Source organism: Bradyrhizobium sp. UFLA05-109 (assembly GCF_054185165.1).
Genome location: NZ_JBBIAR010000036.1, coordinates 1 through 56,702 on the forward strand (window position 1 = coordinate 1; position 56,702 = coordinate 56,702).

At 63.4% G+C, this 56,702-nt stretch carries 53 protein-coding genes and 1 pseudogene; 31 read left to right on the forward strand and 23 right to left on the reverse strand.

Annotated elements, in window-relative coordinates; all coding sequences use genetic code 11:
* Positions 1–288: 288 nt before the first annotated feature.
* Positions 289–768, reverse strand: a complete 480-nt coding sequence (locus Q3C01_RS25055; protein WP_458147968.1) for a GNAT family N-acetyltransferase — start codon at positions 766–768, stop codon at positions 289–291.
* A 265-nt stretch (positions 769–1,033) separates the two neighbouring features.
* Here Q3C01_RS25055 and Q3C01_RS25060 point away from each other — a divergent pair, with 265 nt between their 5' ends.
* Together Q3C01_RS25060 and Q3C01_RS25065 are read left to right on the forward strand one after the other, a co-directional pair.
* Positions 1,034–1,327 (forward strand): hypothetical protein, encoded by a 294-nt coding sequence (locus Q3C01_RS25060; protein ID WP_458147969.1) that lies wholly within the window; start codon positions 1,034–1,036, stop codon positions 1,325–1,327.
* 24 nt (positions 1,328–1,351) lie between these two features.
* Positions 1,352–1,582 carry a hypothetical protein gene (locus Q3C01_RS25065; RefSeq protein WP_458147970.1) on the forward strand — a complete coding sequence of 77 codons (231 nt, stop codon included), beginning with the start codon at positions 1,352–1,354 and terminating at the stop codon, positions 1,580–1,582.
* 102 nt (positions 1,583–1,684) lie between these two features.
* Here the strand turns inward: Q3C01_RS25065 and Q3C01_RS25070 are convergent, their stop codons facing one another.
* On the reverse strand, positions 1,685–2,656 hold the full coding sequence (locus Q3C01_RS25070; RefSeq protein WP_458147971.1) for a D-cysteine desulfhydrase family protein: 972 nt from the start codon (positions 2,654–2,656) through the stop codon (positions 1,685–1,687).
* Between the two features lie 182 nt (positions 2,657–2,838).
* Between Q3C01_RS25070 and Q3C01_RS25075 the strand changes: the two genes are divergently transcribed.
* Positions 2,839–3,567, forward strand: coding sequence for a helix-turn-helix transcriptional regulator (locus tag Q3C01_RS25075; protein WP_458147972.1), 729 nt, complete (start codon positions 2,839–2,841; stop codon positions 3,565–3,567).
* A 132-nt stretch (positions 3,568–3,699) separates the two neighbouring features.
* On the opposite strand, the gene Q3C01_RS25080 is transcribed toward Q3C01_RS25075, so the two are convergent.
* Both Q3C01_RS25080 and oxlT read right to left on the reverse strand, forming a co-directional pair.
* Positions 3,700–4,257 carry a cytochrome P460 family protein gene (locus Q3C01_RS25080; protein WP_458147973.1) on the reverse strand — a complete coding sequence of 186 codons (558 nt, stop codon included), beginning with the start codon at positions 4,255–4,257 and terminating at the stop codon, positions 3,700–3,702.
* 319 nt (positions 4,258–4,576) lie between these two features.
* Positions 4,577–5,914 (reverse strand): oxalate/formate MFS antiporter, encoded by a 1,338-nt coding sequence (oxlT, locus tag Q3C01_RS25085; protein ID WP_458148049.1) that lies wholly within the window; start codon positions 5,912–5,914, stop codon positions 4,577–4,579.
* 282 nt (positions 5,915–6,196) lie between these two features.
* Between oxlT and Q3C01_RS25090 the strand changes: the two genes are divergently transcribed.
* A complete protein-coding gene (locus Q3C01_RS25090; protein ID WP_458147974.1) occupies positions 6,197–7,348 on the forward strand; it encodes an acyl-CoA dehydrogenase family protein in 1,152 nt (383 codons plus the stop codon).
* A gap of 18 nt (positions 7,349–7,366) precedes the next feature.
* Here the strand turns inward: Q3C01_RS25090 and Q3C01_RS25095 are convergent, their stop codons facing one another.
* The 3 genes from Q3C01_RS25095 to Q3C01_RS25105 all read right to left on the reverse strand — a co-directional run bounded on the left by Q3C01_RS25095 (position 7,367) and on the right by Q3C01_RS25105 (position 12,566).
* Positions 7,367–8,092 (reverse strand): RDD family protein, encoded by a 726-nt coding sequence (locus Q3C01_RS25095; protein WP_458147975.1) that lies wholly within the window; start codon positions 8,090–8,092, stop codon positions 7,367–7,369.
* 60 nt (positions 8,093–8,152) lie between these two features.
* On the reverse strand, positions 8,153–10,282 hold the full coding sequence (locus tag Q3C01_RS25100; RefSeq protein WP_458147976.1) for a sensor domain-containing protein: 2,130 nt from the start codon (positions 10,280–10,282) through the stop codon (positions 8,153–8,155).
* A gap of 640 nt (positions 10,283–10,922) precedes the next feature.
* Positions 10,923–12,566, reverse strand: a complete 1,644-nt coding sequence (locus tag Q3C01_RS25105; RefSeq protein WP_458147977.1) for a tetratricopeptide repeat protein — start codon at positions 12,564–12,566, stop codon at positions 10,923–10,925.
* Positions 12,567–12,669: 103 nt separating this feature from the next.
* On the opposite strand from Q3C01_RS25105, the gene mepA reads away from it, so the two are divergent.
* The 5 genes from mepA (at position 12,670) to modC (ending at position 16,695) form a co-directional block, all read left to right on the forward strand.
* Positions 12,670–13,614: a penicillin-insensitive murein endopeptidase gene (gene mepA, locus Q3C01_RS25110; RefSeq protein WP_458147978.1), complete on the forward strand. Its 945-nt coding sequence runs from the start codon at positions 12,670–12,672 to the stop codon at positions 13,612–13,614.
* Positions 13,615–13,822: 208 nt separating this feature from the next.
* On the forward strand, positions 13,823–14,329 hold the full coding sequence (locus Q3C01_RS25115; protein WP_458147979.1) for a hypothetical protein: 507 nt from the start codon (positions 13,823–13,825) through the stop codon (positions 14,327–14,329).
* 192 nt (positions 14,330–14,521) lie between these two features.
* Positions 14,522–15,307 carry a molybdate ABC transporter substrate-binding protein gene (modA, locus tag Q3C01_RS25120; protein ID WP_458147980.1) on the forward strand — a complete coding sequence of 262 codons (786 nt, stop codon included), beginning with the start codon at positions 14,522–14,524 and terminating at the stop codon, positions 15,305–15,307.
* A gap of 27 nt (positions 15,308–15,334) precedes the next feature.
* Positions 15,335–16,030, forward strand: a complete 696-nt coding sequence (modB, locus tag Q3C01_RS25125; RefSeq protein WP_458147981.1) for a molybdate ABC transporter permease subunit — start codon at positions 15,335–15,337, stop codon at positions 16,028–16,030.
* Positions 16,031–16,032: 2 nt separating this feature from the next.
* Entirely contained in the window at positions 16,033–16,695 is a 663-nt protein-coding gene (gene modC / locus Q3C01_RS25130; RefSeq protein WP_458147982.1) for a molybdenum ABC transporter ATP-binding protein, read from the forward strand.
* Between the two features lie 234 nt (positions 16,696–16,929).
* Here the strand turns inward: modC and Q3C01_RS25135 are convergent, their stop codons facing one another.
* Complete coding sequence (locus Q3C01_RS25135) at positions 16,930–17,190, reverse strand: PepSY domain-containing protein (protein WP_458147983.1); 261 nt, start codon at positions 17,188–17,190, stop codon at positions 16,930–16,932.
* A gap of 300 nt (positions 17,191–17,490) precedes the next feature.
* Positions 17,491–19,284, reverse strand: a complete 1,794-nt coding sequence (locus tag Q3C01_RS25140; RefSeq protein ID WP_458147984.1) for a potassium/proton antiporter — start codon at positions 19,282–19,284, stop codon at positions 17,491–17,493.
* Between the two features lie 455 nt (positions 19,285–19,739).
* Here Q3C01_RS25140 and Q3C01_RS25145 point away from each other — a divergent pair, with 455 nt between their 5' ends.
* Positions 19,740–21,050 carry a mechanosensitive ion channel family protein gene (locus tag Q3C01_RS25145; RefSeq protein WP_458147985.1) on the forward strand — a complete coding sequence of 437 codons (1,311 nt, stop codon included), beginning with the start codon at positions 19,740–19,742 and terminating at the stop codon, positions 21,048–21,050.
* A 104-nt stretch (positions 21,051–21,154) separates the two neighbouring features.
* Positions 21,155–21,973: a type I methionyl aminopeptidase gene (gene map / locus Q3C01_RS25150; protein WP_458147986.1), complete on the forward strand. Its 819-nt coding sequence runs from the start codon at positions 21,155–21,157 to the stop codon at positions 21,971–21,973.
* A 31-nt stretch (positions 21,974–22,004) separates the two neighbouring features.
* On the opposite strand, the gene Q3C01_RS25155 is transcribed toward map, so the two are convergent.
* Positions 22,005–22,595, reverse strand: coding sequence for a bifunctional transcriptional activator/DNA repair enzyme AdaA (locus Q3C01_RS25155; protein ID WP_458147987.1), 591 nt, complete (start codon positions 22,593–22,595; stop codon positions 22,005–22,007).
* A 132-nt stretch (positions 22,596–22,727) separates the two neighbouring features.
* Here Q3C01_RS25155 and Q3C01_RS25160 point away from each other — a divergent pair, with 132 nt between their 5' ends.
* A complete protein-coding gene (locus Q3C01_RS25160; protein ID WP_458147988.1) occupies positions 22,728–23,672 on the forward strand; it encodes a DMT family transporter in 945 nt (314 codons plus the stop codon).
* Between the two features lie 79 nt (positions 23,673–23,751).
* Positions 23,752–24,606 carry an intradiol ring-cleavage dioxygenase gene (locus Q3C01_RS25165; protein ID WP_458147989.1) on the forward strand — a complete coding sequence of 285 codons (855 nt, stop codon included), beginning with the start codon at positions 23,752–23,754 and terminating at the stop codon, positions 24,604–24,606.
* Between the two features lie 135 nt (positions 24,607–24,741).
* Here the strand turns inward: Q3C01_RS25165 and Q3C01_RS25170 are convergent, their stop codons facing one another.
* Positions 24,742–25,962, reverse strand: a complete 1,221-nt coding sequence (locus Q3C01_RS25170; protein ID WP_458147990.1) for a CoA transferase — start codon at positions 25,960–25,962, stop codon at positions 24,742–24,744.
* Positions 25,963–26,160: 198 nt separating this feature from the next.
* Between Q3C01_RS25170 and Q3C01_RS25175 the strand changes: the two genes are divergently transcribed.
* Together Q3C01_RS25175 and radC are read left to right on the forward strand one after the other, a co-directional pair.
* Positions 26,161–26,367, forward strand: a complete 207-nt coding sequence (locus Q3C01_RS25175) for a hypothetical protein (RefSeq protein WP_458147991.1) — start codon at positions 26,161–26,163, stop codon at positions 26,365–26,367.
* Positions 26,368–26,562: 195 nt separating this feature from the next.
* Positions 26,563–27,276, forward strand: coding sequence for a RadC family protein (gene radC, locus Q3C01_RS25180; protein ID WP_458148050.1), 714 nt, complete (start codon positions 26,563–26,565; stop codon positions 27,274–27,276).
* An 18-nt stretch (positions 27,277–27,294) separates the two neighbouring features.
* On the opposite strand, the gene Q3C01_RS25185 is transcribed toward radC, so the two are convergent.
* Positions 27,295–29,241: a serine hydrolase gene (locus tag Q3C01_RS25185; protein WP_458147992.1), complete on the reverse strand. Its 1,947-nt coding sequence runs from the start codon at positions 29,239–29,241 to the stop codon at positions 27,295–27,297.
* A gap of 90 nt (positions 29,242–29,331) precedes the next feature.
* Positions 29,332–30,603, reverse strand: coding sequence for a helix-turn-helix domain-containing protein (locus Q3C01_RS25190; protein ID WP_458147993.1), 1,272 nt, complete (start codon positions 30,601–30,603; stop codon positions 29,332–29,334).
* Between the two features lie 341 nt (positions 30,604–30,944).
* Here Q3C01_RS25190 and Q3C01_RS25195 point away from each other — a divergent pair.
* Positions 30,945–31,109: pseudogene (locus Q3C01_RS25195) on the forward strand (JAB domain-containing protein); the annotation flags it as partial.
* A 28-nt stretch (positions 31,110–31,137) separates the two neighbouring features.
* Positions 31,138–31,929: a bestrophin-like domain gene (locus Q3C01_RS25200; protein ID WP_458147994.1), complete on the forward strand. Its 792-nt coding sequence runs from the start codon at positions 31,138–31,140 to the stop codon at positions 31,927–31,929.
* A 111-nt stretch (positions 31,930–32,040) separates the two neighbouring features.
* Here Q3C01_RS25200 and Q3C01_RS25205 read toward each other — a convergent pair whose 3' ends face one another.
* Complete coding sequence (locus Q3C01_RS25205; protein ID WP_458147995.1) at positions 32,041–32,823, reverse strand: inositol monophosphatase family protein; 783 nt, start codon at positions 32,821–32,823, stop codon at positions 32,041–32,043.
* Positions 32,820–32,984 (reverse strand): hypothetical protein, encoded by a 165-nt coding sequence (locus tag Q3C01_RS25210; protein ID WP_458147996.1) that lies wholly within the window; start codon positions 32,982–32,984, stop codon positions 32,820–32,822. The genes Q3C01_RS25205 and Q3C01_RS25210 overlap by 4 nt, the downstream gene beginning before the upstream one ends.
* 92 nt (positions 32,985–33,076) lie before the next feature.
* Here Q3C01_RS25210 and Q3C01_RS25215 point away from each other — a divergent pair, with 92 nt between their 5' ends.
* The 4 genes from Q3C01_RS25215 to Q3C01_RS25230 are packed head-to-tail and all read left to right on the forward strand — an operon-like array spanning position 33,077 to position 37,029.
* Positions 33,077–34,192, forward strand: a complete 1,116-nt coding sequence (locus Q3C01_RS25215; protein ID WP_458147997.1) for an ABC transporter ATP-binding protein — start codon at positions 33,077–33,079, stop codon at positions 34,190–34,192.
* A gap of 15 nt (positions 34,193–34,207) precedes the next feature.
* Positions 34,208–35,338 (forward strand): ABC transporter substrate-binding protein, encoded by a 1,131-nt coding sequence (locus Q3C01_RS25220; protein ID WP_458147998.1) that lies wholly within the window; start codon positions 34,208–34,210, stop codon positions 35,336–35,338.
* Between the two features lie 48 nt (positions 35,339–35,386).
* Positions 35,387–36,217, forward strand: a complete 831-nt coding sequence (locus Q3C01_RS25225; RefSeq protein ID WP_458148051.1) for an ABC transporter permease — start codon at positions 35,387–35,389, stop codon at positions 36,215–36,217.
* On the forward strand, positions 36,214–37,029 hold the full coding sequence (locus Q3C01_RS25230; RefSeq protein ID WP_458147999.1) for an ABC transporter permease: 816 nt from the start codon (positions 36,214–36,216) through the stop codon (positions 37,027–37,029). The genes Q3C01_RS25225 and Q3C01_RS25230 overlap by 4 nt, the downstream gene beginning before the upstream one ends.
* A gap of 162 nt (positions 37,030–37,191) precedes the next feature.
* On the opposite strand, the gene Q3C01_RS25235 is transcribed toward Q3C01_RS25230, so the two are convergent.
* Positions 37,192–37,512, reverse strand: a complete 321-nt coding sequence (locus Q3C01_RS25235) for a glycine zipper domain-containing protein (RefSeq protein WP_458148000.1) — start codon at positions 37,510–37,512, stop codon at positions 37,192–37,194.
* Between the two features lie 216 nt (positions 37,513–37,728).
* Between Q3C01_RS25235 and Q3C01_RS25240 the strand changes: the two genes are divergently transcribed.
* On the forward strand, positions 37,729–38,154 hold the full coding sequence (locus Q3C01_RS25240; protein WP_458148001.1) for an SgcJ/EcaC family oxidoreductase: 426 nt from the start codon (positions 37,729–37,731) through the stop codon (positions 38,152–38,154).
* A gap of 11 nt (positions 38,155–38,165) precedes the next feature.
* On the opposite strand, the gene Q3C01_RS25245 is transcribed toward Q3C01_RS25240, so the two are convergent.
* The 6 genes from Q3C01_RS25245 to Q3C01_RS25270 all read right to left on the reverse strand — a co-directional run bounded on the left by Q3C01_RS25245 (position 38,166) and on the right by Q3C01_RS25270 (position 42,984).
* On the reverse strand, positions 38,166–38,540 hold the full coding sequence (locus Q3C01_RS25245) for a hypothetical protein (RefSeq protein WP_458148002.1): 375 nt from the start codon (positions 38,538–38,540) through the stop codon (positions 38,166–38,168).
* A 93-nt stretch (positions 38,541–38,633) separates the two neighbouring features.
* Positions 38,634–39,329, reverse strand: coding sequence for an AprI/Inh family metalloprotease inhibitor (locus Q3C01_RS25250; protein ID WP_458148003.1), 696 nt, complete (start codon positions 39,327–39,329; stop codon positions 38,634–38,636).
* Positions 39,326–40,318: a 2-hydroxyacid dehydrogenase gene (locus tag Q3C01_RS25255; protein ID WP_458148004.1), complete on the reverse strand. Its 993-nt coding sequence runs from the start codon at positions 40,316–40,318 to the stop codon at positions 39,326–39,328. Before Q3C01_RS25255 ends, Q3C01_RS25250 begins: the two co-directional genes overlap by 4 nt.
* Positions 40,318–41,139, reverse strand: coding sequence for an ABC transporter permease (locus Q3C01_RS25260; protein WP_458148005.1), 822 nt, complete (start codon positions 41,137–41,139; stop codon positions 40,318–40,320). Before Q3C01_RS25260 ends, Q3C01_RS25255 begins: the two co-directional genes overlap by 1 nt.
* The gene (locus Q3C01_RS25265; RefSeq protein ID WP_458148006.1) at positions 41,136–41,951 is read right to left on the reverse strand and encodes an ABC transporter ATP-binding protein; all 816 of its coding nucleotides are present in this window, start codon (positions 41,949–41,951) and stop codon (positions 41,136–41,138) included. The genes Q3C01_RS25260 and Q3C01_RS25265 overlap by 4 nt, the downstream gene beginning before the upstream one ends.
* 10 nt (positions 41,952–41,961) lie before the next feature.
* Positions 41,962–42,984, reverse strand: a complete 1,023-nt coding sequence (locus tag Q3C01_RS25270; protein ID WP_458148007.1) for an ABC transporter substrate-binding protein — start codon at positions 42,982–42,984, stop codon at positions 41,962–41,964.
* A gap of 126 nt (positions 42,985–43,110) precedes the next feature.
* On the opposite strand from Q3C01_RS25270, the gene Q3C01_RS25275 reads away from it, so the two are divergent.
* The 8 genes from Q3C01_RS25275 (at position 43,111) to Q3C01_RS25310 (ending at position 52,777) form a co-directional block, all read left to right on the forward strand.
* Positions 43,111–43,917: a creatininase family protein gene (locus Q3C01_RS25275; protein ID WP_458148008.1), complete on the forward strand. Its 807-nt coding sequence runs from the start codon at positions 43,111–43,113 to the stop codon at positions 43,915–43,917.
* Between the two features lie 139 nt (positions 43,918–44,056).
* Complete coding sequence (locus tag Q3C01_RS25280; protein ID WP_458148009.1) at positions 44,057–44,320, forward strand: hypothetical protein; 264 nt, start codon at positions 44,057–44,059, stop codon at positions 44,318–44,320.
* Between the two features lie 430 nt (positions 44,321–44,750).
* On the forward strand, positions 44,751–46,694 hold the full coding sequence (locus tag Q3C01_RS25285) for a carbohydrate porin (RefSeq protein WP_458148052.1): 1,944 nt from the start codon (positions 44,751–44,753) through the stop codon (positions 46,692–46,694).
* A 37-nt stretch (positions 46,695–46,731) separates the two neighbouring features.
* Complete coding sequence (locus Q3C01_RS25290) at positions 46,732–48,465, forward strand: ABC transporter permease (RefSeq protein WP_458148010.1); 1,734 nt, start codon at positions 46,732–46,734, stop codon at positions 48,463–48,465.
* 13 nt (positions 48,466–48,478) lie between these two features.
* A complete protein-coding gene (locus Q3C01_RS25295; RefSeq protein WP_458148011.1) occupies positions 48,479–49,783 on the forward strand; it encodes an ABC transporter ATP-binding protein in 1,305 nt (434 codons plus the stop codon).
* A gap of 317 nt (positions 49,784–50,100) precedes the next feature.
* Positions 50,101–51,648, forward strand: a complete 1,548-nt coding sequence (locus Q3C01_RS25300; protein WP_458148053.1) for a TadE/TadG family type IV pilus assembly protein — start codon at positions 50,101–50,103, stop codon at positions 51,646–51,648.
* A gap of 11 nt (positions 51,649–51,659) precedes the next feature.
* Positions 51,660–52,220: a TadE/TadG family type IV pilus assembly protein gene (locus tag Q3C01_RS25305; protein ID WP_458148012.1), complete on the forward strand. Its 561-nt coding sequence runs from the start codon at positions 51,660–51,662 to the stop codon at positions 52,218–52,220.
* Between the two features lie 17 nt (positions 52,221–52,237).
* Positions 52,238–52,777, forward strand: coding sequence for a TadE/TadG family type IV pilus assembly protein (locus Q3C01_RS25310; protein ID WP_458148013.1), 540 nt, complete (start codon positions 52,238–52,240; stop codon positions 52,775–52,777).
* Between the two features lie 227 nt (positions 52,778–53,004).
* Here Q3C01_RS25310 and Q3C01_RS25315 read toward each other — a convergent pair whose 3' ends face one another.
* The gene (locus Q3C01_RS25315; RefSeq protein ID WP_458148014.1) at positions 53,005–55,080 is read right to left on the reverse strand and encodes a methyl-accepting chemotaxis protein; all 2,076 of its coding nucleotides are present in this window, start codon (positions 55,078–55,080) and stop codon (positions 53,005–53,007) included.
* Between the two features lie 213 nt (positions 55,081–55,293).
* Between Q3C01_RS25315 and Q3C01_RS25320 the strand changes: the two genes are divergently transcribed.
* Positions 55,294–56,592, forward strand: coding sequence for a hemolysin family protein (locus Q3C01_RS25320; protein WP_458148015.1), 1,299 nt, complete (start codon positions 55,294–55,296; stop codon positions 56,590–56,592).
* The last annotated feature ends 110 nt before the right edge of the window (positions 56,593–56,702 follow it).

Genomic DNA, 56,702 nt, shown 5'->3' on the forward strand with positions numbered 1-56,702 from the left:
GTGATTCGTTTTTCAACGACCACCCTTTGGCACATTCGATGCCGGGAGCGGGCGTCGTCCACCACATCATTTTCGACTGACTCGGCCGGGCCATCGGCCGGTTGATGTCCGCTTCTGTGCCGTAGGGGAAATGCCGGGCTCGACACTAACGCGTCGCCGCGGATAGACCGCCATCCCGCCCTCACAGGTCACGACAAGAATGGGCGCGGATCACCCAACTTTCCGGATTTGGCTTGATCGAACGTGGCGCGAGCGCTCGCGCCGCTGCTAGTTTCGGCGTTGACCAGATTAAATTCTTCTCGGGATTTCAAAGGCAAGCATCGATAATTGCACGTCAGGAGAAAATACGAACGGCGTAGCGCCAATCTTGTTGGCGCCAAGACGGGTGTAGAAACCGGCGGCATTCGGGTTCGCGTTAATCAGGATCACATTTCCTGCCATCTTTCTCGAAAGCTCCACAGCAGTCGCGAAAAGCCGGGTGCCAACGCCCCTCCGCGAAAAGGCTGGATCAACATAAATGCCCTCCAGTAGAATATAGCCTCCAATTCCCGTCGGTCTTGCAGCCACCCAGCCCTGCCGAGTCCCGGCTTCACCCTCAGCCACAAACACCAGCCCTGCTGCAACAAGCGGAAGGTTGATCTTGAGTCCAGGCATGAAGCGCGCAATGGCGTCATCGTCGTAACCGTCGTGCTTCGTTGCGCGCACCGAGATTTCGGTAAGCTCCGCGGCCTCGTCGACACGTGCAGGCCTAACTCGATTGCTTGTCATGGCTGATCCCTGTTCCACATCGCTCAAATAGCCGGAGCCGATCGAATTTCAAGGGACTGTAGCGGGTACAGCCAGTTGCCAGCGCAGACAGCAACCGGCCGAAAGACATTGTTCTCCTCTGGGTAATTTTCGGCGGATTCTGTGCAGCGTCGAGATCGGCCGCCTGCAAACACCTCGCGGCGCGGCAACGGAACAACGTTACATCTGAGAGTTCCGCGGAACGAAAAGGAGCGTCAGTCTTTCTCTGGCCTTTAGGGAGGTGCGCATGACTTATCAGGCCACGGAAGGCGCGTGTGCGTTCGCTTGGCGGAACTACTTGCTGCTCCACAGCGGTGTCAGCGAGAACGACAACAGGCGTTCCACTCTCTATAGCTACGTCACCAATCTGCGGGATACGGGTCAACACGATTTTGATCTCTTGCAGATAGCGGCAGTCGCCTACTTGAAGAACCTGGACGCACTGCATGACGACCGAGCTGCGAGACTCGCTGCAGATCGCGTGTTGGCCGATTGTCTGGAGTCACGCAGTGCACAGCAGACACTCGGCTTTAGGCCATAACACCAGAGCGAAGGAGCGAACAGCATGGCAGACCAGACCGCTAACGCAAACCGTTTCGCGCGCGACTCACAGAGCCGCATCTCGTCAGCAACAGCGATCGGCATGAATGCCTTGAAGCCAATCATGCACTTTCAGGTCTCAATGCTGAGGATGTGGGCCGATAGTATTGAGAGGTTCGCGGGCAATTACCAAAAGGAGTTGGACGAAACCGCGACCGCCGTAAAGGAACGGTCAGACAAGGAACGCGCCGCGTAAACTGACGCGACTAGTCAGGTTATCTTATCCCCTGAGAGCGGCGGAGTGGCCGACATCCGCCAGCCGCCGCTCGAGACCTGAGCGGACGAGCGAATGGACCGATCAAATGCCGAGCACACTCTGGTAGGCAAACAGAGCCGGGGCGCCGCCAGTATGAATGAAAACAACATCCGCGTCGGGTTGCCATCGCCTTGCCCGAACAAGCGCGATCAAGCCGGCCAATCCCTTCCCGGAGTAAACTGGGTCCAGGGGCAGGGCTTCGAGCGAACCCGCAAGCTTGATGGCCTCGATGGTGGCGGCATGCGGCAAGCCATAAGCCGGACCGGCGTGCCCCGCGACAACCTCGACATCGTTCTCGTCGAACTCGGTGCGGATCAAATCGGCTGCGGCTCTTGCGTAGGTGATGACGTCGGCACGCACGCGCACCGGTTCGGCATCGATGTCGATACCGATGATCCGCGTCTCAGGCATCGCAACCGATGCCCCGACAACGAGACCGGCCTGTGTTCCCGCGCTGCCGGTGCAATGCACGATCGCAGCGGGGCGAATGCCGAGTGCCTGCGACTGCTCCGCGAGCTCCACGATCGTCGATGCGTAGGCAATCGCGCCGAGTGGACTGGAAACGCCGTATGGCACGAAGTAGGGCCGGCGACCTTCTGCCCTGAGCCGGTTTCCCAGTTCCTCAATCGCGGCGTTGCGATTTCCTGTCCACGGCACATCATGGAGATGTGCACCGAACAACCGGTTGAGCAGCGCATTTCCCGAAGTCTCATACTCAGCGGTCGGCGGAGCCACACGACCGTGATAGACGGCAAGATGGCACTCCATCCCGAGCTTGGCTGCCGCGGCAGCGACCTGACGCTGGCTGTTGGACTGGACGACGCCACCAGAGACCAGCACATCAGCCTTGGATGCGATGGCATCGTGAAGGACGTAATCGAGCTTGCGCAGCTTGTTGCCGCCAAAGCCAAGACCGGTCGCGTCCTCACGCTTGACCCATAGGCGTGGCCCGCCCAAATACGTAGCAAGTCGCCTCATTGGCTCGAGAGGTGTGGGCAGGCTCGCGAGCCCCAAGCGCGGAAACACCGACAGCTTGGAGGCCAGAGCCGATGCGTCTCCTTTCGTCATGTCGTTGAGAGTACAGAGGCTGCCGACTTCCGCAAGGGGTCCGCAACCGCCTTCGCGGGGAGGCGCCCGCCATGTTACAAGGGCCGAGCGAAGCATTCCGAGACTGCCACTCAACCGAGAGAGAGCCAGTGGAGAACATTCGCAGTCGTGCATTTGAGTTCGTCGATAAGCTGCAGCAGATTCCCGCGACTGCAGGCATCATGGATGCATTGCGCGAAGCGCTCAGGCAGCACGGCGTCGAGTATTTCTGCTTCAGCTTCGTCACCCTCAGAGCAAACGAACGCACCGAAGATATTATCCTTGGTGACGAGTTCCCGGACGGTTGGGTGAAGCACTATATCGACAACGATTACGTTCATGCTGATCCTGCTGTCCGACATTCCAGGACGGCGACTCGACCCTTTCGATGGGTCAAGGAAGCCCCTTATGACGCGCGGCTTGAATTGAGGACTGTCGAGATGGTGCAGCGGGCGCGGGATTGGGGCCTGCAGGATGGCTACGTGGTCCCGGTTGCCTCACCCGCTGGCCGGTTGGGCCAGGTATGGTTCGGCGGCCACGAGGTCGAGTTGCCAGAGCATGAACTGCCTGCGCTGCACTTCATGGCGCTGTACGCGTTTGATCGGGTGCTGAGGTTGCGCGGCACGCCCGATTTGCCGCACATCATCCTATCGGAGCGCGAGCGCGAGGTGCTGACGCTGGCGGCCATCGGCCGGACGAGCGATCAGATTGCAGAGACAATGAATATAACCGAGCGGACGGTGAAGGAGCACATCAAGAACTGTTGCAAGAAGTTGGGTGCGGTAACCCGCACGCAGGCCGTGATGATTGCGATGCGCGACAGGATCATCCGGCCGTGAGCGTTTCTAGCGTAAATGCGGCCCGAGCCAATGACCGGGCTGCGTCCCCATAAGCAGCCCGTGCCTCAGGCTTCGGCCTCAATCCGGAACGAGCACCGGTTCGGACCAATCGGGCTGGAGCAATCCCAACAATCACCTCTTGCCGTATTCCGTGAAAACGTAATCGCGGCTCTGCACCACCGTGTGGCACGCGAACCCGCACTTCGCGTCATGTTCCTGCGGCGGAGTGCTCGCCTCTGTGGAGGGGCTAAAGGTATCGGACGCCGCGTCGTAGTCGAACGCGCCCCATCCCCATCCGCCACTATCCGCGAACCTCTTGCTATCCTTCACCATGAAATCAACGTCATGCTGGGTGCCCGGCACCGTTGGCTGACCAGGGTATGTTTCTTGCTTTTTTGGGATCCAGTGAATCTTCGCCATCTTGGCACCGTCCGGGAAAGGCTTGCCATTGCCGGGCACGCCTGCCCTGTAAGCATCGATCATTGCCTGATTCCCCACGATCACGGCGATCGCGCCGCCGTTCTCGCTGATCGCGATCACTGGCCAATCTTCGTATCCTCTAAACTCGGAGAACGCGAGCCCATTTGGTACTTGCACCGTGTACTTGTCCTGCGCGGAAATCGCGGCACCAACCGTGAAAACGACGATCGACGCCGAAGTACCGAGACCAATCAGCGTGAGTTTTTTCATTGTCGCATCTCCTTCGTTGGTTTAGCGGACGATGACGATCGATCACTCCGTTGGAAATTGCGTCGTCGCGTTTCCCTCTCCGAACAGCGCCGACCATTGCTCACCGGGAACGTGAGTACAGCATGGATTTGCGCATTACGAAACGGGGCGAACGCGCCGCTTGCGGGCGCCGTCGGCGGCATCAGCATCGTGATGATCGTGTTCGGGCTGACCGGCCGGAAAGAGCCGGTTTGAGCGGGCCGTGTACCGATTAAGCCGTTGGCGTCAGGCGATGGAGGCTCAGTCCGCCTTCTCCCGCAAGTCGAGAAGAACCACCGCATCAACCGGATTGACGTGATGCATGCGGAATATGCTCCGGCTGCGCCCCGGCGACCCACGCGGCCTCGTCGCTCCGGCGCGCCACCAACTCCTGCCGCATCGGCTTGAGAACGAAGATGGCCATCAGGGCGGCAATAACATTGAACAGCGCGGCAATGATGAAAGCGCCTTTCCAGCCTCCGGTCTCCATCACCAGCACGTTGGCGAGCGGCACCAGCAATGAGGCCGTTCCTTTCGCCGTGTAGAGCAAGCCCGCATTTGTGGTGGCGTACGCCGCACCAAAGCAATCGGTGCAGGTGGTTGGAAAGAGGCTGTAAATCTCACCCCAGGCGAAGAACACGACTCCGCTCAGAAGCACAAACCCCAGGGGGTTCTGCCCATAAACGTACAGAGCCCAAATGCCGATGCCCTCCAGCAGGAAGGCGATGAACATGGTGTTTTCACGCCCGAGGAAATCGGAAACCCAGCCAAAGAAGGGTCGCGTCAGTCCGTTGAGAACGCGATCGATCGTCAACGCAAATGTCAGCGCAGGCAGAGTGATGCCAATGAGCGTGACCGGCACGGTGTCGAGATGGAAGTCCTTGGCGATGGGCTTGAGTTGCGCCGTTGCCATCAACCCGCCCGCTGCCATCAGCGCAAACATCACATACATGACCCAGAACGTCGGCTCTTTGAGGACCTGTAGCGGCTTGTATTGAATAAGACTTTGCTGGACGAACCTGCTGGTCGAGACTTGCGGAGTTTGTCCATGGCGCGGTGCGAACAGGAACAACGACAGCACCACTACGACCAAGCCCTGAACTATGCCGAAAGTGAAGAATGTGGCCTCGTATCCATGGGTCGAGATCATCTTTTGAATGGGAACGATCGTGAGAGCCGAACCAATGCCGAAGCCTGCGGCCGTTAGTCCGGCCGCGAAGCCACGACGGTCGGGAAACCATTTGAGTGCATTGCCAATGCAGGTGCCGTAAACGGCGCCCGTGCCCACACCGCCGATGATCTGGGCAATGTACAGCATCGTCAGCGAATCCGCGGAGGAATTGATGATCCAGGCGAGTCCGGTAAGACACCCACCTACAAAGACAATAATCCGCGGCCCGAAACGATCGACGAGGTAGCCCTCGAATGGCACGAGCCAGGTTTCAAACAGCACAAAAAGCGTGAACGCCACCTGGATCGAGGCCAGGTTCCAGCCGTGCTTCTGGCTGATGGGGATGGTGAAAAGCGTCCACCCGTATTGGAGGTTGGCGATCATCACCATGCAGATGATGCCGACAATCAATTGAGTCCAACGGGTCGCTTCGGAGGCCTGCTCCGCAGGCCGGTCGGTATCTGACATCGCAGTCATGGGGGCGCTCCTTCACCCCCTGACCCTCCAAGTGTTGCGCAGCTTCTCTGGGATCGCCATTAGACGGAAGGATGAAGCGAGGCGGGCTGCCGCAAAAGATCTTCCCGCGTGTACGTTTTGGAGGAGGTGACCGCACGCTGCTCCCGCACTGGTTCGACAAAAAATTCAGGGATCGGCCGGAACCCTGACGGGAACATCACCTTGATCCTCCGCGCTGGATAGACCACGATCGCGCTTCTGACCGCTCACACCAGAATGGGCGAGGAAACGCGAATGAACGTCACTCCCGGGGTTGGCCTGGTCGAACGGGCGCGCTTGATTGCGCCGCTGATCGCGCGCGAGGCGGACGAGATCGAGCGGACACGGCGGCTGACGCCGCCCGTCGTCGACGCACTGATCGAGAACGGGCTTTACCGCGCGCTGCTGCCGCAGAGCCTCGGCGGCACTGAAGCCGCGCCCGAAGTTTTCATGCAGATGCTGGAGGAGGTCGCGAAGGCCGACGCGTCGGTTGCCTGGTGTCTCGGCCAGTGCAGCGTCTGTGCCATGATCGCAGCGTCGCTCGACCATGGCACCGCGCACGACATCTTCAACACGCCGCCCGGCGTCCTCGCCTGGGGTGCGGTTGCGCACGAGGCGCACGCGGTCGAGGGCGGCTACCGCGTCACGGCGCGCTGGGATTTTGCCTCCGGCTCGCGGCAGGCGAGCTGGCTGGGCGCGCATGTGCGCATCGTCGGCACCGACGGGGCGCCACGCAGAAATGCCGATGGCTCGCCGGAGGTGCGCACCATCCTGTTTCCGGTCGCAAGCGCGACGCTGCACGACGTCTGGCACGCGATCGGCCTCGCCGGCACCGGGACCGATTCCTATGAGGTCAACGATCTCCTCATCCCCGAGCGCTTCACCGCGTTTCGTGATGTGCCCTCCGCACTTCGCGAAACGGGGCCGCTCTACAAGCTCGGCACCGGCTCGACCTACAGCCTCGGCTTTGCCGCAGTGTCGCTTGGTGTTGCGCGGGCCGCGCTGGATGCGGCGATCGCGCTGGCGCGTGGCAAACATCAGTCGCTCGCGATGAAGGCGATGCGCGACAGCGCCGCCGTGCAAGGCCTGATCGGCCGCACCGAAGGCGACTTGCGTGCGGCGCGCGCGTATCTCTATGCGACGGCGGGCGCAATGTGGCGCGAGCTGACCGCAACCGGCGAATTCAGGGAGCCGCATCGCATGGCCGTACGGCTGGCATCAACCTGGACCATCCAACAGTCCGCCAAGGTGGTCGATGCCGCCTATCACATGGCAGGCGCCTCCGCGGTGTTCCGCAGCAATCCCTTCGAGCGGCGCTTTCGCGATATGCACGCGATCGCCCAGCAAATCCAGGCGCGCGACACGCATTATGAGGATGTCGGCAGGGCAATCCTGTCGGCGGGCTGAGCCTGCGATCCGGCCCTTCTAAGCCCTGCGCGCGCCGGGGAGCAGGCCGCGCCAACCGAGGCCGATGACCAGGGCGAGCATCAGGAGCAGCACTGTGCCGACGGCTAAGCCGACGATACGGTCGCCGCCCGAGCAGACGTCGCGATCGAGGCAGGCGCTCGAAAGCAAGCCCCGTTCCAGCAGGGCGCCAAGCGCCATCACATAAGTGAAAACGCCGAGCGCGAGATAGGCCATCGTCACCAGGGTGCGACGCAGGCGTGACGGCATTGCCGCGTCATCGAGCTCGCGGCGCTCGGTGATGAATTGCGATGACGTCGCCTTGGTGAGATCGCGGATCTGGACGGTGGAGTGCGTCAGGAGATCGTGAACCGCCTGGTTACGGCGCGTGGCCATCATGGTCAGGAAGGAATACCAGCTCAGCAAACTCTTGATGGCGAAGCGCGCGAACGCCTTTCTGAAGCTCAGATTGCCGCCGCCATCATCGACGATGCGCAGGTTGGTCCAGTAGTGCCCGAGCGTGCCGCCCGTGCGCGAGACCAGCACCGGCTCGTAGAACACCAGGATCAGCACGACCGCGATGCCAAGAACGCGCGCCACCGTGTCGCTTTGCAGATTGCTCGCCAGCGCCACGGCGCCGAACAGCAGGGCCATCGCCAGCATCCAGTCGAGCAGGATAGCCTTCAGCCGCCGCGAGAATCGCGCATAGCGCGGGCCGTCCGTCGTGGCTGGGGTAGTGAGGCTCATGAGCGCCGATCCCGTCATCCGATTCGATCATCAGACGCCGGGACTCGCGCAGAGGTTCAATCAGGCCACCAGCGCGGCGTTCTCCTCGCCGGCTGCGTCGACGCCGCGCTGCGCCGCGAGCAGGCTGACGATCTCGGCATTGGGACGGGCCCTGGAGAACAGGAAACCCTGCCCTTCGTGGCAGCCCTCGGCGCGCAGGCAGCTCAGCTCGGCCTCGGTCTCGACACCCTCGGCGGTGATGGTGACTCCTAAGCCTTTGCCGAGACTGACGATCGAGCGGATGATCGCCTGCGATTCGCGGTTGGCGCCGAGGTCGCGCACGAACGACTGATCGATCTTGATCTTGTCGAAGGGGAAGCTGCGCAAGTAGCTGAGGCTGGAATAGCCGGTGCCGAAATCGTCCATGGAGATCCGCACGCCGAGCGCGCGCAAGGCGTGCAGCGTCGCGAGCACCTGGGCGCTCTTCTCCAGCAGCAGCGTCTCGGTGATCTCGAGCTCGAGCCGAAGCGGCGGCAGGCCGGAATGCTTCAGCGCCTCGGTGACGATCGAGAGCAGATTGCCGCTGCGAAATTGCAGCGGCGACAGATTGACGGCGACGCGGACGTCGTCCGGCCAGGTCGCGGCATCCACGCAGGCCCGGCGCAGCATCAAGCCGCCGAGCGGGTTGATCAGTCCGGTGTCCTCGGCAACCGGAATGAACTCGGCCGGCGAGACCATGCCGCGCTCGGCGTGCGGCCAGCGCACCAGCGCCTCGAAGCCGGTGATGCGACCGCTCGAAAGGTCGATCAGCGGCTGATAGAATGGCCGTAGCACGTCGTTCTGGATCGCATCGCGCAGCTCGACCTCGATCTTGCGGCGGCTCTGCGCCCTCGCATGCAGTGCCGCCTCGAAGAACGCGAACGTCCCGCGTGCATCCAGCTTCGCGCGCGACAGCGCCATGTCGGCGCTCTTGAGCAACTTCTCGGACTCATCGCCGTCGCCGGGCGCCATGGCGATGCCGATGGAGGCGCCGATCACCACGGAATGGCCGTCGAGCAGATAGGGATCGGCGATGGCCCCCAGCAGGCGTTTTGCCAGCCCCACCGCATCCTCCGGCCGGGACAGGCCGCCCTGGACGACGACGAATTCGTCCGAATTGAGCCGCGCCAGCGCATCTTCGTCGCGCAGGGTGGAGCGCAGGCGCTTGGCGACGGCGCGCAGCAGCTTGTCGCCGATCGCGTGGCCGAGCGTGTCGTTGACCGCCTTGAAATTGTCGAGGCCCAGCATCAGCACCGCAACCTTCTCGGCGCTGCGGCGCGTATGCAGCAGCACCTCTTCCATCTGCTGACGCAGCAGATTGCGGTTCGGCAGCCCGGTCAGCCCGTCGTGCTGTGCCATGAAGGCAAGGCGCGCCTCGGCGCGCTTGCGTTCGGTGATGTCCATGAGTGCCAGCAGCACCGCTGGCCGATCGGCGTAGGTCAGTTCGCGCGAATAGATCGCCAGATCAATCAGCGCGCCGTCGGCCTTCACATGCTTCCAGGTCCGCGCGGCCTGCTCCTCGCTGCTGCGGCCGCCTGTCCAGGGCAGCTCGCTGTCGAAGGCCTGCAGCGAGCGGATAGTCAACTTCTCGAATTCGGTGCGACTGTGGCCGTAATGCGCGACCGCGGCGTCGTTGACGGCGAGGATGCGCTCGTCGTCCAGCGCGCAGACGATCATCGGCACGGGGTTGCTGTCGAACAGCAGGCGGAACGAGGCCTCGCGCTGCTTCAGCTCGGTGATGTCGACGCGGAGACCGACGACACCGCCGTCATCGGTCAGGCGCTCGTCGATCAGGATGACGCGGCCGTCGGCCAGCTTCTGCTCGTGACGCGCGCCGGGCTGACGGAGCTTTTGAAGCCGCTCGGTGATCCATTCCTCTTCATGACCGGTGGCTTCCGGATAGTCGCCGCGCCCAACGCCGATGCGCAGGGTATCCTCCAGCCGCGCGCCTTGCGCGAACAGGTCGGCGGTCTTGCTGTAGATCTCGGAATATTTCTTGTTCCAGAGAACGTAGCGGCCCTCGGGGTCGAGAAACACGATGCCTTGCGGCAGGAGGTCGATGGCCTGGCGCAGCCGTTCATGCGATTTGCGCGCATCCGCGATCGCAGCTTCGGCTTCCGCACGGCTCTGCACGAGCGCATCTGTCTCGACCGGCGCAGCATGAGGCTTCACGCGCTTGGTCGCGGGCTCGCGCGATCGTCCGGCTGCCCAGGTGAGCGCCGACCGCTTTCGCTTTCTTGCTTTTCGAGATCCCAAACTGAACTTCACTCGTCGCACTCGCGCCTAGCGGTCGCAAGTTGTCCGACAAGTGTCTGAAAAAAAAGTAATCCTGGGCGCGCCGCCCGCCGGGCGCGCCGCGCGGCGTCCCCTCGCGAATTGTACTTTCGTGCCGGATTGAAGAGCGGCTGAGCCTTGCGCGTCGCGATAGACGAATGCGGTAGTCGCTACCGGAAGGAAGGATGACGCAAAAACGCGCGCCCCTATGAATCGATTCCGAATTTTGTCGGTTTTTATACAGGGCATGGCGATCCCTGACGTCATCGCACGAATTTTGATCAATCCAGCTTAGGGTTATTGCGGCGTTAAGAGAGGCCGCCGTCAGCCCCGTCGGGGCTGAATTTTTCGAGGTGAATCCTAATCAGCACCCGGCGACTTGGGCACAACAGCTTTCGCGTTGTGGTCGGACAAAACTGCCGGCACGTCGAACTTGCCGGTCTCGAGATGATCCGACATCTTTCAGCCTGCGGCAGCAACGTGGCTGGCGGATCGTCCGGCGGCGGCGTTTGCAATCGAGAGGTCGAGCGAAACCTGCTCACGGGACCGCGCCATGCGCCTTCAGTTCGGCAATGGCGGCGTCCCGTTCGTCAGAATCCTGCGGGCAATCGCTGGCCACAACACGAAAAAAGCGGGTTGCTTCATCCTTCACCCCCTTCGTCAGCGCAAGCTCTCCACTGTAGAAATTGACCTCGCAGACTTTGTCCTTCTTCTTGGCGGCGTCCGGATCGTCGATGGCAGCAAGGACAGCAGCAGGCGTCATCTGGTCCATGAACAATCTGATGACCGGCGCCGGCCAGACAGTCATGTCGACCTTGGAGCTGGCTTGCGCCAGACGGCTCGGGAGATTGTTCCGCCGACTGACGATATCGAGCCACAACGCCGAATAGGCATCCTCCGGCGCGTTCGCACTTGCCCGGCTAAGATCGGCCAGCGCCTTTTCGGCTGAGCCGGCAAAGAAATATGAACGCCCCCGGACAAGGTAGGCGAGATAGGATCCCGGATCGAGCCGGATGGCCTCATTGTAGTCGGCCATAGCGCGGACGTCATCACGCTTGGCGTGGTAAGCGATGCCTCGAATGATGAAGGCGTTGGCCTCTTTGGGGTCGAGCCGGATCGCCTCACTATAGTCAGCGATGGCGCGGTCATTGTCGCCCTTGTGGCTGAAGGCGTTACCGCGACCGAGGAAGGCGCCGACGCGTTTGGGATCGAGCCGTATCGCCTCGCTGTAATCGGTGATGGCGCGGTCGTTCTCGCCCTTGGCGCGAAACGCCATCCCTCGACCGACGAAGGCCTTGACGTACTTGGGATCGAGCCGGATCGCCTCGTTGTAGTCGGCGACGGCGCGGTCGTTATCACCCTTGTCGTGGTAGGCGCTCCCTCGATTTTGGAAGGCCATGGCGAATGTGGGATCGATACGGATCGCCTCACTATAGTCGGCGATGGCGCGGTCGTTGTCACCCTTGTCGTTGAAGGCGTTACCTCGATTGACGAACGCCTTGACGTACTTGGGATCGAGCCGGATCGCCTCGCTGTAGTCGGCAATGGCGCGGTCGTTATCACCCTTGTCGTGGTAGGCGCTCCCTCGATTTTGGAAGGCCATGGCGGATTTGGGATCAAGACGAATCGCCTCGTTGAAGTCGGCGATGGCCCGGTCGGTATCGTTCTCGTCGCTGAAGGCAATACCTCGACCGACAAAGGTGTTGCCGTGCTTGGGATCGAGCCGGATTGCCTCGCTGTAGTCGGCGATAGCGCGGTCGTTGTCGCCCCTGTCGTGGTAGGCGCTACCTCGATTTTGGAAGGCCGTGGCGAATTTGGAATCGAGTCGGATCGCCTCATTGTAGTCGGCGATGGCGCGGTCGAGGTCGCCCTTGGCGTGGTAGGCGTTACCTCGATTTTGGAAGGCCATGGCGAATTTGGGATCGATGCGGATCGCCTTATTCAAGTCGGCCATGGCGCGGTCGTTGTCACCCTTGGCGTGATAGGCGGCAGCTCGATTGGTGTAGAAGGCCGCCAGATGAGAGCCTTTCCATTGCCCCGAATTGATGCCCTGCGTACAGTCAATGATCGCAGCCTCGGGGTCTTGCGGACTGTCACACTCGCCAGCGGCGTCGGCTGAGTAACTTAAGAACATCGTTGCGGCAAAGAGCGCGCTCCAAAATCTCCAATCCGCGGGGCTCATGCAATGTCCTTGGGTGACCTCTGGTATCCCCGAGTTTGTATCAGTTTTTGTTGTTCCGGTTCACGTTAACCCCGAGGTCTCATTGGTGTATAAGAGGCGCAGCATGAGTCCCTGCCGCCTCGCCCCCCCTCTGCTTCTGCTTATCCTCCTGAACGCCGGCAGCGCACTGGCCCAGGACAAGGGCAGCGTTAACCCAAAACCGCTGCCGCCGCTCGCCAATCCCAACGACCCCAAGATCGGCGCCAAGGAGCTGTTCGCGCGCAAACTGCTGCCTTCGACGGGGCCGGCGCATGTCATCGGCTCCTACGTCAAGGGTTGCATCGGCGGCGCGGCGCAGATGCCGCTCAACGGCGACAACTGGCAGGTGATGCGGCTGTCGCGCAATCGCAACTGGGGCCACCCCGACATGATCGCGCTGATCAAGCGCCTCGCGGCCAAGGCGCACAAGGACGCCGGCTGGCCAGGCATCCTGGTCGGCGACATCGGCCAGCCGCGCGGCGGACCTGCGCTGTCGGGCCATGCCAGCCACCAGATTGGTCTGGATGCCGACATCTGGCTGACGCCGATGCCGGACCATCGCCTCTCGCGCGAGGAGCGCGAGGAGATGTCCGCGGTGATGATGGTGCGCGAGGACCGGCTCGACATCGATCCAAAAGTGTTCACCCCTGGCCACGTGCTGGTGCTGCGCGACGCGGCGCAGGAGCCGGCGGTGCAGCGCATCTTCGTCAATCCCGCGATCAAGAAAGCGCTCTGCCGCGAGGCCAAGGGCGACCGCGCCTGGCTGTCAAAAATCCGACCGTGGTGGGGTCACGACTATCACTTCCACATCCGCATGCGCTGTCCGCCCGGCGCCAGCGAATGCCAGAGCCAGCCGTCACAATCCGAGGACGAAGGCTGCAAGCCGTCCGATCTCGCCTACTGGTTCAGCGACGGCGTGCTGCATCCGAAGGCACCGCCGGAGCCGTCCAAGCCGAAGCCGCCGATGACGCTGGCGCAAATGCCCGCCGCCTGCAAAGCCGTGCTGCGCGCACCGGACGCGAAGCCGTAGCGGGTTCGCAAGCACGCCGCCGCCAAATCCACCGGTGTCGTCCCGGGGCGCGAAGCGAGCCCGGGATGACGAGCACCCCGCGAATGCGCTAGGATCACCACGCCGCCCTGCCGTAAGCAAAGCGGCGTGTCGGGATGCGCGTCCCGTTCTTCAACACGACTGACTGCACGCCCCCGCGTCTTTCGCGCGGCCAACGATGAGATTTGACATGCGCATCCTCGCTTTCCTCGCCGCACTCGCGCTCGGCGCGACCTCCGCCTTGGCTGCCGAAGAGCCGAGCGGCTGCGACAAGTTCAAATGGCCGATCGAGCACGAGCGCGCCGCGCTCACCGCGCCGGACCGCGCCAAGCTCGCCTCAGGCAGCGAGCAGGCGGCCGTGCCGTCATCGGCCATCACGCTGGGCCTCGTCGCGCCGGCGGATGCCAAGCTGCCCTCCCCGCCTGAACGCGCGCCGAAGGACGGCACCTTTGCCGGCTTTGCGAGCTTCAAGACCGCGCCCAAGGCCGGCATCTACACCATCAGCCTGTCGGCAGGCGCCTGGGTCGACGTGGTTCAGGACGGGCATTTCCTCAAGCCCGTGGCCTTCAGCGGCGCGACCGACTGTGACGGCATCCGCAAGACCATGAAATACGAGCTTTCGGCCAAGCCTTTCCTGCTCCAGGTCAGCGGCGCGAAGGAGAATTCGGTCTCGATCGCGATCCTGCCCGCGGAATAGGCGTCATCCGTTAGACAAACGGTAGCCTTTACCGTAAGCCCCAGCCTGCTATGTTTGCGGTGCGATATCCCTGCCGGCCGTAAGCCGTTGCGGGGATTAGCGGAACAGCGCTTCCGTCCATCGCACCCCAACCCATTTCACGCCAGATCTGCGCGTGCGTTTTTGCGCGCGACCTCGCACGGAGCGCTATCCATGTTTCGTTTTGCCGGACTTTTCACCGCCTTCGTCATCCTCGCGGGTGCGAGCCTCTCGCCTGCCGTCGCCGAGGACAAGACGATCACCGTCTTTGCCGCCGCCTCGATGAAGAACGCGCTCGACGAGGTCGACGCGGCCTATACCGCCAAGACCGGCGTCAAGTTTTCGGTGAGCTATGCCGCGAGCTCGGTTTTGGCAAAACAGATCGAGCAGGGCGCGCCGGCTGACGTGTTCGTCTCCGCCGATACCGACTGGATGGACTACGCGATCTCCAAAAAGACCATCAACGAGCCCACCCGCGTCAACCTGCTCGGCAACAGCATCGTGCTGATCGCGCCGAAGGATTCCAAAATCGACAACGTCACGATCGCCCAGGGTTTTGACCTCGCCAAGCTCGCCGGCGACGGCAAGATCGCGACCGGCGACGTGAAGTCGGTGCCGGTCGGCAAATACGCCAAGGCCGCGCTGGAGAAGCTCGGTGCATGGCAGGCCGCCGAACCGAAATTCGCCATGGCCGAGAGCGTGCGTGCCGCGTTGACGCTGGTGGCGCGTGGTGAGGCCGCACTTGGTATCGTCTATTCGACCGACGCCAAGGTCGAGCCCGGCGTCAAGATCGTCGGCACCTTCCCGGCCGACTCGCATCCCGCGATCATCTATCCGGTCGCGGCGACCACGACCGCGAAGGGCGAAACCTCTGACTATCTCGCCTTCCTGCGCTCGACGACGGCCAAGACCATCCTCGAGAAGTACGGCTTCAAGTTCCTGATCAGCCCCACAACTTAATGCCTGCAACTTGATGCTTGCGACTTGATGTCCGCGATCACATCGGCCGAATGGACCGCGATCCTGCTTTCGCTGAGGGTCGCGGTCATCGCAACGCTGGTCGCGACGCCGTTCGGCATCGCGCTGGCGTGGCTGCTCGCGCGGCGTGACTTCTGGGGCAAATCGCTGCTCGACGCGCTGGTGCATCTGCCCCTGGTGCTGCCGCCGGTCGTCACCGGCTATCTGCTGCTGCTGACGTTCGGCCGGCGCGGCCTCATCGGCGGCTTCCTTGCGGATTATCTCGGCATCGTCTTCGCGTTTCGCTGGACCGGCGCCGCGCTCGCCTGCGGCGTGATGTCGTTTCCGCTGCTGGTGCGACCGATCCGGCTCTCGATCGAGGCGGTCGACCGCAGGCTCGAGCAGGCCTCGGAGACGCTGGGTGCCGCGCCCTGGAAGGTCTTCTTCACGGTGACGCTGCCTCTTGCTTTGCCTGGTGTCCTTGCCGGCATGGTACTCGGCTTTGCCAAGGCGATCGGCGAGTTCGGCGCCACTATCACCTTCGTCTCCAACATTCCCGGCGAGACGCAGACGATCTCGTCGGCCATCTATTCGCTGATCCAGACGCCGGACGGCGATGCGGCAGCCGGTCGGCTCGTGATCATCTCGATCGTGCTCGCGCTCGGTGCGCTGATCGGGGCCGAATGGTTCGCGCGGCGGGCGACCGCACGGCTGCACGGGAACTGACCATGCTGCGCGTCGACGTCGAGAAACAGCTCGGTGAGTTCTCGCTTCAAGCATCCTTCGCCAGCGAAGGCCGCGTCACCGGCCTGTTCGGCGCCTCGGGCTCCGGCAAGACCACGCTGGTCAACATGATCGCGGGCCTGTTGCGGCCCGATCGCGGCACCATCGTCATCGATGGTGAGACGGTCGACGACACCGCGGCCGGAATCCACGTGCCGGCCTATCGCCGGCGCATCGGCTATGTCTTCCAGGATGCGCGGCTGTTTCCGCATCTGAACGTCGCGCAGAACCTCGACTATGGCCGGCGGATGAACCACCTCGCGCATGATCCTGCGCAACAGGCACGCATCGTCGATCTGCTCGACATCGGAGCCCTGCTCGACCGGCGTCCCGGAAAACTCTCCGGTGGCGAGCGCCAGCGCGTCGCGCTCGGCCGCGCGCTGTTGTCCAAGCCGCGGCTGCTGCTGCTGGATGAGCCACTTGGCGCACTGGACGAAGGCCGCAAGCTCGAGATCCTGCCCTACCTCGTGCGGCTGCGCGACGAGGCCAACGTGCCCATGGTCTATGTCAGCCACGACGCAGCCGAGCTGCGCCAGCTCGCCACGCAAATCGTGATGCTGCGCCAGGGCCGCGTGACGTCGTTCGGCGGGGTGAAGGTCCTGACGTGAGGGGGAAAAGCAGTGCTGGCTAGACGCACACACTGGCGCAACACTCTCCACTGTCGTCCCCGCGCAGGCGGGGACCCATAACCACAGGATTTTGCAGCCAACGAAGGTTGTAACCCCGAGTCATCGCCAAACCTGATCCTGTGGTTATGGGTCCCGGGCTCGCGCTTCGCGCGCCCCGGGACGACAGTTGAGAGGGACGCGACTTCATCGCGTCATCTCGAGATCGCGACTTGCCTACCATCCACGCTCCACGTTGCGCACGTCGCCGGTGTTGGCGTCGACATAGACCTCCATCCAGCGACCGGTACGGTCGCGGCCCTGGATTTGCCATTCGTCGCCGAGGAACTCGGTGTTCGAGACGGTCCTGATGCCAAGGTTGGTCGCGATGCCGAGCGCGACCTCCATCGAGACCTGGTCGCCGGAATCAAAGGCCAAGGCAGGCGCCGACGCGCCAAGCGCAAGGACCGTGACGATCGGGATGATGAACTTCCGCATGGAACCACTCCTGTTAAGTTGCCACGCGGCTAACAAGGGGCACCGGCGAGCGTTCCGTGTTCCGATCACGATGCGGTGCGCGAATGTTCGGCAAGTCGCGGCGAATTGGTGCCGGTTCCGCACGCCATCACGCTCTTCATCGTCGTCCTGGCGAAAGCCAGGACCCATTAACCAAGGGAGAAGTCGTAGCGGGAGATGGTAACCCTCAGTCTTCGCAAAAACTCCCGACGGTGGTTATGGGTCCTGGCTTTCGCCAGGACGACACCGGAGAAGCACGTCGGCATCACGCGCCGATAGGCGCTAAATCCCTGCCACCGAAATCCACAGATCCGCGAGCTTGCGGCGCAGCGCCTTCATCCGCGTCTGCGGCTCGGGCTTGTCCTCGTCCTCCGGCAGGCGCAGGCCGACCACATTGACGCGGCCGCCGGAGATGCTGCGGGCGACCAGCACGATCTCGTCGAGCGCGAGCTCGGCGCCTTCCTTTGGCGCCCGGTCGAGATGGACGTCGAAATAATCGGCGAGTGTCAGCTTGCCCTCGTCCTCGCTCACCTTGACGCCGTAGATCTCGGCGAGCTCAGCCAGCGTATGCTCGCCGGAGACCATGAAGTCGCCAAGCAGATGCGGGTCGGGCGCGGTGCTCGGCTGCATGTCGACGAAGAAACGGTCGAGCGACTCGGCCTTTTCCGGTGGCGCCAGCAGGTAGATGTAGTCGCCGGGCGCGATCGGGTCGGCTTCCATGGGCGTCAAAATGTTCTCGTTGCGGATGACGAGCGTCGGCTTCGACCAGGACGGGATCAGGCCGCGGCGGAAATACAGGCTCTTGGGCCGCACGGCATAGCCGACGAGCTGCTGCTCCAGCTGCCCGGGCAGGTCCAATTCCACACGGCGCGGGCCGCGTTCGCTGCGCGGCAGCGCGACATGCAGCTTGCGCGCCGCCGGCGCCAGCGTCCAGCCTTGCAACAGCAGCGAGATGATGACGACCACGAAGGCGACGTCGAAATAGAGATAGGCTTTTGACAGCCCGACCAGCATCGGGATCGACGCCAGGAAGATCGCGACCGCACCGCGTAAGCCCGTCCAGGCGATGAAGACCTTTTCCCGCCAGTTGAAGCGGAACGGTGCAAGGCACAGGAACACCGCGAGCGGCCGCGCAATCAGCATCAGGACGAGCGCAACGCCGATCGCGGGCACGGCGCTGGAGCCGAGCCGCTGCGGCGAGACGAGCAGGCCGAGCAGCACGAACATCACGATCTGTGCGAGCCAGGTCGCGGCGTCCAGGAACGTCACCACGGAATTATGTGCACGGGTCGGCCGGTTGCCGATGATGATGCCGGCGAGATAGACCGCGAGGAACCCCGAGGCGTGCATGATCTGCGAGCCGCCGAAGATGACGAGCGCCGCCGTCGTCACGAACGGCGCATGCAGGCCCTGCGGCAGCGCCACCTGATTGAGCGCGATCACCACCAGCCGCCCGCCGATCACGCCGACGATCGCGCCCAGAACGGCCTCTTGGATGAACTCCATGAAGACGTGGCCCGGCGAGCTCGACCCCAGCGAGATGTATTCGACCAGCATGAGGGTGAGGAAGATCGCGAAGGGATCGTTGGTGCCGGATTCCGCCTCCAGCGTCGCGCCGACCCGCGGACGCAGGCGCAGGCCCTGCGTATGCACCAGCAGGAACACCGCAGCAGCATCGGTCGAAGCGACGACGGCGCCGACCAGCAGCGACTCTGTCCAGTTGAGATCGAGCGCGTATTTTGCGAACGGCGCGGTGATCAGCGCGGTCAGCAGTACGCCGACGGTCGCGAGCACCACGGACGGGGCCAACACCGTGCGGATGCTCTGGAAGCGCGTGCGCAGGCCGCCGTCGAACAGGATCAGGGCCAGCGCCACCGAGCCGACCAGATAGGTCGTCCGCACGTCGTTGAACTGGAGCTGCCCGGGGCCGGAATCGCCGGCCAGCATGCCGATACCAAGGAAGACCAGCAGCAGGGGCGCCCCGAAGCGCAACGCGAGCAAGCTCGACAGGATGCCCGCCATCACCAAAACGGCGCCGAGCAGGATCGCGATGCTGACCGAGTCGAGGGACGCCATGTGGTGCTGCTGGTCACTCCAAAAAGCTGACGAGATTCAGGTTGAGGAGCCACCGGCCTCGCACTCCCTCGCCCCGCTCGCGGGGAGAGGGTGGGGTGAGGGGGAGTCTCCGCAAGGACGGTGACGGATGGACTCGCGGAAGCTCCCCCTCACCCGGATCGCATCTTGCGATGCGATCCGACCTCTCCCCGCAAGCGGGGCGAGGTGAAAGCCAGAAATCATCCTGCACTGCATCCTTATCGTCGCCACACTTGCCCGCCAACCCATTTCTGCCACTCGCGGCAATCTGCCCTTAATTTTGCGGCCTTAACTCATGTGACCTGCCGGTATATCGATGGTCCGGCCGCGCCCTTTGTGGGATTCTGCCGCTGCCTCGAATCAAATCCTCTCGATCTGCCTCCAACGAACCCGCGCGATAGACACAGACCTCAAAGAGACACAGACCTCAAAGAGACATGGACCTCAAAGACCTCATGGAGTTCTTGCAGACGACGGCGCGCAGCGTCGGCGCCGAGATCACCTCGCCCTGGTTCTACCTGCAATTCGGCCTGGTGCTGGGAGCGGCCGGCATCGCCTGGGCCTCCGAGGCCGCCATCCGCAACCGCATCGACATGACGTCGCTCGCGATGCGCTGGCCGCTGCCGCTGCGCCACTTCATTCGCGTGCTGGTCGGCAGCACCTCGACGGCGGTCTTCACCTTCCTGGTCATCGTCGAGCGCTTCGTGATGTACCACTCGACCTGGCCGAGCCGCAGCTATCTCCTGATGGTCGCTGCAAAGCTCGGCCTCGCCTGGCTCGTGATACGGCTTGTGACCTCGGTGTTGCGCAACGCCTTCATCGTCAAGCTGGTGTCGGTCGCGGCGTGGTTCGTCGCGGCCCTTTCCATCATCGGCCAGTTGGACGCGACGGTCGATCTGCTCGATTCCTTCGGGATCGTGCTCGGTGGATTGCGACTGACGCCGCTTTTGTTGATCAAGGCCGGCGCGCTCCTGATCATCGCGCTCTGGCTCACGAACATCGCCAGCAATTTCGCCGAGAGCCGGATCAACTCAACGGCCGACCTGACGCCGTCCGTGCAGGTGCTGCTGATCAAGATCATCCGCATCGGGCTGTTGTCGGTAGCGATCATCATCGCGCTCGACGCCGTCGGCATCAACCTGTCGGCGCTCGCGGTATTCTCGGGCGCGGTCGGCGTCGGTATCGGTATCGGCCTTCAGAAGATCGTCGCGAACTTCATCTCCGGCATCATCCTGCTCGCGGACAAGTCGGTGAAGCCAGGCGACCTCGTCACCATCGGTGACAATACCGGCCGCATCAGCGCGATGAAGACCCGCTATATTTCAGTTGCCGCCGGCGACGGCCGCGAATTCCTGGTGCCGAACGAGGATCTGGTGACGCAGAAGGTCGTCAACTGGACCTACACCGACAAGAACACGCTGGTGAAGATCGCTTTCGGCACCAATTACGACGCCGATCCGCGGCTCGTCTGCAAGCTCGCCGCCGAAACCGCTACCGCCCATCCGCGCGCGCAAAAGGGCAAGCCACCGAACTGCATCCTGACCGAATTCGCGGAGGCCGGGATGAAGTTCTCGCTGACCTTCTGGATCGCGGACCCCGACGGCATGGACAACGTCAAGAGCGACGTGATGCTGGCGCTGTGGGACGCCTTCAAGCGCGAGGGCATCCGGGTTCCCTACCCTGTGCGGGAAATCCGGGTCCGCGGCGGCGCGCTGCCGGTCGAAACCACCGTAGAAGTCCCGAGTTGAGCCCGCTTTTGGCCGCGAGGCCGCCAAGCTTGGCTTGCATGAAGGCCAGCGATCATTAAATTAGGACCAGAAATCAAACGCTTCCGCCGAAAAGAATACCTTTCATGAGCTACGTCGAAGCCACCGACACTTCCTTGCGCAAAACCGGACAGATCAAGCTGCATGGCGCGAATGCGTTCGCCGGCATGCGCAAGGCAGGCGCGCTGGTGGCCAAGTGTCTCGATGAACTCACCGACATCGTCGGCCCGGGCGTCCCAACCTCGCGCATCGACGAGTTCGTCCGCGAGTTCGCCTTCAGCCATGGCGCCTATCCGGCGACGCTGATGTATCGCGGCTATCGTTACTCGACCTGCACCTCGCTCAATCACGTGGTCTGCCACGGCATGCCCGGGGACCGGCCGCTGAAGGAAGGCGACATCGTCAACATCGACGTCACCTTCATCGTCGACGGCTGGTATGGCGACTCCAGCCGGATGTATGCGATCGGCCCGATCGCGCGCAAGGCCGAGCGGCTGATCGAAGTGACCTATGAGGCGATGATGCGCGGCATCGCTGCCGTAAAGCCCGGCGCCACCACCGGCGACATCGGCCACGCCATCCAGAGCTTCGTCGAGCCACAGGGCATGAGCGTGGTGCGCGATTTCTGCGGCCATGGTCTCGGCCGCATGTTCCACGACGAGCCGAACATCATCCATATCGGCCGGCCCGGCGAAGGCGTGCAGCTCAAGCCCGGCATGTTCTTCACCATCGAGCCGATGATCAATCTCGGCAAGCCGCATGTGAAGATCCTCTCCGACGGCTGGACCGCAGTGACCCGCGACCGCTCGCTGTCGGCGCAGTTCGAGCACTCCGTTGGCGTCACCGCCACCGGTGTCGAGATTTTCACGCTGTCCGAGCGGCACGGCGAGAAGCAGATCGGCTGACCTGTCGCGACCGCTTCCATCGCGCCACCTATCATCGGCGGAATGACGACGGCGGCCGCTTGTACGTCGCCGCAAAAGCATCGTTGAAGCGCCGAACGCTGCCGAAGCCGGCCGCAAACGCAATCTCCGCCAAATTCATGTCGGTCTGATCGATCAGGCGCTTGGCTTCCTGCACGCGGCGCGTTGCTGCAATCTCGCTTGGGCTCGCGCCGGCATGACGCATGAACAGGCGCAGAAGATGGCGCGGCCCGACGCCAAGGGCTTCCGCAAGCTGCGTCATCGACGCCCCATCGAGAAAGCCGTCATTGATCAGGCGCATCCCGCGCGCAACGGTGGTGGCGGTTCCCATCCAGGCCGGCGAGCCGGGCGCCGTTTCCGGCCGGCAGCGCAGGCACGGACGAAAGCCGGCCCGCTCGGCGGCGGCGGCGGTCGCATAGAAGGTGACGTTCTTGGAGCGCGCCGGACGAACCGGGCAGACCGGCCGGCAGTAGATGCGCGTCGAACGAACGCCGGAAAAGAACAGGCCGTCGAAGGCGCGGGCGCGCGCCAGCCGTGCCCGATCGCAGGTCTCCCAGTCGAGATGAGGTGGCAGCGTTTGCCGCTGCGCCAACGTCTTCGCCATGGTGCAATCATAGTTTCGACAGAGCTCGCCGAGTAGCTGAAATCGGACTCGATCGGGCGATGAGGTCCGAATTCAGCCAGCCTGCACTGCGGCTTCGGGATCATGGTGCCGACAGATCCCGGAGCAGACCGCATGAACACGCAGGCGCAACAAACAACGTCAGGACAGACCACACTCGCGTTCGAGATCGGGCTCCTGCTGCTTCTCTCCCTGATCTGGGGCAGCTCGTTCACGCTGATCAAGGTCGCGATCCCCGGGATTCCGCCATTCACGATGGTTGCCGCGCGCGTGACGATCGCGGCCATCCTTCTGGTCCTGATCGCTCGCGCGCAGGGGCACGCCCTTCCCAGCCAGGGATCGGTGTGGGCGGCTTTCGTCGTGCAAGGGCTGCTGCAAAGCGCAGCTCCCTTCACCCTGATCAGTTGGGGCGAGATGCATATCGCGAGCGGCCTTGCCGGCGTGCTCAATGCGACCCCGCCGATGTTCGTGCTGGCGATCGCACTGATGACGGGGCGCGGGCGACAGGCGATCAGCGGCCAGAAGATCATCGGCGCCGGTCTCGGCCTTGCGGGCGTCACCGTGACGATGGGCATCGATGCGCTGTCCGGGTTCGGCACCGCGGCGCCGCTGGCCCAGATGGCCGTGCTCGGCGCGAGCCTCTGCTACGCGCTCGCGCCGCTATGGGGCCAGCGGTTCTCGAACCTTCCCGCAATCGTCACGGCAGCCGGGGCCATGAGCTGCGCCGCAATCCTGATGCTGCCCGCGGCCGCGATCCTTGAACGACCCTGGACGCTGGCGCCGCCACCGGCGCAGGCGATCGTCGCGGTGATCGTGCTCGCGGTCGTCTGCACGGCCTTGGCGATGGTGATCTATTTCCACCTGATCCACACAATCGGCCCGCTCGGCACGACCAGCGGAAGTTACCTGCGCGCAGGCTTCGCGGTGGCGCTTGGCACCGCATGGCTCGGCGAGCGCTTTACCTGGTCCATTGTTGCCGCAATGGCGCTCATTCTCGCCGGCGTGGTTGCCGTCACGGTGCCCCTGCCGGCGCGAAACGCTAAGAAACCTCCGGGCTGATTATCGCCATCTTCAAAGCCTGATCTTGCCATTCCGTTCGCCGATGACGATCTGTCGCCAGAGCAACAGGAGAGATTTGGTGAGCACGTCGACGCGCCGCGGCTTTCTCGGATTTGTATCGGCCAGTGCCGCCGGCCTGCTGCAAACCCCCGCTCAGGCGGCGTCCGAGCCCGCCGCGGCCTCGGATGAGCCCACCTGCATCCTGACCCCGCAGGCAGAGGAAGGGCCGTTCTACGCCGATCCAAAGCTCCTGCGCACGGACATCACCGAGGGTAAGCAAGGCATTCCCCTCACGCTGCGGCTGCGTGTGATCGAGGCCGGGCCCTGCACGGCGATCAGGGGCGCGAGGGTCGACATCTGGCACTGCGACGCAAGGGGCCTCTATTCGGCGTTTCCGGGCCAGAGCGATAGCCACAACGTCGACGCGACCGGCCAAACGTTCTTGCGCGGCACTCAAGCGACTGACTACGCCGGCTGGGTCACGTTCAACACGATCTATCCCGGCTGGTATGACGGCCGTACCACGCATATCCATTTCAAGGTTTTCCTCGACCAGAAGAACGTGCTGACCGGACAGACCTACCTGCCCGATGCGCTGAACGAGTTCATCTACACCAACGTTCCCGCCTACAAGGACCGCGCGCGGCAACGCACGATCATCAACGTCAACGACATGGTGATCGAGCGCTCCGACCCCGAGCATCGCGCCTTCTGCGCAGTGAAGGAGGAGCGAGACCGTTACGTGGCGAGCTTGATGCTCGGCGTCGACCGCCGCGTTGACGCGACGGTCGGGCGCGCCGGCCCGCCACCGCCGCCACCCGGTTCGCGCGGCGGACCTCCGCCGGGACCGCCGCCCGCGGGCGGGCCGATGTTCGGCCGTCAGATCAAGGACCGGCTTGCCGCGCTGGTGCCGGGACTGAAGCAAGGCCGCTGAATCTGAGCGCATCTGGCTTCTCGGCGATTACGAACACCGCGAGGCACAGGGCTCCCATGACGAACGTGACCACGTTCAGCACGTCCTTCATGGGAGACCCCGATGCATTTCCCGCTTCGCGGGACCGCAATGGTCTCAACGCTCCAGCCATTCGGGCTTGCTTGAGCCGCGCGGCACAAGCACCGTCCGGAAGGAGCCGGGTGTCTTCGACAAGACCACCTGGTCGGTCATCCCCTGATAGGTTCCCAGCGGCGTCTCCGCCGTGAACAGATCCGGAGGAACGTTCGCGTGCTCGTCGGAAGATCCGGCAGTCGCCTTGGCGTACGCCTTGTCGAATATGCCAAGTGAAAACAGCCACAGCACGGTTCGCGTCAGGGAAACAGTGACCCGGTAGCTGCCGCCTTCGACGGCTCGTCGGCGCAGTGCCGCGAGGACGCCGACTGTGCCGAGCCAGCCCACGACATTATCGACGATGGGGATGATGGGCGGCGATTTGGGTTGTGCGAGCGTGCCTTCGATGGCGAACAGGCCCGTAACAGCTGCACCGATTTCATCGAAGCCGGGACGATCCTTCCACGGGCCCTTGTCGCCGTGGAGCAGGACCTGGGCATGAATCAGGCCAGGCTTCTGCGCGGCGAGCGTTTCGGCATCGAGGCCATGGTGCTCAAGATAGCCGGGGCGCTTGTTGGCAAAGAAGATGTCGGCATCCTTCAGCAACTCATCGAATTTCGCGCGATCTTCCTTGGATTGATCCAGAATGGTTTGTCGCATCCCGACTTGCACGTCCCACGCAAAGGCCTCGATCTCGCTGTCGCCAGGCCGCCAGATGTTGAGGACATCGGCGCCGTATTGGGCGAGATCTCTGCCTATGGCAGCTCCGGCGATCACATGCCCCATTCCGAAGGCGCGAATGCCATCAAGCGGGCTCTTTCCATCCTTCGTGAAGGGGATCGGTTCGGAATCGCCGATCTTCTCAACGCTGATCAGCGGCATTCGGGAAAGCACGTCCGTGTACTGGGGCTCCTTCCGGAATTCCTCGAAGCTGCGCACCTTCGCAAAGACGGTCCCGGTCTCTGCGCCGGCGTTCTCCAGATCATCCGCCCGCCACCCGCGAATGGCCTGTTGCACGGCTTCACTGCTTACGCTGCACTTGAGCAGATCGAGCGCGCGGGCGTTCAGCTTGGGATAGATGTTCAGGGCCACGATGTGGCGCCCGTCCTTCGTTTCGCGAAACAGCGGGATTGCGAAGAACGGGTTGAGCGGATCTTCGCCCATTGCAGGGCGACGTCCATTGATGGTTTCCCACTTCAGGTCGAAAAAGCCCGAGAAACGCTTGAGCGCCTTGCGGACATCCACCGCAATGTCCTGTCCTTCGCCCGTGCGGGATTGCCAAACCGCCGCGGCGGCCGTCGCTTTGGCAGCAAGGGCGATCGCAGCGATCGTGCCAAACCGAAACGGGCTCGGAATGATCGGGTCGCGGCCGTAGAAAGTGAGTTTGCCGCCGCTGTCTGCGGCCGATAATCCAACGTCCTTCAGGACGTCATTGACTGAGCCGTGAAGGTCGAAATCGGAGCTGGTCGCCGGCTTGGCGAGCTTCGATACAATGGTCTCGGTGAGCAGATCCGGCTTGAGCTCTTCTGCCGCCTGGATGGTCGTCGCGATATTCATTTGCAAGTTCCTTTTCGGTTGGAGGATGTGGGTATCCTCTTTGCTGTCGCAGTTGCCCTGTCCCGCAGCGCCTTGGCTGGCCTCGCTCCATGATGATCGTCATTCAATTATTTGACCCACGTGTGCCTTCGTCGCGAGTAAAGCCCGGCAAATCGCGCCAAATTGCTGCGAAGGAGAAGCGCGGAAGCACGCACGTCGGGTCAGACAAGACGAACCGATCCGCCGCGGCGAGCCGTCCTGCAATTGATGGTTGCAAAATCGCGGTTCCGCGGCGATGCTGCGCGCGCGATGCCCGCCAAGTCGAGCGATCCAAAGCCCGAACCGTCAGATTCGCCGCACTACCACGGCCATCGCGAGCGGCTGCGCGAGCGTTTTTACAGCGCCGGTGCGGATGCGCTGAGCGACTATGAACTGCTGGAGATGGCGCTATTTCCTGCGCTGCCGCGGCGGGACACAAAACCGCTTGCGAAGACGCTGATCAAGACCTTTGGCTCGTTCGCCGAGGTCATCCACGCGCCGGTGGCGCGGCTGCGCGAGGTCGAGGGCGTGGGCGAGGCCGCGATCAACCAGCTCAAGCTGATTGCGGCAGCGGCAAGTCGCGTGACCAAAGGCGAGGTCAAGAGCCGCAACGCGCTGTCGTCCTGGAACGAGGTGATCGACTATTGCCGCTCGAGCATGGCGTTCGCCGACAAGGAGCAGTTTCGGCTGCTATTCCTCGACAAGCGCAACCAGCTCATTGCGGATGAGGTGCAGCAGACTGGCACCGTCGACCACACCCCGGTCTATCCGCGCGAGGTCATCAAGCGCGCGCTCGAATTATCGGCGACCGCGTTGATCCTGGTGCACAACCACCCGAGCGGCGACCCGACGCCCTCGCAGGCCGACATCCAGATGACGAAAGCGATCATCGACATCGCCAAGCCGATGGGAATCGCCGTGCATGACCACATCATCGTCGGAAAGAATGGCCATGCGAGCCTGAAGGGGATGCGGCTGATCTGAGGAGCTGTTGACGCGATCCTAATGCGCCAGTGCGCCGCGTTGCTCCCATGGTCCGGGATTGAGCACCGCGCCGTTGATCTTGCCGGCGGCGTCTCTGACGAAGGCGATCCTCGTATGATCGCCGCTCTCGACCTGGAATTCGTCCTTCGCGCGGGCCGCCACCGGCACAGTCTCGCCCCTGTCGAAATCAAGGATCGACCAGCTGCCTGTTGCTTTCACGACGAGCTTGCCGTCCGCAACGCTCGTTTGAAGCTGCACACTGCGCAGCGGGACCGCCTCGCGGGCAAAGGCGACAAACAGCGGATCGTTCTGCCCCTGCCTGACGATTCTGAGCTTGATGGTCGTGTTGACCGGACCTGCAATCCGGCCAAGCGCCGCTTCCAGCGTCAGCCCCCTCGTCGACGTGTCGCCGATCGCCGTGATGAGATCACCCGCCATGACGCCAGCCCTCGCGGCAGGACCTGCGTCGACCGGTTTGATCACTCTCAGGCCGCCGGTCTCAGCGACAACGGACTCAAGGCCGGTCCAGCCGATACCGTCGGCGACCAGGATCTGTCTGTCCAGCGAACTTGAGGACCCTCCGAAAACGTAGCGTCCGACATATTCGGTGAGAGCGGTAGCGCTCAATGGCGCCGGCGCTATCGGCGCGGGGACTTCAGGAACTTTCAACGCCGCATAAGGCAGGCGACGGATCGCGTTGAAAAAGAAACCGTTGTCCCTGTACTGCACCCGCTGCATCATCATGATAAGGATCAGCTTTTGAACCGGGTCGACCGAGAAAAACGTGCCCCAGCTTCCCTGCCAGTTGAAGCTGCCGACCGCGCCGGGGATAAAGCTGAAATCCGGGTTGGTGCGAATGGCAAAGCCGAGCCCCCAACCCGTTCCATAGGCCGGTCCGGCTTCGTGTCCGGCGAAGTGGATGTCGGATGGCATCGAATTCGTCATCATCAGCCGGACCGTTTCCGGTGCCAAAATTCGCGCGCCGTCAAGCTCGCCGCCGTTGAGCAGCATCTGGCAGAAGCGCAGGAAGTCGGGGACCGTCGAAACGATTCCTCCGCCGCCGGAAAAGAACGTTTGCGGCTTGCCGACATCGCCATCAGAAAGCGGCGGGGGTTGCGCGCCCGGCACAGCGACGAGACGGTTGAGTTTGTCCTCCGGCACAGAGAAGCCGGTGTCGACCATGCGGAGCGGCGCGAATAGGCGGGTTTGCAGAAACTGGTCGAAAGTCTGGCCCGACGCGACCTCAATGACGCGACCGAGAACATCGTAACCCAGCGAATATTCCCAGACTTCGCCCGGCTGATGCAGCAGTGGCAGGCTGCCAAGACCGGCGACGAAAGGAGCGATCGGCTTGTCGCGCCGGAAGGGTGCTCGCGCGCCGTAAAGCAGATGTACCGCCGCATTGCCAAATCCGGCATCGGCGAAATCCCCCATGCCATAGACGAGACCGGACGTATTGCGCAGCAGGTCGCGGATGGTCATCGCGCGCTTCGCCGGTTCAAAGTCCTGCCGCGCAAGATCCATCATGATCGGATCCCCGGTGGCCGGATCCTTCTTGACGACCCGCATCATACCCGTGAGCTCCGGCAAATATTGCGCCACGGGGGCGTCAAGTTCGAGCTTGCCGTCATCGACCAAGATCATGGTGGCGACGCTGGTGATCTGTTTCGACATCGAGCCGATGCGAAAGATCGAATCCGGCCGCATCGGAATTTTCTTGTCGTGGTCCGCAAAGCCGATGGGCTGCAAATAAGCGAGTTTGCCGCCGCGGGCGACCGCCACGACAAAACCGGAGGGATCGCCGTTTTTGGTCTGCGCCTCGAACCAGGAGGTCATGCGCGCCAGTCGCCGCGCCGAAAAGCCTGTCAAGTTGGGATCGCCGACGGTCTGCAAATCGTCAGCAAGCGCCGCACCCGCTAGACAGAGTGCGAGCGCGGCCGTGCATGATGCCTGGATGATTTTCATTGGGGACCTCAGCGAGACAAAGCCTCGCTGAATCTGCCCCATATTCGTGGTTCCCTCTCGCCAAATCCTGAAATTCGACTGGTCAGATTCTCAGATCGGCTTGGCAATTCCCGAACTGGCGCTCGTTTTCGGCGGCCTCGATGTATTGCTAGCCATGGCCAGCTGCCGGAATTCGGTCGGGGTCAGGCCGGTGGCGGCCTTGAAGGCGCGGTTGAATGTCCCAATCGACTGGAATCCGGTGTCCATGGCGATCGTCAAGACCGGCACTTCCTTCTGCTCGGGGTCGCCCAAGGCCACCTTGGCCTCCTCGATCCGGTAACGGTTGAGGAACGCATTGAAGTTGCGATGACCGAGCCCCTCATTGATCAGTTGCCGCAGCCGGTATTCCGGCACAGCGAGTTCGGCGGACAGCGCGCCGATGGTCAGCGCCTCGCGCCGATAGGCCCTTTCGACCACCATCAGCTTCTCCAGCCGGCGCAACAAGGCCGGCTCGATCACGGGCCTGTTTTGCGCTTCTGATACTTGGGCAGGTACGGCGCCGATGATTTCAGCCGCCGTGCGCAACCTGGCGCCTTCGGGCCCGCCGGCGGCCCGCAAGAGATTCCATGCGGCAAGGCTTGCCAGGGTGCAAACGCCGAAGGCGCCGGCAACACTCGCGATCGATGACCCGGAAGCCAGTTCCGTCGGAGAAACATTCAGGAACGACATGATGGCGATATAGGCGGACGTTCCGATCAGGACGGCCAGCCGCAGCCGCCGTCGTCCTTCCACCATGTCCGCCCGCCAGGTCGCGAGCGTCTGCACGACGGCCAGTAGACCCAGGCCAACAGAGGCAAGCAGCACCGCGCGGTCGAGCCCCTGTCCGGGCACGGGCCAATCGACGATCCCGCCGGCGACCAGCAGTTCAGTACCGGCCATCGCTGCCCACAAGGCGCCGTGCCAATTCCGGAGTACGAAGTCGTCATCGAACGCCGCCCGCGCCCATAGCCAGAAGATCACCGGGCCACCGGAGGCCAGCGCGAGCAGAATCAAGCTCCACAATTGCCACACCCTCGGGAAAGTCGGCGCCGAACGGATCACGGACGCCGCGGCGGCGACCGCCAGCGCGGCACCGAGGCACGCGACCACGCCGTCACGGCGATCCCGCAGCGCCACGGCCGCGAGCAGCAAGAACAACCCGACCGCCGCGCCGCGCAGACCGAGATCGATAGACAAGAGTCCGCTGCCGTCCACGATCGGGATCACTCCGGATGGTTTGTTCGATGCATCGCCATACGCCGTGCCCAATTCCCGGACGACAATTACCTGACATGTTGCACATGAGCGTTCGATCCGCCAACCGGTCGATCGCGTTGCGCCCATTCTCGTGCGCAAAATGCCGACTCGCGATCTACTCGGACATCCTCATTTCCGCTGTTTCAAGAAGCCGGGTCATGCAGAGCCGATGATGGCCTATCCCATGCGCTGCTACAAATGAAATTGCTTCCGCTACTGGCCCATCTCGGAGCTTGCTCGATGAGCTTCGAGTGTCTGCTGTTGGGCCAGAGGCGACTTGCTTTGGTGACCGCAAGTGATCAAAAAACTGCTTTGCGAGAGCGTCCGTGAGGCAACGTGATGATCACAAAAACGATCACCGCATACAGTCCCCTATCAACGTCCCCCGCTCTGGTTGCGTTTACGAAAACTATCGTCTGATCCCTGGTTTCATGCACAACCATCCCTCCGGCGATCCCTCGCCCTCGCAGGCCGACATCCAGATGACCAAGGCGATCATCGAGATCGCAAAGCCGCTGGGGATTGCGGTGCACGACCATATCATCGTAGGCAAAGGCGGGCATGCGAGCCTGCGCGGCTTGCGGTTGATCTGAAGACCTTCCAAGCAAGTGATGAGATGAAATGAGCGACTGGCTGCACAACCTGCCGGTGCCGTGGATGGCGCTGGTGATTTTCGGCTTCACCTATTTTCTGGCCACGACCGTGTTCGCGGCGGTGATGCTGTTCGCGACTGAGGCGCGAACCAAGTCGCTCAAGACGATCTCGCCGGGCATGCTGCCGGTGCTCGGCATCATCTTCGGCCTGTTCGTCGCCTTCACGGCGGCACAGGTGTGGGGCGATAGCGATCGCGCGAGCGCTGCGGTGAGCCGCGAGGCCAGCGCCCTGAGGAGCGTCGAGCCGCTCGCCGCCGGCCTGCCGGCGGAGCAGGAGGCGCGCCTGCGCGCTCTGGTGCGCGACTATGTCTGGCAGGCCGCCACGGTGGAGTGGCCGATGATGGCGCGGCGGGAGGTCTCCCTGAAAGCGACGCCGTCGACGCTCGCCGAGGCGTTGCAGCTCGTCGTCGCGATAACGCCGCAGGGCACGGGTCAGGCGACCGTGCAGCGCGAGCTCATCAACGCGCTGGAGCAGGCGCTCGATGCGCGCCGGCAGCGCATCATCATCAGCCTTGCCGCGGTGAATGCCGTCAAATGGTGGTGTCTGTATTTGCAGGCGGCGTGCGCGCTCGTGGTGATCGGCCTCGTCCATTGCGAGAACCGCCTCGCGGCGGCCATCGCGATGGGTCTGTTCGCGACCGGCGTTTCGGCTTCCGTGCTCCTGATCGCCGCGCATGACCGGCCATTCGCCGGCCAGATCTCGATCGGACCCGAGCCGCTGCTCCAGATCATGCCGGAGAAGCCGGACAAGGCACCCTGAGGGGATCCTGCTAGAGCACGATCCGGAAAAGTGTGAAGCGGTTTTCCGAAAAGATCATGCTCAAACAATAAGCTAAAGCGCGATGATGATTCATCCCAATCTCATCGCGCTTTAGGAAATTCCCACGATTTCGCGTAGCTGGGAAGCAAGTGCGGGCGTGGAGCAGAGAATCGGGTTTCCTTTGCTGATGCCGTCGCCAGCGAAGAAATCATTGATCGATGCGCCCGCCTCGCTGGCGATGACGATGCCCGCCGCAACGTCCCATGCATTGATGTGCAGCTCGAGATAGGCGTCGGTGCGCCCATTCGCCACATGGCAAAGCCCGAGCGCGCCCGAACCAGAGCGCTTCACCGCGCAGCCGGCGGCGTAGCCGCGCTGGAGGACGGCGAGGTAGTGCTCGAAGGGAATGCGGCTCGACCAGCCGAGTTCGACATAGGCGCGCTTGAGGTCGTCGGTGGCCGAGACGGTGATCGGCCGCCCGTTCAGCGTTGCGCCCTGTCCGCGCTGAGCGACATAGAGCTCGTCCAGCGCCGGTGCGGCCACGATTCCGATGGTCGGAACATGGTTCAGCAAAAATCCGATCGAGATGCACCAGTGGCGGTCGCCGCGGGCGAAGTTCGCGGTGCCATCGATCGGATCGATGATCCAGACCGCATCGCTTGCTGCGCCGCCGCCCTCCTCGCCGATCACCGTGTCGGTCGGGAAGAGCACGGCCAGCCGCTGTCGCAGGAAATCCTCGACCGCTCCGTCGGCAACCGTCAGCCAGTCCTGAGCGCCCTTCATGGTGATGCCGAGGCTTTCCTGCTTGTTGAAATAGTCCAGCGCCAAGCGCCAGGCCTCGGCGACAAGGCCCTGGACGGCATAACGCCGCGTCGCGAGCTCCGTCGGCGTCATCTTCCAGCAACCTCGGCTGGCGCGCCAAAGCGCTCCGCAACATCAGGGATCAACCACGGGAGGAAGGCTTCATCGTCGGTGTCTGGCATGAGCCAGGTCGATTGCTCGTTGGCAGGCATCGCTTCACACATCTCGCGTTCACAAATCTGTTGCATCAGCACGCTACGGATCGCTACGTTTATTCCAAGCCGGTCGCGGAATGGAAGGACAATTCCATTCTGGCAAAATGACATCGGCGCGGAGGGAACGAATCGTGCAGGCTGAAACGCATGGCGTGTCGTGCGCCGGTGCGGCTATCCGGGTGCGAGACCTGCATGTCGCCTATGGCGGCACACCAGTCCTGCACGGCGTCAGCCTCGACTTTGCCCCCGGCACCTTCACCGCTCTCCTGGGCTCTTCCGGCTGCGGCAAGACCACCCTTCTGCGCTCGTTGTGCGGCTTCGTGCCGGTGCACTCCGGCTCGATCGTGGTCGGTGACCGTGACGTCGCTCTGCTGCCACCGGAGAAGCGTGACATGGCGATGGTGTTTCAATCCTACGCGCTGTGGCCGCATATGACCGTGCTACAGAACATCGGCTACGGGTTGAAGCTGCGGGGCACCGCCAAGGCCGAGATCGCCGCCAAGGTGGCTTCGCTGCTCGCGATGCTGGGCCTCACCGGCTACGAGCAGCGCAAGGTCACGGCACTGTCGGGCGGGCAGCGGCAGCGCGTCGCGCTTGGCCGGGCGCTGGCGGTCGATCCCGGCATCCTGCTGCTCGACGAGCCCCTGTCCAATCTCGACGCCAAGATCCGGATGACGATGCGCCACGAAATCCGCGCGATCCAGCAGCGGCTCGGCGTCACGGCCATCCATGTCACGCATGATCGCGAGGAAGCCATGACCATGGCCGACCGGCTCGTCATCATGCAGGCGGGCCGGATCGCCCAGGTCGGCACACCCGAAGAGGTCTACGATCGGCCGGCGAGCGCCTTTATCGCCAATTTCATGGGTGCGGAGAACGTCCTGCCCGTGCATGTCGCGCGCAACGAGGATGGGACGGCCGTGAGTGCCGGTCCCGCGGTCGCCCGGCTCGCGCACGACGACGCCACGGCGGCGCTGCCCTCGGGCGAGGCCGTAGCCTATTTCCGCGATGACGTGGCAAGCCTGGAGGCGCCCGATGCACTGCCGCAGGGGGATCTCCTCGTGCCCGGGCGCATCGCCGCGCGCAGCTATCCCGGCGGCCTCTATCGCTATCGTGTCGAGGCGGTCGGGCGGCAGATCACGGTCGACGACGCAGCGCGCCATGAACCGGGCGCCGCCGTCGGCCTGCGCATCCCGTTACGACGCCTCCACATCTTCCCCGCGGCGGAAGCCGCCACCGCCGCCTGACCAGGAACCAGACCCATGCGCATTCTCACCATAACCTGCTCCCTCACCGCGCTGCTCACAGCGTCGCCGCTCGCCGCACAGACCCTCAACGTCGCTTCGGCCGGCGACCAGAATATGGTCGACTACGTCAAGGACTATCTCGGCCCGATGTTCGAGAAGAGCCATCCCGGCGTGAAGGTCATCTCCGTCGGCACCGGCCCCGGCGATGCCGGCTCCCAGAAGATCTTTGAGAAGCTTGACGCCCAGAAAGGCGCCGCGACCACCGATTTCGACGTGGTCGTGATCCACCAGAAGGCCGCCGGCACGATGGTGAAGCAAGGGCTGCTCGCGAAATACACGGACAAGGTCGACACCGCGAAACTGGTTTCCAGCGAGACCGCCAAGAACTCGCTCGGCGCCGACGTCTCGGGCTACGTCATCCCGATGTTCCAGTCGCAGACGGCGCTCGCCTACAATGCCGACATGCTCAAGAACCCGCCCGACAACTTCGCCGAGCTGAAGGAGTGGGTGAAAAAGAACCCGAAGCAGTTCGGCTACAATGGCATCAAGGGCGGCATGTCCGGCGTGGCTTTCGTCGCCGGCTGGATCTATGCCTTCGGCGGCGACGCCGGCAAACTGATCGAAGGGCCATATGACCCGGCCGAGAAGGCCAAGTGGGACGCCGCCTTCAGCGAGCTGAAGGACTTCAACAAGAACATCGTCATCACGCCCGGCAATGCCGGCACGCTCGACATGCTCAACCGCGGCGAGATCGCGATGGGCCCGGTCTGGGTGGACATGTTCTATTCCTGGCAGGCTGACGGCAAGCTGCCGCCCAACATGAAGCTCAAGCTCGCCTCGCCCGGCATGCCCGGCCAGCCGATGTACTACGCCGTGCCGGAGAAAGCGGCGCAGCCGAAGCTCGCAGAGGAGTTCATCGCGCTCGCCACCAGCCCGCAGGTCCAGGCGGACGGCATCGTCAAGAGGTTCAACTGGTATCCGGGCATCGACGCCAAGAACCTCGAAGGCAAGCTCGACAAGGCGGCGTGGGACAAGCTCTTCACCGACATCACCCCGGCCGACCTGTCCAAGAACGCAAAACCCTTCCCGATCGCGCCCTATTTCAACGACATTCTCGAGGGCTACGAGAAGAAGGTCGCGAACTGAGGGGAGCCTTGCCGGATAGCGTTCGGAACGCCGCGCCATATCATGAGCCTGTCGCAACGCCAGCTCGCATTGCTGCTGATCGCGCCAGGCCTCGCGCTCGTCGCGGCGCTGTTCCTCTATCCGCTCTGCTTCTCTCTCGTCTCGGCCTTTACCGGTCCTGAGGGCGGATTCTCCTTGCAGGCGTTCGGCAAGGCCTTCGAACTCTATTCCGGCGACATCCTCTTCACGATCGTCATCGTCTTGACCTCCTGCCTATTGACGGCGCTGGCGGCAGTCGCCATCGCCGGCACGCTGACGCTCGGCGAGAACCCGTGGATCGTCGGAACGCTCCGCGCCCTTTACCGATGGCCCCTGTTCATTCCCTTCATCGTGGCCGCGCAGTGCATGCGCACCTTCCTGGCCAAGAACGGGCTGATGAACAACACCTTCGTCTCGCTGGGCCTGCTGGAGCCGTTGCAGGCAGTGAGCTATCTCGACTGGCGCGGGATCATCATCACCTTCGTGTGGAAGCAGACCCCATTCGTCGCCCTGCTGCTCGCCGGCGCGCTGGCCTCGCTCGACCGCGCGACGCTCGAGGCCGGGCGCAATCTCGGCGCCTCGCGGCTCAGGGTTCTGATCGAGCTGGCGCTGCCGCAGGCGATGCCGACGCTGCTCGTTGCGCTCGTCCTGTCCTTCGTGACGATGCTCTCGGTGCTCTCCGTGCCGATGATGGTGGCCGGTTCGCAACCGACCATGCTGACCGTCGACATGGCCTTCCGCATCAACTCCTATGGCGATTATGCCACGGCGAATGCGCTCGGCGTCATCACCTACCTGATCAGCGCCGGTGCTGCGATCCTTTATCTGCGGCACGGCATGGCGAAGGAGAGCACGCCGTGAGCCGCTTCGCGTCCTTGCTGCGCGCTTCGCTGGCCGGCGTTGTCCTTGCGGCCTTTGCCTTTGCGCTGATCGGTCCGCTCACCAATCTGGCGCTGTGGTCGGTGGCCGAGCGGTGGTACACGCCATACAAGCTGCCGGTCACCTACGGCACCCGCTACTGGGAGCAGGTCTTCCGCCCGACCGGCGACGCCATGGCCTCGCTCGGGACCTCGGTCTCGATTGCGGTGTTGACGGTCGTCGTCGCTCTCGCGCTCTCCGTGCCGGCCGGCTACGCGCTGGCGCGCCTGAAGCTGCCGGTGCGCTCTCTGTTCATGATCGTATTCCTGCTGCCCCAAGCCTTTCCCTCGGTGGCGATTTACATCAACGTGGCGCGGATCTTCTATGGTCTCGGCATCAACGGCACGGTGCTCGGCGTCGTGCTGGTCCACGCCGCTCACGGCCTGGTCTATTCCGTATGGATCGCGGCCGCGGCTTTCGCGGCAGTCGACAGGGATCTCGAACTCGCGGCCCGCAACATCGGCGCCTCGCCGCTGCGCACCTTCTTCACGGTGACGCTCCCCCTGGCAGCGCCGGGTGTCATCGCCAGCGGCATCTTCGTCTTCCTGGAATCACTGGACGAGTTCACCGGCACGTTCTTCGTCGGCGTCCCGCAAGTCACGACGCTGCCGCTCTTGCTCTACAATGCGGCGATGGGCGGAAACTACCAGGTCGCCTCGATCACGGCACTGATCCTCCTGATACCATCCGTGCTGTTCATGCTGTTCATCGAGCGCTTTCTGCGCGCGGACGTTCTGGCGAAGGTGGGGGCATAGCGCCCTCGCGAGGTGGCATCACCTCAAGCGCCTTGCAGGAGATCGGCTTCGTTCATTGCGAGAACGCCTCGCCGCGAGGCGAACCTTGAGCACTGCCTGACATCTCAAGTTTCCAAGCCGGTGTCACCAGACGCCGGCTTCAGATCGAGCGACGCCGCCGCTCTAGTAGCAATATCTGGGATCGACCCGCACATAGGCACCGTCGGGGCGCTGCATGTAGCAGCCGCGCTGATAGGCGTAGTAGCCGGAGCGGCGGCGCTCGCCTTCAGAGGCGATGGCTGCGCCGGTACCGGCGCCGACGATCGCACCGACCGCCGCACCGCGGCTGCCGCCAACGGCACCGCCGAGGATCGCTCCGCCGACACCGCCGATGATGGCACCGCCAATGGCGTCCTGCGCCGCAGCCTCATGTACCGGGGCCAGCATCGCAACCGCAAGGCAGGCCGCCATTCCAAGTCCTGCCGTCCGAAGTCCTCGAAGCATCTCAATCCTCCAGTGTGACGCGGCCATTCATATCGTCGGCTGGGGATTCGGACCAGAACAATCACGCCCCACCAGGCGTGAGGCGCCATGCGGCGTCGCCATGGTCTCAGATTTCATATCGGCAAAGGAACGCGCATGCTACAGAACGTAGGATGGCGCGGGAGCCGAACCGGCGGCCGGGAATTTCCAGATATTTCATTCATGAGGGATAGCGACATGATGCGTCGATTTCTGATGCTGATCGGCCTGGTGCTGCTGACGATCTCCGCCGCAAAGGCCGGACCGAACGAGGACGCGGTGGCGGCGCGGGCGAGCTGGGAGCAGGTTTACAATGCCGGGGACGCCGACAAGTTTGCCGCGCTCTACACCAAGGACGCGATGCTGTTCGGCTCGACCGCGCAGCTGTTCACCGGCACCGACGGCGTGCGCAGCTATTTCAGCAAGCTGCCCGCAGGCATCAAGGTCAAGATGGGCGATCAGCAGGCGATCGCGGCCGGCCCCGACGTCGTGCTCAGCTCGGGCTTTGCCGACTTCACGCTTCCCAACGGCACCGTGCTGCCCTTCCGCCTGACGCTCGCTTTCGTCAAGGTCGACGGCAAATGGCTGGTGGCCCAGCACCACGGTTCGCCCCTGCCGAAGTGAGCGGCCCGCCGTCACGGCGCGATCCAACGCTGCACGGCTTCGGCCGTGTCGCCCGGGTTGGTGTTGAAGCAGATCGCAGCATTCGGTGCGAGCTGGTGCACGAGGTTGAGCACCTTTTCGAACACGAGCAGGCGCTCCTTCGGCTCGCGCAGTCCGGCGCCGATCACCACGCAGTCAAAGCTCGCCTCGTGCAGGGCTGACGTGACCGCCACCTCCGCCGTCTCGTCGAGATCGATCAGGCAGCTCGTGACCTCATAGCCGAGATCGGTGAGGCGCAGGAGCTGCGCGTCGATATAGGTGCGAACCAGCTCAGGCGTGAGCTGCGGGAACGCGCTGTAATCCGCGCTGCCGGGCTCGATGCCGATCGCAAGCACGCGCTTGGCCATCGCAAAATCCCACCACAGTCATCACTGTGGTGCCAACGGCCATTCCACCCGGCTGGTTCCCGGCCCATCCGGCCAACGAAGGCTCCTTTTGGCCTATTGCCGGAGCAGGATCAGGGGATCGGCGGTATCGGGCACGCGGCGCCATTGTGCGTTGTCGTCGGCCTCGAACTGCCAGGCTTCGCCGGCCTTCGACATCAGGATGATCTGGCCGCGCTCGAGCCGCCATTGCGTCGGGTTGAACTGCGCGATCTCGGCGTCGCATTTCGACTTGAGGAAGACCTGGAAATTGTCGGGACCGGCTTCGGTGTTGGTCAGCACGAGCGTGCAGACCGGCTGTCCATTGCCGCGCACAATGGACCAGTCGCCGATCATCTGGTCCATCGACTTGGCCATCGAGCGGGCGGCCGCGAGATTTTGCAGGATGTAGACACCCTCGCCCTGCCGCAGGCCTTCGAAGATGCCGGCCTCGACCTCGGTGAAGTCGATCACGGATTCGCCGGTCGCATCCTGCAGCCGGACGATGTCGAGGCCCTTGATGCTCCAGGCCGTGATGTCCTTGGTGAAAGGCAGCGCGGTCTTGCAGGCCGGCTCCAACTCGAGCTTGGAGGCCTGGCCAGCCGCGTCACCCTTCAGCGTCACCACGCAGGTCTTGCTGCGCTCGGTGGTGGACAGCTCCCACTGCCCGACCATGTCCTTCTTCAGGGTCGTCGCATCCTGCGCCTGCGCAACACTGGTCACGGCGACCAGCGCCGCGACGATTGCCCACGCACCGACCCGAAGATGTGTCATCCGCGACTCTTCACAGGGGTTTCCGGGACCGGCGTGATCGGCGGCTTGCCGGCAAACCAGGTCTTGAGATTGTCGACCACGAGCTGGTCCATCGCGTTCCGCGTTACCACGGACGCCGATCCGATATGTGGCAGCAGAATGACATTCTGCATTGTCTTGAGCTCATCCGGCACGTTCGGCTCGGCAGCGAACACGTCGAGACCGGCGGCAAGGATGGTGCCGGATTTCAGCGCCTGAACCAGCGCAGGCTCGTCGACGACGGAGCCGCGCGCGACATTGACCAGCACGCCGCGCGGACCGAGCGCCTTCAATACATCGGCGTTGATCATCTTGTTGGTGCCGGCGCCGCCTGGCACGATGACTATGAGCGTGTCCACGGCCTTCGCCATCTCGATCAGATCGGGATAGTGCTTGTAGGAAACATCCTTGGACGGATTGCGCGAGTGGTAACCGACCGGCACCAGCGAGGCTTCGATCCGGCGCGCGATCGCTTGTCCGATCCGGCCCATGCCGACGATGCCGACCTTGCGATCGCGCAGCGAGCCGACGCTCAACGGATAGTTCTGGGTCGTCCAAAGGCCGGCGCGTACATAGCGGTCGGCCGGGATGAATTCGCGCACGGTGGCAAGCAGAAGGCCCATCGCAACGTCGGCAACCTCTTCCGTCAGAACGTCCGGCGTATTGGTGACGACAATATCGTGCTCGCGCGCATACGCCGTATCGACGTGATCGTAGCCGACGCCGAAATTCGCCACGATCTCCAGCTTCGGGAAATGCGACAGCGAATCCTTGTCGGCCCGCACGGTGTGGTAAGTCACGGCGATACCGCGGATTCTTTCGCGCACGGCAGGCGTCAGGCGCTCGAGGTCGGCCCGCGTCTCCGCCTTGTGCACGACGAAATGGTCTGAGAAGCCGTTTTCGAGAATCGGCCGCACCGGCCCATAGATCAGAAGATCGATCTTCTCGGAAGAAATCGAAGCGGCCGTCATCAGTTTTCCTTTCCAAGGGCGCTTTCATGCCAGCGCCGTAAAACGAGGTGGGAAATTAGCGCCAGCACCCCATAGATGACAATCCCGGCAAGCGACAGCAAAAGCAGCGCCGCGAACATGCGAGGTATGTTGAGACGATAGCCGGATTCGGCGATCCGGTAGGCAAGGCCCGATCCGGCCCCTGCCGTTCCCGCCGCGATCTCGGCGACAACGGCGCCGATCAGCGACAGGCCGCCTGCAATGCGCAGGCCGCCGAGGACATAGGGCAAGGCCGAGGGCAATTTAAGAAAACGCAGGGTTTGCGGCTTCGAGGCGCCATAGAGCTGGAACAGTCCGGCGAGGTTGCGGTCGACCGAATTCAACCCGAGCGTGGTGTTGGAGAGGACAGGGAAAAACGCGACGATGAAGGCGCAGACCACGACGGCGGTTTGCTGGTCGAGATAGATCAGGAGCAGCGGCGCGATCGCGATCACCGGCGTCACTTGGAGAATCACGGCGTAGGGAAACAGCGAATATTCCACCCATTTCGACTGGTTGAACAGCAGCGCGAGCGCGATGCCGCCGAGGCTGGCTGCGATAAAACCTTCGAGCGTAGTGAGCAAGGTGGTGACAAGCGATTGCGACAGCACCGCCCAGTCCTTGATGAGAGTCAGCAAAACGGCCGAGGGCGCCGGCAGCACATAAGGCGGGATCTGCTTGATGCGGACCGCGAGCTCCCAGGCGATGAGACCTGCCGCGAAGACGGCGAGGGGAAGCGCGAAGCGCGCGGCGCGCAAGGCGCGGTTCTGAGGCTTTGCCGGGACGACGGGCTCTGCGCTCATAGCACCGACTGCCCGGAATAGGACGGCGCGAGCGCGCTCGACACCCTGCGGCAATAATCGGCATACCCTGCGGAGGTGCGAAACTCTTCTCCGCGCGGCTCGACGGTCTCGATCCGGATGTCGGCCTGGACGCGGCCCGGCCGCGCCGTCATCACCACGACGCGCTGGGAGAGATAGACGGATTCGAACACCGAATGGGTGACGAAGACGACGGTCTTGCGCAGGCGCCGCCACAGCGTGAGCAGATCGTTGTTGAGACGAAAGCGCGTGATCTCGTCGAGCGCCGCAAACGGCTCGTCCATCAAGAGGATGTCGGGATCGGTGACGAGCGCGCGCGCCAGCGAGACCCGCATCTTCATGCCGCCGGAGAGCTCGCGCGGAAAGGCTCCGGCAAAATCGGCCAGGCCCACACCGGCAAGCGCCTCGTCCACGCGCGCATTCGCCTCGGCCCTGGCGACGCCCGCAAGCTTCAGCGGCAGCCGCACGTTCTCGCGCACGCTGGTCCAGGGCATCAGCGTCGGCTCCTGGAATACGAAACCGATGGCATGCCCGGGCCGCGCCACACCCTCGTGGCGCGAGACCCGCACCGCCCCCGTGCTTGGCGGGCTCAGGCCCGCGATCAGCCGCAGCGCCGTCGACTTGCCGCAGCCGGACGGCCCGAGCAGGGAGATGAACTCGCCCTTGCGGACGGCAAGGTCGAACGGCCCGAGCGCCATCACGCCGTTGTCATAGGCCTTCGTCACGCCGCGCAGACTGACGGCCAGCGCCGTCAGCCCGACATCGCCCCCGGACGAAGCTCTGACGTCCGCCATCGGCTCGCTTTTACGGGTTGCTCGGACGCAGCTCGACGCCGACGCCCTTGTTGACGAAGCGTAGTGTGTAGGACTTGCGATAATCGATGTCGGAGCGCACCACGCCGGCCTTGACCATCTTGTCGAAGAAGGAGGTGTAACGCTCGTCGCTCATGGCGCCGATGCCGTTCTTCAGGGATTCGCCGGAATCGACGATGCCGTACTCCTTCATCTTGGCGACCGAATAGGCGAGCAGCTCGTCGGTCATTTCCGGGTTGAGCTTCTTGATCATGGCGTTGCCGGCGGAATTGTCGCCATAGATGTAGTTGTACCAGCCGACGATCGAGGCATCGACGAAACGCTGCACGAGATCCGGCTTCTTCTCGACGATCTCGCGGCGGGTTTCGATCAGGGTGGAATAGGTGTTAAAGCCGTAATCGGCGAGCAGCAGCACGTTGGGCTTGAAGCCCGCAGCCTTCTCCACCGCAAAGGGTTCCGACGTCACATAGCCCTGCATCGCGCTCTTGGGATTGGCGATGAAGGGCTGCGGATTGAAGTTGTAGGGCCTCACGTTCTTGTCGCTGAAGCCGTATTCCGACTTCAGCCACTGAAAATAGCTGGTCATGCCCTCCTTGGAGACGAACAGCGTCAGGGGCTTCAGATCCTCGATCTTGGCGACCTTGGCATCCGGCTGCGTCAGCATCACCTGCGGATCCTTCTGGAAGATCGCGGCGATCGTCACGACGGGCACGTTGTTGGTGACGGCGTCGAACGACATCAGGGTGTTGGCGGCCATGAAGAAATCGATCTTGCCGGCGATCAGCAGCATCCGGTTGTTCTCATTCGGCCCGCCGGGCACGATGGTGACGTCGAGCCCGTAGCGCTTGTAGGTGCCGTCGGCGACCGCCTGGAAGAAGCCGCCATGCTCGGCCTCGGCGACCCAGTTGGTGCCGAAGGAGACCTTGTCGAGGGTCTCGGCCCGCGCCGGCAGGATCGAGATGCATGCGGCCATCAAGCCTGCCGTTAACGCTCGCCGCAGATGGATGGGGCGCATGATTGGACTCCGTCGATCGTTCTGGACCATGATAAAACACAAGAATTTCGGGGACGCGGCCAGTCGGGCCACGTCCCCTCGAGACCGCCAAACTACTACGTTACAAATTCGCGCAAAGAAACCACGATGAGACCTTCCCGCGACTGGACCGATATCCGCTGGAGCGAGACCGGTCTTGCGGAACCGGCGCGCTGGATCGCGGTCTTGCCGCTGGCGGCGACCGAGCAGCATGGGCCGCATCTGCCGCTCGAAACGGATGTGCTGATCGCCGAGGCATATCTTGCGCGGGTGCGCGAGCTCGCGCCCGAAAACCTTCCTGTCACGTTTCTAGGGATCGAGCGGATCGGAATTTCCACCGAGCATATCGACTACCCGGGCACGCAGACGCTACCGACCGAGGTGGCGCTGAAGAGGTGGACGGGAATCGGCGAGGAGGTCGCGCGGGCGGGCCCCAGAAAGCTCGTCATCGTCACCAGCCATGGCGGCAACAGCGCGGCGATGATGCTGGTGGCGCAGGATCTGCGCGCACATCAGAAGCTGTTCGTCGTGACGACGTCCTGGTCGCGGCTCTCTGGCGCGGAGCTATTGTTTCCCGCCGACGAAGTGCGCCACGGCATTCACGGCGGGGCAGTCGAGACCTCGATCATGCTGGCGCGCTATCCGTCAGAAGTACGCCAGGATGCGATTGCCGATTTTGCTTCGAGCAGCATCGCGATGGAGCAGCAATATCGCTGGCTGTCGACGCAGCGGCCCGCACCATTCGCCTGGCAGGCGCAGGACCTGCACCTGAGCGGCGCCGTCGGCAACGCGACACTGGCCTCCGTCGAAAAAGGCGAGCAACTCGTCGACAGGGGCGCACGTGCGTTTTGCGAACTGCTGGCCGAGGTCGATAACTTCGACGTGAAGAGACTCGCGTCAGGCCCTCTCGCCTAACTCATATCTCTTTGAGATTCCTGGATTATCGACCAGGTTTAGGAGCCAGCCTGGCACCCTTCGAACCCGAACGCGCAAGCCTCCGTCCAACTGAGCACGCGGGCCACAACGGACCGCCTCACGCCGGATGGAGTTTGAAATGTCGATCAAGACCAAGATTGCCGCCATTGCTCTCGCGGCCATGACTGTGACCGCCAGCATTGCGTCCACCACCGCGACCGCCCAGGCCAAGCCGTTCGGCTGGGGCTGGGGTGTAGGCGCCGGCATCGCCACTGCCGCCATCATGGGCACTGCGATCGCCGCCAGCAACGACCCTTATTACTACGGCTATCACCGCTGCGGCTGGGTCGCCCAGTATGACGCCTTCGGCCAGTACCTCGGCCGCGTCCGCACTTGCTACTGATCTTACGTATTTGAGGCCCAATCCCTGAGTGGATCCTGCGTCCGACACGGGCGCCTCATCCACCCCGTGTCGTGCCCCGACCCCGTCCGGTTGTCCCCCCGGGCGGGGTCATCCTTTTTTGGCGTCGGTGTTTTTGTTGCAGTCCCGTCACACAAGGATGCGAACCATCTTCTGCGACATTGCGCGCTTGTTGCTATTGAGAATTACTCGCAATAAGGTTCGCAGCAGGCTCAGGGACTTGGGAAGAAATCGCGTCGCACCGCGATCATCTCGTTCGATCGAGTGAACGAGAAGCACCTGATGACAGGATCGCCACGAATCGGCAGGGATATCGGGGCGTGGGCATATTTGCGTCTTGGGGGCGTGCGTTTTGACGTTGAGAGTTCACCGACATCGCCTTTTGCAGACGGCCGCTGCGATCGCCTGCGGCATGCTGGCGCTCCCCGTGGACGGCCGGGCCGCCGACCTGCCGCTGAAGGCACCGGCCGTGGAGGCAATCTATGACTGGACCGGCTTCTACGTCGGCGGCCACGTCGCCTATGGCGATGCGAGCTTCGGGCCCGGCACCAATCCGCTGCCTGAGCAGGGCCTAATCTTTCCCCACAGCGCAACCGGCATCTCCGGCGGTTATCAGCTCGGCTATAATCGTCAGCTCGCCAATCACGTCGTTCTCGGAATCGAGGCGGATGCCACATTCACCGGGCCACTGGATCCGGCCGCGCTGGGACGCGATCCTCACCCCTTCAACACGACGATCGACTATGTCGGCACGGTGCGGGGCCGCGTCGGCTACGCGTTCGGACGATTGATGCCGTACGTCACCGGCGGCTTCGCGTGGGGGCACACCCACATCAATGTCAACGACGCGAACGGCGACGCGCAGTTTCCGGTCGGACATTACCAGACCGGCTGGACCGCAGGACTTGGGCTCGAGTTCGCGGTCAGCGGCAATTGGACGGCAAAGGCCGAGTACGAATACATCGATCTGGCGCGTCACGCCTACGATCTAAGCGGCTTTGGCCTCGCCAATGTCGACGTCGACCCGCGTATCCATTTGTTCAAGCTCGGCCTGAACTATCAATTCGGCGATACGCCGTGGATGGCGCCCGTCAACGGCAAGACGAAACTGCCGGAATCCGACGACTGGAACGTCCACGCACAAACAACTTTCCTGCCGCAGGGTTATGGGCCGATCCACTCGCCCTATGCCAGCCCGCAAAGCCTTCCGGGCGGCGGCCAGTTGCAGGCGACGTGGACCACCACGGCATTTCTGGGCGCGCGGCTCTGGGAGGGTGGCGAGTTCTATTTCAATCCCGAGCTTGCGCAGGGCTTCGGCCTCAACGGGACACTCGGCCTTGCCGGCTTCTCCAACGGCGAAGCGCAGAAGGCCGGAGCGCCGTTCCCGAAGATTCGTGCACAGCGCTACTATCTCAGGCAGACGTTCGGACTCGGCGGCGAGCAGGAAGAAGTCGCCGACGGGCCGAACCAGCTCGCCGGCAAGCGCGACATCGACCGCATCACGCTGATCGTCGGCCGCTTCGCCGTCGGCGACTTCTTCGACAACAATGCATACGCGCACGATCCGCGCGCCGACTTCATGAACTGGTCGATGTGGGAGTCGGCGGCCTACGACTTTCCTGCCGACCTGCCGGGCTATACGCGCGGCGCCGTGGTCGAGCTCAACCGCAAGGACTGGGCGGTGCGCGCCGGCCTGTTCCAGGTCCCGGCAGCGCCCAACAGCGACGTGCTCACCTTCAAGACCGGCGGCAGCGTGATCGAATTCGAGGAGCGGCATTCGATCTTCGATCAACCCGGCAAGCTCCGGCTCGGCGCGTTCTACAACAGTGGCAATACCGCCAACTACCGTGAAGTGCTCGCGATCGCCGCCGCCAACCCCGCGCTCGATATCAACGACATCGCGACCGCCAACCAGCGCGACCGCACGAAATACGGGTTCTACGCCAATCTCGAGCAGCAGATCGTCAAGGACGTCGGGCTGTTTGCCCGCGCGAGCTGGAACGACGGCCAGAACCAGATTCTGTCCTTCACCGACGTCGACCGCAGCCTGTCCGGCGGACTGTCGATCAAGGGCAGCTCTTGGGGACGGGCGGACGATACGATCGGCATCGGCGGTGCGATCAATGGGCTTTCCGCTGCACATCGCGATTTCCTCGCAGCCGGCGGTACCGGCCTGCTGATCGGCGACGGCCAACTCAACTACAGCCCCGAGCGAATTCTCGAGGCCTACTATGCCTGGAAGCTCAATTCGTGGTCGACCCTGACGTTCGACTATCAGTTCATCACAAACCCGGCCTATAACGCCGACCGTGGGCCGGTCTCGATCCTGTCAGGACGCCTGCACGCCGAGTTCTAAACACTCCAGCCCAACGTTCCAGCCAAGGGCGGGCCGCATGAGACTTCAGGATTTTCGTAGCGCCGCGATCGGGCAGGCGCTGCGCCCCAATGTTTGGGACATTGCGGCCCTGATCCTGGTCGTCGGCGCCATGGTGCTGATCGTCTATGGCGGCGAGCAGACCACAATGCCGCTGTCCGAGCTCGAGCGTACGCCGGTGTCGCTCGATCCGTCGAACTTGCCGTTCTACGCACTGCGTACGACGATGCGGATGCTGCTTGCCATCATCTGCTCCACGATTTTCACCTTCATCTATGCGGCGATCGCCGCCAAGAGCCGGCGCGCCGAGATGGTGATGATCCCGCTGCTCGATATCCTGCAATCGGTACCGATCCTGGGCTTCCTCACCTTCACCGTCGTTTTCTTCCTGAACCTGTTTCCGGGTCAGGTGCTGGGTGCGGAGCTCGCCTCGGTGTTCGCGATCTTCACCAGCCAGGCCTGGAACATGACCTTCAGCATGTACCAGTCGATGCGGAACGTGCCGAAGGACCTGGAGGAGGCAACCCAAAGCTTCCACCTCTCGGGATGGCAGCGCTTCTGGCGGCTCGACGTGCCCTTCGCGATGCCCGGCCTGATCTGGAACGCGATGATGTCGATGTCGGGCGGCTGGTTCTTCGTGGTGGCGTCGGAAGCCATCACCGTCGGCAATACCACCGTGACACTGCCGGGCATCGGCTCCTATGTCGCGCTGGCGATCCAGCAGCAGAACCTGTCCGCCATCTTCTACGCGATCCTGGCGATGCTCTTCGTCATCATCGCTTATGACCAGTTGCTATTCCGCCCGATCGTCGCCTGGGCCGACAAATTCCGTTTCGAGCAGACGGCTTCGGGCGAGGCGCCGACCTCCTGGATGCTCGACCTGTTCCGCCGCACGCGGGCACTGCGCGCGCTGACGCTGCCTTTTACGGCGCTGAGCCGCCTGGTCTCGAACCTGCGCATCCCGCTGCCGACATTCTCCTCCGCGGCCAAAGTCAAAAGCGGCCCGTCGCGGCTGGTCGATACGCTTTGGGTCACGATCATCCTCGCTGGCACGGCTTATGCCGCCTGGCTGACCTATCGCTATCTCTCGAGCAGTCTGAGCCCGACCGACGTTCTCCTCGTCATCCGCGACGGTCTCATCACGCTGCTTCGCGTTGCCGTGCTGATCAGCCTCGCCACCCTGATCTGGGTGCCGGTTGGGGTCTGGATCGGGCTTCGCCCGAAACTCGCCGAGAGGATCCAGCCGCTGGCGCAGTTTCTGGCCGCCTTTCCGGCCAATCTTGCTTTTCCCGTGTTCGTGGTCGCGATCGTCCGCTTCAAGCTGAACGCCAATGTCTGGCTGAGCCCGCTGATGATCCTTGGCACGCAGTGGTACATCCTGTTCAACGTCATCGCCGGAGCCAGCGCATTTCCGAGCGATATGAAGGAAGCGGCGAGCAGCTTCCATCTCAGCGGATGGCGGTGGTGGGTCAAGGTGATCCTGCCCGGCATCTTCCCCTATTACGTCACCGGCGCGATAACCGCGTCGGGCGGCTCGTGGAACGCCTCAATCGTCGCGGAGGTCGCAAGCTGGGGCGACACGCATCTCAATGCCGCCGGACTCGGCGCCTATATCGCCAGCGCGACGGAGGCCGGCGATTTCCCGCGCGTCGTGCTCGGCATTGCCACCATGTGCATCCTGGTGACGTTGTTCAATCGCCTGGTCTGGCGGCCGCTCTATGCCTTCGGCGAACGCCGCCTGCGTCTCGGTTGATGAGGAGATCACCATGCTCGACCAACCCTCCGCGCTCATCGATATCCGCGGCGTCTGCCGGTCCTTTCCCAAGGGCAGCGGCGAGCAGCTCCTGGTGCTCGAAAAAGTCGACTTGACGATCCGCTCCGGCGAGATCGTCGGCCTGCTCGGCCGCTCGGGCTCCGGCAAGTCCACGCTTCTGCGGATCATTGCGGGCCTCGTTACGCCATCCTCGGGCAGTGCAAGCTGCCGGGGTGAGACCATCATCGGTCCGCCGAATGGCGTAGCCATGGTATTCCAGTCGTTTGCCCTGTTTCCCTGGCTGACCGTGCTTCAGAACGTCGAGCTCGGACTCGAGGCGCTCGGCGTCGATGCCGCCGAGAGGCGAAAGCGCGCGCTGGCGGCAATCGACCTGATCGGCCTCGACGGCTTCGAATCCGCCTTTCCCAAGGAATTGTCCGGCGGCATGCGCCAGCGGGTCGGCTTCGCCCGCGCGCTGGTGGTGCACCCGGACCTGCTGCTGATGGACGAGCCGTTCTCCGCCCTCGACGTGCTAACAGCCGAGACGCTGCGCACCGACCTGATCGATCTCTGGATCGAGGGCCGCCTGCCGATCAAATCCGTGCTGATGGTGACGCATAATATCGAGGAAGCGGTGCTGATGTGCGATCGCATCCTGGTGTTCTCCTCCAATCCAGGGCGCGTCGCCGCCGAGATCAAGGTCGAGCTGAAGCATCCGCGCAACCGTCTCGATCCGCATTTCCGCCAGCTCGTCGACAGCATCTATGCCCGCATGACCCAGCGCGCCGAGCCGAAGGCGCCGTCGCTCGAAGGCATTCCCGGCTCCGGCGTCGGCATGACTCTGCATCACGTTTCCTCCAACGTTCTATCGGGCCTGATCGAGACGCTTGCCGGCCCGCCCTATGATGGGCACGCCGACCTGCCGGTGATCGCGGGGCAGCTCCAGCTCGAAGCCGACGAGATCCTGCACCTCGGCGAATCCCTGCAGCTCCTGCGTTTCGCTCAGCTCAGCGAAGGCGACCTGATGCTGACCGAAGCCGGCAAGCGGTTCGCAAATCTCGAGACCGATGCGCGCAAGAAGCTGTTCGCCGAGCACCTCGTGACTTACGTGCCGGTGATGGGACTGATCCGCCGCGTCCTCGATGAACGTCCCTCGCACACTGCGCCCTCGGCGCGCTTCCGCAACGAGCTCGAAGACTACATGTCCGAGGATTATGCGGACGAGACGCTCAAGACGGTTGTGTCATGGGGCCGTTACGCCGAGCTATTCGCCTATGACGAGCAGTCCGAGACGTTCAGCCTGGAGAATCCTGGTTAACCGTTCTCATTGAGCGACGACACTGCGCGAAGCATCGCCTTCAACGGCATCGCATCGTCGAAAGCAGCGTTCTCCCTCTCTCGGTTTTCCTGGCTGCGTTTAGCCTTCGTTAATGATGCTGCTCGATCCGGCAACGGCGGATTTTCGGCGACCCATGTTCACGCGATCCGCGTAAGCTTTACTTAACAGGCGATCTTCAAAGTTCCCCCCTGCCGAGAGGTCGGCAGAGGTTGCCCGGTCACGCTACCCGGTCCTCGATCCTTGATAGACCAGAGAAATTGCCTCTGCCGGGACCCACGGCGATTAGGGTGAAGATCATGCTCCGCGCTCGGTTGTATCGTTTTGCCAGAGATCGCAAGGCCAACGTTGCGGTGATCTTTGCACTTGTGATGGTTCCGACCGTCTTTCTGCTGGGCATGGCGCTGGACTACACTCATACGCAGCACATGAAGGTCGACCTCGACGCCGCCGCCGACGCTGCCGCCGTCGCGACCGTCACCTCGGCGATGATGCAGCAGAGCCCGACGGCGGCCCAGACCGCAGCGAAAAACGTTTTCAACATCACCGCGAATAGCCTGGTGAGCAACAACAACCTGGCGGGACAGCCAACTGTCACGGTCGCGGTCAATTGCAGCAGCCCCAATTCCACAACGGGCTATTGTACCTACGCCGCCTGCCCCTCCCCCCCCGCCACCGGCGTGGACTCAGTCTATGCTGACCCTGTCAACTCAAACAACCAGGTCGTTCGCAACGTCCAGATTTGCTACAACGGGACCGCGACCAACGCCTTTCCGAACCTGCTCAAGCAGGCCAGCTGGCCGTTCGCAGGTGCGTCAACGGCACGCAACCAGGGCGCACCCAATATCAACTTCTATCTCTTGCTGGACGACTCGCCTTCCATGGCGATCGGCGCCACATCGACCGATATCAGCACGCTGATCGCCAACACGCAAAAGCAGGTCGACTCAAACGGGACCAAAGGGTGCGGGTTCGCATGCCACGAAACCAACCCTGCTGCGGACAATCTGGGCAATCCAGGCGGGATTGATAACTACCAGCTTGCGCGCAATCTTGGCCTCACGTTGCGCATCGATCGTGTAACGCAGGCAGTCCAAGCCCTGATGAATACCGCCCAAAGCGTATCGACCACCAATCGAAACACTTACGGGGTAGCGATCTATACGTTCGATTATCAGTTGAACAGCAGCTCGCCAATCTTCGCGCCCAACGGAAAACCCGGGGTGGTGCAAACTCCCGTGACGCCCGCCTCGACGACCAGCTACACGGTAGCGACCATCCAGAGTGCAGCCAGCAGCATTGCGGTCCTGCCGGTCTACAAGAACAACTGGCTGACATCGACGAACAATAATAGCGACGCCGACACCAGCATCGCGGGCGCATTGAACGCTCTCAACAAGATCATGCCGACTCCGGGCAATGGCACCAACGTCGCTAACGATACGCCACAGGAAGTGGTCTTCCTCGTGACCGATGGCGTTGAGGACGTGATGACTACGACCGACGCGTACACGAAATCCTGCAACAAGACGCTCAGTGGCAAGCGCTGCCAGCAGCCGCTCGACCCCACGATCTGCACCACCATCAAGAACAAGAAGATCCGCATCGCGGTGCTTTACACCGAATATGACGACTCGGCGCTCCATAAATCCAACCAGTGGTACGATACCTGGATCTACCCCTTCAACGGCACGTCCACCGGCTCGACCAGCCAGATCGAGACAAATCTGCAATCCTGCGCCTCGTCGACCGATTTGTACCAAAAGGTGACGAAGAACGACGACATCACGGCCGCACTCCAGGCTCTGTTCCTCAAGGTCGCGTCCAACCCCCGCCTGACTCAGTAGAGAAAGCAGTCATGACCGCCACGCACGCCGCGCCCACAACCAAACGCCGCCGCTGGCGTGCGTTCCTTGCCGACCGGAAGGGCGCAACCGCGGTCGAGTTCGCGCTGGTCGGCGCACCGTTCATCGCTTTGCTGCTCGCCATCATCCAGACCTTCCTTGTTTTCTTCGCTCAACAACTCCTGGAACAGGTGGTGAACCAATCGAGCCGGGCGATCCTGACGGGGCAGGCGCAGGCCCAGAGCATGACCCAGGCCCAGTTTGCCAGCGCGGTCTGCTCCAACGTTGTGATCCTGTTCGACTGCAAAGGCCTGATGGTCGACGTCCAGGTTGCCAGCGCGTGGAGTTCGGCGAACACGGGCATGCCAACCCTGACCTACGACGCCCAAGGAAACGTGACGAACACCTGGCAATACAGCCCCGGCAATCAGGGCGACATCGTCGTCGTGCGGGTGATGTATCTGTGGCCGGTTTACCTGGGTCCACTCGGCTTCAATCTGGCGAACCAGTCGAATGGCAGCCGCCTGATCATGGCAACCACGGCGTTCATGAACGAGGCCTTCGTCAACTCATGAGCCGGAGGCTTCATCACGTGCGGAACTTATGGGTCGACACCCGCGCCGTGGCCGCGGTGGAATTCGCCATCGTGGTGCCGTTCATGCTGGTGCTCTATGTGGGCGGCGTCGAACTCGGGAACGGGCTCGCGATCAGCGTCAAGGTCAGCGAAACCGCCCACACGGTGGCGGACCTGGTGTCACGAAACGCATGCGTCACCGACTCATCGCTGAGCACCATGCTTGGTGCGTCGGCGGCGACGATCGCTCCCTATTCCTCCGCTCCCTATTCTTCCACGGCTGTGTCGGTAGTGGTGTCCGAAATATCCACGGACTCCAGCGGCAATGCGACCGTGACCTGGAGCAAGGCGCTCAACGGGACTCCGCTGAGCGGCACGGTAACTTTGCCAGCGGCCCTCGGCACTCCCTCGCCCGCCAACGTATCGTTGATACTCGGCCAGGTCACGTACCAATACACGCCCAACCTTGGTTATACGATCAGCGGGACTATCCCGATCAGCGAGAGCTATTACCTGTATCCGCGCGTTTCCTCGGCCGTGCAGTATCCGTGCAGCTGAAAGATCGCCAGCCGAGGCTGGCCGACACGAGCACCTCCGGCAACAAATCGAATGCCGCAAGCGCGCTGGAGGAATGGCAAGAGAGCCGCGAAGTCCAAGCACCGCCTCGACGTCCGATGTAGATGGAAGAATAGTCGCGGGCGCGTCGTTGAGATCGATCTCGTCGACCTCCGCGATGCCGGCACGGCGCCCGCGAGCACGATTTCGCAACACCCGCGAACGTGCTGTTACGCGGCCCGGAACGCATCGAGGAATTTGCCGACCTCGAGCTTGAGGCGGCCGCTCTCGCCCGAGAGCGACTTCGCTGCAGCGAGCACGTTGGCGGAGGCCGATCCGGTCTGGCTTGCGCCGTGCTGCACTTCGACGATGTTGACGGAGACTTGCTGGGTGCCGCGCGCCGCCTGCTGCACGTTGCGGGATATTTCGCGCGTTGCGGCGCCCTGCTCCTCGACCGCCGAGGCGATGGCGGAGGCGATCTCGGACATGCGGGTGATGGTGTCGCCAATCGCCTTGATGGCGCCCACGGAATCCTGCGTCGCGGACTGGATGCCGGCGATCTGCTGGCTGATCTCGCCGGTCGCTTTTGCGGTCTGCTCGGCCAGCGCCTTGACCTCGGATGCGACGACCGCGAAGCCGCGCCCGGCCTCGCCGGCGCGCGCCGCTTCGATCGTGGCGTTGAGCGCCAGAAGATTGGTCTGGCCTGCGATTTGGCTGATCAGCTCGACGACGTCACCGATGCGGCCGGCAGCCTTGGCGAGCTCGCCGACATGACCGTTGGTCTGCTCGGCCTGCCGAACCGCCTCGCTGGCGATGCGGGCGGAATCCTGGACCTGACGGCTGATCTCATCGACCGATGAGGCCATCTCCTCGGCCGCCGCAGCGACGGTCTGCACGTTGGTGGAAGCCTGCTCGGATGCGGCCGCGACGTTGGCCGTGACCTGCTCGGACTGCTCGGCTGTCCGCGTCAGCGTTCCGGCCGAGGCTTCCAGCTCGGTTGAAGCCGACGAGACGGTGTTGACGACGTTACCGATCAGGGCTTCGAACTCGCGGGCGATCCGGTCCATGCGCTGCCCGCGCTTGAGCTTCACCTCCGCTTCGACGCCGGCCGCCTCGTCGGCGGCGGCCTTGGCGATCAGCGAATCCTTGAAGTGTTGAAGCGAGCCGGCTACCTGGCCGATCTCGTCCTGGCGCCCGCTCGCGGGAATCTCGACCGCGTGCCTGCCTGCGGCAAGAGCGCCGATCACGTCCGCAAGCCTCGCAAGCGGCGTCACCACGCGGCTGCGCAGCATCACGGTCACGCCGGAGAGCATGCCGAGCAGCGCCAGCACCGCGATGCCGGCGAGTGCCAGCATCGCCAGCGCGCCGTCACGGGCCGCGGAGGCGCGGTCGGCCGCCTCCGCCAGCGCAGCGTCACGCACGCCGAAAAACATCTGGATGGCCGGCACGATTGCATCCGCCAGCTCATCGGTGCTGAGACCGAACTTGCCGTCGCTCCGCGCCGCGGGCATCGCCTTCTCGACCACGAGCGCCGCGCGGCCGAAATAGGCCTCGGTTGCGTCCCTGAACGCCTTGGCGATGCGAGGCGGATTTCCGAGCTGATCGATGCCGGCCTCGATGCGCTCGCGGTCCGCCTCTACGCGTCCCTGCATGCGGTCCATCACGGAGAATTCAGCCACCGTCAGCGGGCGGTGGGCGCTGATAGCGGGCGACAGCGTGGCGGCGCGGCTGCCGGCCGAGACGCGCAAATCCTGCGCCGTGCGGGCCACGTTCAGCAGCGCCGCGAGCGAGGAGTCGGCGTTCACCACCTTCGCCTCGAGCCGGTTCATGATCGGTTCGATGGCGGTAATCACCTCGCCGACGCCAGGCAGGAAACCCTTGATCGCGGCGCCATCGCGTGCGCTCAGGGGAACGCTCATGGCGCGGTCCGCCACCGTGCGGGTTTCTTTCAAGCGGCTCGCGGCCCGGTCGAGAGTCTCGACCAGCGCTGCGCCATCATCCAGCGCAATGATCGCCCGCCTTGCGTTCTCGAACGCCGTATCCGCAGCCTTCGCGGCTTTCGCGGTGGCCTCGAGCTGGGCCGGCGTCGCAGGAGCCTCCTGGAAGATCGGCGTGATGTAGGGTGCGCGATAGCCGGCAACGTACTGACTGACCATGAGGACCGCGCCAAAGGCATCGACGGCCTTGATGGCCTGGGAACGGTCGGCATAGATGCGCGTCTGGGGCACCAGCACCTCGGCGCCGAGGATGACCGCGAAGACTGTCACCGACAGCATCGACAGTGCGAACAGCCTCCCGATCCGCATCCCGATCCCCATAGACATTTCTCTAGATATCGGAAATTAGCCGGCAGACACTAAGGCGCCGTTAAGTAAGGCTCCCCCAACAACCGCAGTTCCGCGGAGTGGTCGTAACTGGCCTCAATGCCACTGCAGCGCGAAGGTGCGACGGAATTCCCGGGCATTTGCTCGCCGAATGCTTATATGAGGTAGTCACCGCGCGCCTAACCCGGAACACCGATGCTTTCGCTTGAACTCGCCATCGTCGTCTGCCTCATCGTCGTCAATGGCCTCCTGTCCATGTCGGAGCTGGCGGTCGTCTCCTCGCGCCCGGCCCGGCTCTCGATGCTGGCGGCCAAGGGGGTGCGCGGCGCCGAGCGCGCGCTGGCGCTGGCGTCCGATCCCGGAAAGTTTCTCTCGACGGTGCAGATCGGCATCACGCTGGTCGGCGTGCTGTCAGGCGCGTTCTCGGGCGCGACGCTCGGGCAGCGGCTGTCGCAATGGCTGGTCGAGCTTGGCCTCTCGTCCGGCATTGCCGACATCGTCGGCGTCGGCATCGTGGTGACGCTGATCACCTACGCGACGCTGATCGTCGGCGAGCTCGTGCCCAAGCAGGTGGCGCTGCGCGATCCCGAAAGCATCGCGGTCAAGGTCGCACCGGTGATGGACTGGCTCGCCAGGATCTCGCTGCCGCTGGTGATGGTGCTCGATCTCTCCGGCAAGCTGATCCTGACGCTGCTCGGCCGCGGCGGCAAGGCGGAGGAGAAGGTTTCGGAGGACGAAATCCATCACCTTGTCAGCGAGGCCGAAAACGCCGGCGTGCTCGAACCCGGCGAGAGGGAGATGATCGCCGGCGTGATGCGGCTCGGCGACCGTCCGGTCGGCGCCGTGATGACGCCGCGAACGGAGGTCAACGAGATCGACCTCAATGATGCGCCGGAGACGATCCGCGAGATCATGTCGAAGAGCCCGCATTCACGCTTTCCGGTGTCCGACGGCGATCGCGACAAGCCGATCGGCGTGCTCCAGGCCAAGGACCTGCTCGTCGCTTATTTGAACGAGCGCCCGCCCGATCTGCGTGCGCTGGTGCGCGACGCGCCGGTGATTCCGGCCTCCGCCGATGCGCGCGACGTGCTCGCGATCCTGAAGGCGGCGCCGGTGCATATTGGCCTCGTCTACGACGAATACGGCGCTTTCGAAGGCGTGGTCACCGCAGCCGATATCCTGGAATCCATCGTCGGCGCGTTCCATTCCGAGGAAGGCCCGCCGGAGCCGGCCTATGTCGCGCGTGCCGACGGCTCGCTGCTGGTCTCGGGCTGGATGCCGGTCGACGAATTCGGTGAGCTGCTCGGCTTCGAGCTGCCGCCGCATCACCGCTACAACACCGTGGCCGGCCTCGTGCTGCAACACTTCAACGTGCTGCCCCATGTCGGCGACGCCTTCGACCTCGGTGGCTGGCATCTCGAAGTCGTCGATCTCGACGGCCGGCGAATCGACAAGATCCTTGCGAGTCGAAGGAGTGAGCAGGCGACGGCGTGAGCTGCCTCTCCACTCGTCGTCCCGGGGCGCGCGACGCGCGAGCCCGGGACCCATAACCACAGGATCAAGTTTTGGCGAAGACTGGCTAACCAGCATCTCGCGCCACACCA

Coding starts and splice junctions, on each gene's coding strand:
- Q3C01_RS25140 (WP_458147984.1), bottom strand. CDS start 19,284: ATGGCGTCCCTCGACTCGGTCAGCATCGCGATCCTGCTCGGCGCCGTT.
- Q3C01_RS25060 (WP_458147969.1), top strand. CDS start 1,034: ATGACTTATCAGGCCACGGAAGGCGCGTGTGCGTTCGCTTGGCGGAAC.
- Q3C01_RS25095 (WP_458147975.1), bottom strand. CDS start 8,092: ATGAGCCTCACTACCCCAGCCACGACGGACGGCCCGCGCTATGCGCGA.
- Q3C01_RS25305 (WP_458148012.1), top strand. CDS start 51,660: ATGACCGCCACGCACGCCGCGCCCACAACCAAACGCCGCCGCTGGCGT.
- modC (WP_458147982.1), top strand. CDS start 16,033: ATGCTGCGCGTCGACGTCGAGAAACAGCTCGGTGAGTTCTCGCTTCAA.
- Q3C01_RS25275 (WP_458148008.1), top strand. CDS start 43,111: ATGAGACCTTCCCGCGACTGGACCGATATCCGCTGGAGCGAGACCGGT.
- modB (WP_458147981.1), top strand. CDS start 15,335: ATGTCCGCGATCACATCGGCCGAATGGACCGCGATCCTGCTTTCGCTG.
- Q3C01_RS25115 (WP_458147979.1), top strand. CDS start 13,823: ATGCGCATCCTCGCTTTCCTCGCCGCACTCGCGCTCGGCGCGACCTCC.
- Q3C01_RS25255 (WP_458148004.1), bottom strand. CDS start 40,318: ATGACGGCCGCTTCGATTTCTTCCGAGAAGATCGATCTTCTGATCTAT.
- Q3C01_RS25250 (WP_458148003.1), bottom strand. CDS start 39,329: ATGACACATCTTCGGGTCGGTGCGTGGGCAATCGTCGCGGCGCTGGTC.
- mepA (WP_458147978.1), top strand. CDS start 12,670: ATGAGTCCCTGCCGCCTCGCCCCCCCTCTGCTTCTGCTTATCCTCCTG.
- Q3C01_RS25160 (WP_458147988.1), top strand. CDS start 22,728: ATGAACACGCAGGCGCAACAAACAACGTCAGGACAGACCACACTCGCG.
- Q3C01_RS25300 (WP_458148053.1), top strand. CDS start 50,101: ATGCTCCGCGCTCGGTTGTATCGTTTTGCCAGAGATCGCAAGGCCAAC.
- Q3C01_RS25240 (WP_458148001.1), top strand. CDS start 37,729: ATGATGCGTCGATTTCTGATGCTGATCGGCCTGGTGCTGCTGACGATC.
- Q3C01_RS25320 (WP_458148015.1), top strand. CDS start 55,294: ATGCTTTCGCTTGAACTCGCCATCGTCGTCTGCCTCATCGTCGTCAAT.
- Q3C01_RS25235 (WP_458148000.1), bottom strand. CDS start 37,512: ATGCTTCGAGGACTTCGGACGGCAGGACTTGGAATGGCGGCCTGCCTT.
- Q3C01_RS25265 (WP_458148006.1), bottom strand. CDS start 41,951: ATGGCGGACGTCAGAGCTTCGTCCGGGGGCGATGTCGGGCTGACGGCG.
- modA (WP_458147980.1), top strand. CDS start 14,522: ATGTTTCGTTTTGCCGGACTTTTCACCGCCTTCGTCATCCTCGCGGGT.
- Q3C01_RS25155 (WP_458147987.1), bottom strand. CDS start 22,595: ATGGCGAAGACGTTGGCGCAGCGGCAAACGCTGCCACCTCATCTCGAC.
- Q3C01_RS25285 (WP_458148052.1), top strand. CDS start 44,751: ATGCTGGCGCTCCCCGTGGACGGCCGGGCCGCCGACCTGCCGCTGAAG.
- Q3C01_RS25135 (WP_458147983.1), bottom strand. CDS start 17,190: ATGCGGAAGTTCATCATCCCGATCGTCACGGTCCTTGCGCTTGGCGCG.
- map (WP_458147986.1), top strand. CDS start 21,155: ATGAGCTACGTCGAAGCCACCGACACTTCCTTGCGCAAAACCGGACAG.
- Q3C01_RS25090 (WP_458147974.1), top strand. CDS start 6,197: ATGAACGTCACTCCCGGGGTTGGCCTGGTCGAACGGGCGCGCTTGATT.
- Q3C01_RS25190 (WP_458147993.1), bottom strand. CDS start 30,603: ATGGGCGCAACGCGATCGACCGGTTGGCGGATCGAACGCTCATGTGCA.
- Q3C01_RS25260 (WP_458148005.1), bottom strand. CDS start 41,139: ATGAGCGCAGAGCCCGTCGTCCCGGCAAAGCCTCAGAACCGCGCCTTG.
- Q3C01_RS25315 (WP_458148014.1), bottom strand. CDS start 55,080: ATGCGGATCGGGAGGCTGTTCGCACTGTCGATGCTGTCGGTGACAGTC.
- Q3C01_RS25200 (WP_458147994.1), top strand. CDS start 31,138: ATGAGCGACTGGCTGCACAACCTGCCGGTGCCGTGGATGGCGCTGGTG.
- Q3C01_RS25080 (WP_458147973.1), bottom strand. CDS start 4,257: ATGAAAAAACTCACGCTGATTGGTCTCGGTACTTCGGCGTCGATCGTC.
- Q3C01_RS25270 (WP_458148007.1), bottom strand. CDS start 42,984: ATGCGCCCCATCCATCTGCGGCGAGCGTTAACGGCAGGCTTGATGGCC.
- Q3C01_RS25205 (WP_458147995.1), bottom strand. CDS start 32,823: ATGACGCCGACGGAGCTCGCGACGCGGCGTTATGCCGTCCAGGGCCTT.
- Q3C01_RS25280 (WP_458148009.1), top strand. CDS start 44,057: ATGTCGATCAAGACCAAGATTGCCGCCATTGCTCTCGCGGCCATGACT.
- Q3C01_RS25290 (WP_458148010.1), top strand. CDS start 46,732: ATGAGACTTCAGGATTTTCGTAGCGCCGCGATCGGGCAGGCGCTGCGC.
- oxlT (WP_458148049.1), bottom strand. CDS start 5,914: ATGTCAGATACCGACCGGCCTGCGGAGCAGGCCTCCGAAGCGACCCGT.
- Q3C01_RS25065 (WP_458147970.1), top strand. CDS start 1,352: ATGGCAGACCAGACCGCTAACGCAAACCGTTTCGCGCGCGACTCACAG.
- Q3C01_RS25245 (WP_458148002.1), bottom strand. CDS start 38,540: ATGGCCAAGCGCGTGCTTGCGATCGGCATCGAGCCCGGCAGCGCGGAT.
- Q3C01_RS25145 (WP_458147985.1), top strand. CDS start 19,740: ATGGACCTCAAAGACCTCATGGAGTTCTTGCAGACGACGGCGCGCAGC.
- radC (WP_458148050.1), top strand. CDS start 26,563: ATGCCCGCCAAGTCGAGCGATCCAAAGCCCGAACCGTCAGATTCGCCG.
- Q3C01_RS25185 (WP_458147992.1), bottom strand. CDS start 29,241: ATGAAAATCATCCAGGCATCATGCACGGCCGCGCTCGCACTCTGTCTA.
- Q3C01_RS25105 (WP_458147977.1), bottom strand. CDS start 12,566: ATGAGCCCCGCGGATTGGAGATTTTGGAGCGCGCTCTTTGCCGCAACG.
- Q3C01_RS25055 (WP_458147968.1), bottom strand. CDS start 768: ATGACAAGCAATCGAGTTAGGCCTGCACGTGTCGACGAGGCCGCGGAG.
- Q3C01_RS25295 (WP_458148011.1), top strand. CDS start 48,479: ATGCTCGACCAACCCTCCGCGCTCATCGATATCCGCGGCGTCTGCCGG.
- Q3C01_RS25220 (WP_458147998.1), top strand. CDS start 34,208: ATGCGCATTCTCACCATAACCTGCTCCCTCACCGCGCTGCTCACAGCG.